We start from the raw sequence: 57,671 nt of genomic DNA, 5'->3' as shown, positions 1-57,671 counted from the left end.
CGGGGCCGACATATCGGTTTTTAGCGATAACATCTCCAATACTCCCAACAGGTTTATCTGGCAATGCAAGTCGAACTCAAACCACAGGTTAATCTCTTTGTACTGGCTGTTCAGTTTGCCAAGCTCGTCCAACACTTTATGCTGGTAATCACCCTCCGGTGCATTAAACGTTTTATTGATCCAGTCTCTCCGTGCACTCCAAAAACTACCCGAAAGGATATTTTCCTGCAGAGGGCCTTCAGAAAATACTTCCCGCCAAACCATAACGTCGCCGTCGAGCCCGGTTTGATCAAAGCCGTCCAACGCAGCATCACCATTTAATATGTGTAGGATAGAGTTCATAAAAGCTAAGTTATAAATAATTAGCCCACCGCCCCCCTAAAGGGGGAGTTTTTGATTTGTTATGACAATACTTAAAAAATCACGTTGAAAAAACAAGCCCCACCTGAGGGGCGGGGCTGTCACATAATTAACTATTTATAATTGATTGAAAAATCCTTGTTTATTAAGAGCAGCCCATCGAGTTGCCGCAGTTTAAGCATTTATAGCAGGTACCGGAACGTACTGTTGTATGCCCGCAAACGTTGCAGCTCGGCGCATCGCTTTGTACTCCCATACTAACGTCGAAAGATAAACCTTTTCTTTGAGCATTTGAAGAATTATCTGAAGATACCTGATTATGGGTAGATGGCTGGTAAACATTAGTTTCATCAGTATTAAAATCCTCATCGCCCATTTGCGGGTTGCCTAACACGCCGTTTTTTTCGGTAATAATATGTACAAGATCGGTACGGTCCTGGTATTCATAGCCCAGCATCCTGAAAATGTAATCGATAATAGAAGTAGCGCTCTTAATGTTCGGGTGCCCCACAACCATACCGGCCGGTTCAAAGCGGGTGAAAGTAAATTTCTCTACATACTCTTCAAGCGGCACGCCATATTGCAAACCTACCGAAACGGCAATGGCAAAACAGTTCATGAGCGAGCGGAAAGTAGCTCCCTCTTTGTGCATATCCACAAAAATTTCGCCCAGGGTGCCATCCTCATATTCGCCGGTGCGTACAAATACATTTTGACCACCGATATTGGCTTTTTGGGTAAAGCCGCGACGCTTATACGGTAGATTTTTCTTTTCAACCACCCGTGATAACTGGCGCATGAAAGCGGTGTCCTTTGATTTTTCCATGATGGCCATGGCGGCTTCAATAACCTGTTCCGGGGTTAAGTCTGCCAGTTTTACATTGGCAGCTTCACCCAATACTTCTTCAACGGTATCCAGTTTATCATCGGCTTCCTCTTTAACATCTGATTTGGTTGAAAGCGGTTGCGACAGTTTACAGCCATCGCGGTAAAGCGCGTTGGCCTTTAAGCCCAACTGCCATGAAAGCTCATAACAATCTTTGATTTCCTCAACTTTAGCTTCGTTTGGCAGGTTAATAGTTTTGGAAATAGCGCCAGAAAGGAAAGGTTGTGCGGCGGCCATCATCTTGATATGACCATAAGCGTGGATGTAACGCTCGCCTTTCGCCCCACATTTATTAGCACAATCAAAAATTGGGTAATGTTGCTGTTTAAGGTACGGAGCCCCTTCAATGGTCATGGTACCGCAGATATATTCGTTAGCTTCGGCAATCTGTTTTTTATTGAAGCCGATGGCTTTTAATAAACTAAAGTCGGCAGCATTGTATTGCTCGGCATTCATGCCAAGGCGTTTCAGGCAATCTTCGCCCAATGTCCAGATGTTGAAAGCAAAACTTATTTCAAATGCTGATACCATTGCCTTGTCCAGTTTTTCCAGTTCATCGTCTGTAAAACCTTTGGCTTTAAGTGTATCAATGTTGATGTGTGGCGCGCCTTTTAAAGTCGCGGCACCCTTTGCGTAATTTACTATAGCTGTAACCTCATGCTCCTGGTAACCTAAGTTGCGTAAGGCTTCAGGCACTGCCTGGTTAATAATCTTGAAGTAACCTCCGCCAGATAGTTTTTTAAATTTAACCAGCGCAAAATCAGGTTCGATACCGGTAGTATCACAGTCCATTACTAAACCGATAGTACCGGTTGGCGCTATAACAGTAGTTTGGGCATTCCGGTAACCATATTTTTCGCCCATTTCAACCGCTTTATCCCAGGCATTACAGGCCGCTGAAAGCAAATAATCAGGGCAGATTTTTTGGTCGATACCCGGGGGAGCAATTTCCAGCCCCTCATAGTTTTCGGTTGAATTATAAGCCGCGTAGCGATGGTTGCGCATTACCCGCATCATGTGTGCTTTGTTATCATTATAACGACTGAAAGTACCCAGTTCGCGGGCCATTTCGGCCGAGGTGGCGTAGGCTGTGCCGGTCATGATAGCAGTAATCGCTCCGCCAATAGCGCGGGCCTCGTCACTGTCATAAGGAATGCCGTTTACCATCAATGCCGAGCCAAGGTTGGCATAACCCAAACCAAGCGTACGGTAATCATAGGATAGCTGCGCTACTTCTTTAGACGGGAACTGCGCCATCAATACCGAAATTTCCAGCACTATAGTCCACATGCGGCAGGCATGCTCAAATCCTTTTACATCAAACACCCGGGTTTGCGAGTCGAAGAAATGAGCAAGATTGATGGATGCTAAATTACAGGCCGTATTATCCAGGAACATATACTCCGAACATGGGTTGGAGGCATTGATCCTGCCACCTTCGGGGCAAGTATGCCACTCGTTAATGGTACTATCAAACTGCACACCCGGATCGGCACAGGCCCATGCCGCAAATGAGATATCATCCCATAACTTTTGAGCGGATATTGATTTAACCGTTTTGCCGCTCATCCTACTGGTTAAATTCCAGCTTGAACCGGTTTTAAGCGCTGTGAAAAAGCTATTGGGAATACGTACCGAGTTATTAGAGTTTTGACCGGATACCGTGCGATAGGCCTCGCCTTCGTAATCGGAAGAATAGCCCGCAGCTATCAGTGCGGCTACTTTCTTTTCTTCTTCAACTTTCCAGTTCACGAAACTTTCAATCTCCGGGTGATCAAGATCGAGGCAAACCATTTTGGCCGCACGACGCGTTGTACCGCCAGATTTGATAGCTCCCGCTGCCCTGTCGCCAATTTTCAGAAACGACATCAGGCCCGATGAATAACCGCCTCCCGATAATTTTTCGTTATCTCCACGAATCTTAGAGAAGTTTGTACCCACACCCGATCCATATTTAAAAATGCGCGCCTCGCGAACCCATAGGTCCATGATGCCGCCTTCATTTACCAGGTCATCATCAACAGAAAGAATGAAGCAGGCATGAGGCTGCGGGCGCTCGTAGGCCGACGTTGATTTGCTCAGTTGTTCTGTTACCGGATCGACAAAATAGTGCCCCTGCGGCTTGCCTGTGATGCCGTATGAAGCGTGCAGACCGGTATTGAACCACTGCGGTGAGTTTGGCGCCGCCAATTGTCCCACGATGGTGTAAACAATTTCGTCATAAAATATACCGGCATCTTTTGGTGTGGCGAAGTAGCCGTAACGCATGCCCCAATCCTTCCAGCAATTGGCCATACGGTGTGCAACCTGTTTAATGCTTTTTTCTGATCCCGTTGTTCCATCGGGCTGAGGAACGCCTGCCTTACGGAAATATTTTTGAGCCAGGATATCGGTAGCCACTTGTGACCAGCCAGCCGGCACCTCAACATCATTCATTTCAAACACAGCATCACCGGATGGGTTGCGGATAACCGACGATCGTTTTTCATATTTAAACAGGTCGTAAACGCTGGTGCCTTCTTTGCTAAAATAGCGTTCTGTTTTGAGTCCCTTTCCTCCGCCTGCTGCGGGCACTTTACCGGTAATGTTTTTAGCCATAGCCTTGCGTAAATTATGATAAAATTAACTGAGTAGATGAAACACTAAAAAGGTTCAGGGGTTTTAACTCAAATCTATTAGTATGCTGAATAGCATAATAGTTGGAGTTTTCCACAGGGTTAACAGCAATTGCAGCAGATGAGGATTACGCAATTAAAATAGCCTGATTTTTAGTTTTTTACGATGTTAATAATTATAAATCTTATGCTTTTTCAGGAATAGAAGTGTTAGTTATGTAAGGGCTTTACAATAACCGGTTTACCCCCAGCTGGCGCAAGTCTTGTGTGGTCGCCCGCGTGGGGATGACTTGTGCCTTTAGGAGCCCTTGTAAACGTATAATAGGATTTAGCAAGGAAAGCACAAGTCAGCCACGCTCGTCGTCCCCAACACAAGACTTGCGCTAAAAATGTAAACGTATAATAGGACAAGACACAAACAAAAAGCCTCCGGATTGCTCCGGAGGCTGGGTTAATTGTTATATTAAGATCAGTCAACAATTACATCTCCAAAAAATGGTCGAATGTATCGCTTCGGATACCCAACCTTAAGGTTTCAAGCGGTATAATATCCGTTGGAGCGATATTGCCCAGGCTTACATTTGCCCCTATCAGTTTAATGAACCAAACCTGCTGCGCTTTTTGAGGTGCTTCCCAAATAATGGTTTCTTCGGGAATCTGGGTCAGGATCTCGTCAACCAATCCCTGGCGAACCTCGCCCGAATCACGGTAGATCCCTACGTTACCGCTTTCGCGGGCCTCAGCGATCACTTTCCATGAGCCTGCCTGAATTTCGGCACTCATGAGTTTGATCCATTTATATGGTGCGAAGATCTTTTGTACATCTTTTGAACCTACTTCGGATATTACAGTTACCTGCTTGGCCAGTTCGCTGATGTATTTGCATTTTACATCATGCTCAATGGTGATTGATCCGTCAGATACTTCGCAATGCTCCAGTTGATATTTATCCAGTAAGCGACGGTAATCATCAAACTGGTTACGTACAATAAAGGCTTCAAATAGTGTACCACCAAAATAAACCGGGATTCCGGCTTCACGGTACAGCTTTAGCTTTTGCTCAAGATTAGGCGTAACGTATGATGTAGCCCAACCCAGCTTTACAATATCGGTATACGTGCCTCCTACCTCAATAAAATCTTCCACTTGTCGCAAACTAAGCCCTTTATCCATAACCATAGTAATGCCTTTATCACGTGGTTTAGCTGTACGATCGGGAAGATGATTGATAGTGTAGTTCATTGTGAGTATTTGTTATAGCCTATAACTAAAAGTTCTAACGAGGCAAAGGTCGCAACAAATATGCAGATGTGCAAATTTCAAATGTTAAATGATCTTAAAGCTCATGGTAAATTCATGTTGATGGTGAGTGGGTAAATTATGTTGCAATTTTGTTAACAGAAATTTTAGTAAGGTACAGCGACTATTTACTACTTATAAAGTACAAAAGACGCATGTTATGCGTCTTTTGTACTTTATTTATTTGAAGGAAGAACCATTCACCTAATCAACCATTCACCACTACACCTACTTAGTATACCTGTTAATAATATCCACAATCACTTTGTTTTTTTGCAATTGCGGCAAGTAATCAAACAGGATATAGTGTTTTTCCGGGTCGGCGGCTAAGGCATACTCCAGGTTGTTAAGAGCTTCGTTATACTCGCCTTTTGCAAACAGATAGGCCACCATACGGTAGTAAAGTTCAGCCGCTTCGGGATTGTTTTTGATGGCCTGGGATATGATCTCAATAGCTTCATTAAGCTTTTGCTGCTCATAAAGTATTGAAGAATAATCAAGCCATGCATCAATATCCAGCGGATTCAGTTCCACTACTTTTTCGTAAGCCTTTTCAGCTTCGTCTAAATGACCAAGTTTGTATTCGGCATCAGCTATAGCAAACCAGTAATCGGCATTGGCTATATCCAGGTCGAGTGCCTTTTTGTAGAAATGCAGCGCCTCAAAATAGCGTTCCTCAAAATCAAGGGTTACACCAATTCCAAACCAGGCATCGGCCAGTTTTGGATCCATCTTAACCGATTTTTTGTAGAAGGCACGCGCGTCGTCCATCTGTTCCAGCTTTTCGTAGCATTCGCCAATTGCACAATAAGTATCGGCATTGGGTTGCTCATACTCAAAAGTGTGGCGGTATACTTCTATAGCTTCGGCATATTTTTCAAGATTAACCAGTGCATTGCCTTTGTTGAAATAGGCCGATGCAAAACTGTCCTTAATTAATATAGCATAATCATAAGCATCGATGGCTTTTTCAAACAGGCTCAGCTTGGTATAGGCGTTGCCTAAGTTATACCACGCCGCATAGCTGTATGGTTCGTTATCGATATACTGCTGATAAAATTGTACGCTTTCCTGCTGGTTGTCCATTACATCATAGCAAAAAGCAAGCTCGTAAAGGGCATCCTGGTTTTCCATATTTTGCTTAAGACAAAGCTTAAGATAAGTTATGGCAGTATCATAATCACCCATGTTTTGGTAAACGTAGGCAATGTGCAGCAGGATCTCGTCGGTCTCTTCAGCAAGGTCAAGGGCCTTTTCGTAGTTTTCCAGCGCCTCTGAAAAACGTTCCAGGCTTTCGTACAGGTTACCACGGATAATATAAATATCCGCGTCAGATGCTTCGAGCATAGCAGCTTTATCCAGCGCGGCAAAAGCCTCCGGAACTTTGTTGCTTACCACAAGCAGTTGGGCCTGTTTGATCAGGAAAATTGCCGCAAAAGGGTGCTGGCTCCGTGCATACTCTGCTACCTGTAATGCCCTGGCCGGATCATTTTTTTCGATGTAGTAGTCGATAATGTTCTCAAACGCCTGGGCATCAAAAAAGTACAAGTCCTGATTTCTGATCATTTCCTCGTACCGTTCTACCGAAAATTTTGGGTCTTCGGTAAAACCAAATTCAAATTCTTCTTCCATTCAATTTTGTTTGCAGAACATCCGCTTTAGGTTGACAAATTGCCTTGTAAAGACTTATTGAGACTCAAATTACAACAAGTAAGTAACCAAAATGCAATTTAGTTTTCAACATTCAAACATTCTTAACAACTGTTCAATACAAATCATTGATAATTAATGAAAATGAATACAACAGGCAAGCGATGAGTGATTCTGAAAAATTGCCCTAAAGATTTCTACCTTTGACAAAAGTAACAATTATGGAGCCTAATATTTCAGATATCCTAAAACGTTTACATATAAACGATATTAACGATGCCTTTAGTACAGGCGGCAACTGGGGCAGCAGCGCCGGTGCTGCAGTAAAAGATATAACATCACCAGTCGATGGAAAAAAGATAGCTTCGGTACGCCTGGCAACCGAGGCCGATTATAACCAGACTGTTGAACAAGCCGCCAAAGCATTTAAAACCTGGCGAAAAACACCTGGCCCAAAACGTGGCGAGATTGTACGCCAGATTGGTGAAGCGCTGCGTGCTGCCAAGCAGGATCTGGGTACTTTGGTATCGTACGAAATGGGCAAAAGTCTGCAGGAAGGATTGGGCGAAGTACAGGAAATGATAGATATTGCTGATTTTGCCGTTGGCCTGAGCCGCCAGCTATACGGTTTAACCATGCACAGCGAAAGGCCCGACCACCGCATGTATGAGCAATACCACCCGCTGGGCATAGTTGGTATCATTTCGGCATTTAACTTCCCCGTTGCTGTTTGGAGTTGGAACTCATTACTGGCATGGGTTTGCGGTGATGTATGCATCTGGAAACCATCCGAAAAAACACCTTTAACTGCCATAGCCTGCCAGCATATTGCTCAGGAAGTTTTTAAAAAGAATAACATTGAAGAAGGTGTATCATGCCTGGTAATTGGCGACCGTAACATCGGCGAACTGATGGCTGCCGATACCCGTGTTCCATTAGTATCTGCTACCGGCTCAACCCGCATGGGTAAGGCAGTAAGTGCGGCGGTTGGCGCAAGGCTGGGCAAAAGCTTGCTGGAACTTGGCGGCAATAATGCCATCATCATCAGCGAAAATGCTGATCTGGATATGTCGCTCATTGGTGCGGTGTTTGGTGCGGTGGGTACAGCCGGTCAGCGTTGCACCAGTACCCGCAGGCTCATTATTCACGAAAGTGTTTACGACGCATTTAAGCAAAAGCTTGTAAATGCCTATAAGCAAATCAGGATTGGTAACCCATTGAATGAGCACAACCACATGGGCCCGCTCATTGATACCGATGCTGTGGCCTTATACCTCGGTTCGATTGAGAAATGCAAGGCAGAAGGAGGCAACTTTGTAGTTGAAGGCGGCAAGCTGGAAGGCGCAGGTTATGAATCGGGCTGTTATGTAAAACCCTGCATTGCGGAAGTTGAAAATCATTTTAAGATAGTGCAGCACGAAACCTTTGCGCCTATCCTTTACCTCATCAAATACAGCACTATTGACGAAGCCATTGAGCTGCAGAATGGAGTTCCTCAAGGCCTGTCGTCAGCTATTATGACCAATAATTTACGTGAGGCAGAACAATTTTTGTCGTACGCTGGTTCTGATTGCGGAATTGCCAATGTTAACATCGGCACATCGGGTGCGGAGATAGGCGGCGCATTCGGAGGTGAAAAAGAAACCGGCGGCGGCCGGGAATCAGGATCGGATGCCTGGAAAGTTTATATGAGGCGGCAAACCAATACTATAAACTATTCAAAAACGTTGCCTTTAGCCCAGGGGATAAAGTTTGATTTGTAAATCAAACTTTATGTCATTGCGAGCGGAGCGTGGCAATCACACGGAAGTATAGCGGCTCTGTATAGTATGCGATTGCTTCGTCGTTCCTCCTCGCAATGACATTAGTTGTGTTTTTGCGTTAGGGATAGTAGCGGATACCGGCCACGAGCTTAAGGCCTGCAGGCGTATGAGCGAATAGCCCGGCCGGAGGCAACGCCCAAATAGTTAGATCAATCATAATAGCTCCCGACAGGAGGAAATACATAAAATAAAGGAAACTTATATCTTAAGAAGCCGTTAAAAAAAGATTTAATCAAATAGTTAAAAAGGGATCAAACATATAAGGTACAAAAAGTAATCTCAAATTATGCACATCTGCTTTGTGAATTGGGGATTGCATCGTACCTCGCAATGACGCTTTTATAACAAGCTTCTAAAGAATTCTATATATCATATTATACACTGTTCATGTTCAAATTTTGTAAGTACGTAGGCGCAACCACTTTATCAGCAGCATTATTAGTTAATTTACCAGCATCGGCACAACAAGCACCGGTTGCCGATCCTGCCCTGCCAAAAGCCTGGCACCTGCTTGACTTAAAAGAGAGCGGCTTTTTCGGCATCAGCTTAAAGCAGGCTTACATGTTTGTGCAAGGAAAAAAGAGCAAGCCGGTTGTAGTTGCTACTATTGACAGCGGCGCCGATACCTCGCAAACAGACCTGAAAACAGTGTTATGGGTAAATAAAAAAGAAATTCCCGGTAATGGCATTGATGATGACCATAACGGCTATATTGATGATATTCACGGATGGAATTTTTTAGGCGGTCCTGGCGGTAAGGCCGACTTTACCGAAACTACAGAAGAAGTACGTGAATATAACAAGCTAAAAGACAAGTATGCTTCAGTTACAGATTCGACTGCCACTAATAAAAAGGAATATGCTTATTGGCTGCGTGTTAAAACGGTTTATGATTCAACAGTAAACAAAGCTAATACCGAGATCGGCCAACTTTCGCCGGTGATGAACGCCCTGATGGTTACCAGCGGCTATATTAAACGGGGCCTTAATTTACCAGCCAACGGCACCTTTACCCAGGCCGACCTTGTTAAGGTTAAGGCCGCTAATGATACCTTAAGTCAAAGTAAATATGTTTGGGAGTCGGTATTTTCGCAGGAGGGTGCGGGTTCTACCAACGCCAAAATTATTAAAGACTTAAGCGAATACCTGGCGAAGCTTAACAATGATGTATCTCCTGATCTTACCTCACGCAAGCGCATTGTAGGTGATGATCCGGATACGATGGACGGCAAACCATATGGCAACAACCTGGTAAAGTTTGCTGACGCTGCACATGGCACGGGAGTAGCCGGGCTTATTGGTGCGGTACGTAATAACAACTATGGCATTAACGGTGTAGCTGATAACGTAAAGTTAATGATCATCAAGGCCGTGCCTAATGGCGATGAATACGATAAGGACGTGGCCAACGCCATCCGCTATGCTGTTGACAATGGTGCACGTGTGGTTAACATGAGCTTTGGCAAAAAGATTTCGCCGCATAAGGAATGGGTTGATGCTGCCTTTAAATATGCCGCATCAAAAAATGTTTTACTGGTAATGGCTGCCGGCAATGACAACCAGGACATGGATGCGCAGCCCGAATTTCCGAATGATACTTTTTTAGATGGCTCATCAACCGACGCTGATAACGTGATCAGTGTAGGCGCTTCGGGCCCTAAATTGGGGCAAAACCTTGCAGGCGATTTTTCCAATTACGGTAAAAAAAGCGTTGATATTTTTGCGCCTGGAGTAAAGGTAACTTCTATTACTACCGATGCTGAAGTTGATACCGAAGATGGCACCAGCTTTTCATCGCCAATAACTGCAGGTATAGCTGCTTTGATATTAGAGTATTACCCAACCCTGAGCGCCAAACAGGTTAAGGAAGCCATTTTGGGCTCAGCAACACCGCTTACAGGCACCATGGTGTTAAAACCCGGCAGTAAAACAGAAAAGGTTGATTTTACAACACTTTCAAAAACAGGGGGTATAGTAAACGCATATAAGGCATTGCAACTGGCTTCAAAAATGAAACCAGAGGTTTTGCCAAACTAATTTCATTAAATGGAACAGTGATTTTTGCACGGCTCAAAAATCACTGTATTTCAACCTTTTACCTTTCATCTTTCTCCTTTTACCTTCCTAAAAGGGCAAAATAAAAAAACACTTTCCAGTTATGGTATTTTTCCCTACATTTGCGGGCTAATTGTTGCTCATTGAAATCGCTTAAGAAATATTCGATTCCCTTTACGGGGCTTAAACTTGGGAAACACCTGTTTGAGTATGACATACAGGATGATTTTTTTGACGAGTTTGAATACTCACTCGTTAAAAAAGCAACCCTGCACTGTGAAGTAGAACTGGATAAGCAGGAAACTATGCTGATCCTGAATTTTAAGATAGATGGCACAATTGATACCACCTGCGACAGGTGTCTGAAGGTATTGCCAATACAACTTGACATTACCGAACAGCAGATAGCTAAATTTAGCGATGAGCCTGTTGATGAGGATGAAGAAATTATAACACTTGGCAAAAATGATCATGAGATCGATGTTGCCGGGTTGATATATGAATACATTAATGTTGCAGTGCCGTTTATATCAATTTGCGGCGAGGGTAACACCTCAACCTGTGACAAAGAAATGCTTGACAAGCTTAACAGCTTATCGGCAAATGGTGAACAAAGTGAGCAAACAGACCCACGGTGGGATGCGCTCAAAAACATGAATAAATAATTAATATTAGGATATTATGCCACATCCAAAGCGGAAATTTTCAAAATCAAGGAGAGATAAACGCAGAACCCATTACAAAGCGGAAGCTCCAACTTTAACTACATGCCAAACTACAGGCGCTGTGCACTTGCCACACCGTGCATATACTGTTGATGGTAACGTTTACTACAACGGTAAAGTTCTTATTGAGAAAGCAGCAGTAGCCTAAGTTTAATTTTCTGAAAATGAAGATTGGCTTAGATATTATGGGCGGTGATTACGCTCCCAAAGCAGCTGTTTTAGGAGCTATCGAAGCTTATAAAACTTTATCTGCCGACCAGAAACTGGTACTCATTGGCGATAAGGAAGTTACAGTAAGTATTCTTCAGGAAAATGGTGTAAGCCCTGATAACTTCGAGTTTGTACATACAACCGAGGTTATTGGTATGGGCGAACATCCTACTAAAGCTATTGTTCAGAAGCCTGATTCGAGCATATCAGTTGGTTTCCAACTGCTTAAAGCTGGCGAAATTCAGGCTTTCTCATCAGCTGGCAATACCGGCGCTATGCTTGTTGGCGCCATGTTCAGCGTAAAAACTATTCCAGGCGTTGTACGCCCGGCTATGACTACTATTGTACCCAAACTTAAAGGAGGTTTGGGTATTTTATTGGATGTAGGTGCCAACGCCGATTGCAAGCCTGATGTGCTTGTTCAATTTGGTGTGCTGGGCAGCTTATTTGCTCAAACCGTTTATGATATAGCTAACCCTCGGGTTGCGCTTATAAACATTGGCGAAGAAGAGGAAAAAGGCAATTTACTTTGCCAGGCTACCTATCCATTAATGAAAGAAACAAAGCTGTTTAACTTTGTTGGCAATGTTGAAGGACGCGATCTTTTTAGCGAAGGTACCGACGTTTATGTATGCGATGGTTTTACCGGCAATGTAATATTAAAGCTTGCCGAATCGTTTTACGTTATAACGAGGAAGAAACAGCTGAAGGATGAGTTTTTTGACAGGTTTAATTATGAACAATACGGTGGCAGCCCAATATTGGGAGTGAATGCTCCGGTTGTTGTTGGTCACGGTATCTCGAGCCCGGAGGCTATAAAAAACATGGTTCTTTTATCAAGGAACATGGTAGAGAGTAACCTCGTTGATAAAATAAAACAAGCATTCCAGTAATTTTATAAAGATGAGTAAAGTTCATGCCGCTATTACCGCTGTACATGGTTACGTTCCCGACTATGTATTAACCAACCAGGAACTGGAAACAATGGTTGATACAAACGACGAATGGATAACCAGCCGTACCGGTATCAAAGAGCGACGCATATTAAAAGGCGAAGGCCTTGCTACATCTGATATGGCGGTCCCTGCCGTTACCGAACTCCTTAAAAAGCGCGGTATCGGTGCCGATGAGATCGATCTTATCATCTTCTGTACTACCACCCCCGATATGATTTTCCCGGCTACCGCCAACATTTTGGCCCACAAAATTGGCGCTAAAAATGCATGGGGATTTGATTTACAGGCTGCATGCTCTGGTTTCTTATACGGATTAACTTCGGGCGCGCAGTTTATTGAAAGCGGCAAGCATAAAAAAGTGTTGGTTGTTGGCGGCGATAAAATGTCGGCCATTGTAAACTATAAAGACCGCGCTACCTGCATCATTTTTGGCGATGGCTGTGGCGCTGCCCTGCTTGAACCTAATGAGGAAGGCAATGGCCTTATCGACTCTATTTTAAGAAGCGATGGCGCCGGAGGTCAGTATCTGAACCTTAAAGCCGGTGGCTCATTGAAACCAGCCAGTCATGCTACTGTTGACGCAGGCGAACATTATGCTTACCAGGAAGGACAGGCAGTGTTCAAATTCGCTGTAACCAATATGGCCGATGTTGCTCATGAGGTTATGGAGCGCAACAACCTTAAAGGCGATGATATTGCCTGGTTGGTGCCACACCAGGCCAACAAGCGCATTATCGATGCTACTGCAAACCGCACTGGTATCAGCCCCGAAAAGGTTATCATCAATATCGAGCGTTACGGCAATACCACCAACGGTACCATCCCATTATGTTTATGGGAATGGGAAAGCAAGTTTAAAAAAGGTGATAACCTTATTTTAGCAGCTTTTGGCGGTGGCTTTACCTGGGGTTCGGTATATTTAAAATGGGCTTATTGATGTGCTAATTTCAGGTGTGCAGATGTGCAGATTTTCTTTGTCTGGGTACATCTACCATATCAAAAAATTAAAACATCTGTAAACGGCACATGTTATCTGCTTATAAAACATATAACACTGTTCAATTGTGAATATAATTGAACATCTGATTAATTAACTAATGTATAATTTGCAACGCAGGGCATTTGCACATCAGTACATGGATTTGCATATTTGCACATCTGTAATTTGCATATTAATTGAATAACTTAGATATAACTTTGTCCCAAACCAATTAATCCTTAAACATGGATATTAAACAAATTCAGGACCTTATTCGCTTTGTTTCCAAATCGGGCGTGAACGAAGTATCAATCGAGCAAAAAGATTTTAAGATCACAATAAAAACCAACGAGGTACAGCCTACGGTGGTTCATGCTACTATCCCGGCTGTTACACAACCTGTGACTCCGGTATTGCCATCTGCTCCGGCTCCGGCACCTGTTGAACCAGCTGCACCGGCCGCTCCGGATACATCGAAATACATTACCGTTAAATCACCTATGATCGGTACTTTTTACCGTTCATCAAGCCCGGATAAACCTTTGTTTGTAAACGTTGGCGATGAGATAAAACCAGGTAGCGTAGTATGTATCATTGAAGCTATGAAACTGTTCAATGAAATTGAATCAGAAGTTTCAGGCCGCATTGTAAAGGTACTTGTTGATAATGCATCACCTGTTGAGTACGATCAACCACTGTTTTTAGTAGAACCAGCTTAGTTAATGTACTGATGTGCAAATTACAGATGTGCAAATGATATTTAATTCGTTTGCACATTTATAATTTACATATTTGCCCATCAATCATTCGTTAATATTTTCATCTGCATATTTGCACATCTGTAATTTGCACATCAAAGAAAAACAATGTTTAAAAAAATATTAATAGCTAACCGTGGCGAGATCGCCCTTCGTGTTATCCGTACCTGTAAGGAAATGGGTATTAAAACGGTAGCTGTATATTCAACTGCCGACCGCGATAGTCTGCATGTTCGTTTTGCCGATGAAGCTGTTTGTATCGGTCCGCCGCCAAGCCGCGATTCATATTTAAATATTCCTAACATCATTTCTGCTGCCGAGTTAACCAATGCGGATGCTATCCACCCTGGTTATGGTTTCTTATCTGAAAACGCTAAGTTTTCGGCTATATGCGCCGAGTATGGTATCAAATTTATTGGTGCTACTGCCGAGCAGATCAACCAGATGGGTGATAAAGCTTCGGCTAAAGATACCATGAAAAAAGCGGGTGTACCTATTGTTCCCGGTTCTGATGGTTTACTTAGCGATGTAAAAACAGGTATCTCTATTGCCAACAAAATTGGCTACCCTGTTATACTGAAGGCAACTGCCGGTGGTGGTGGCCGTGGTATGCGCATTGTTTGGAAAGACGAAGAGTTTGAAAATGCATGGGATTCGGCCCGTGCCGAGTCTGGTGCTGCCTTCGGTAACGACGGCTTGTACCTTGAAAAATATGTTCAGGATCCGCGCCACATCGAAATTCAGGTGGTAGGCGATCAGTTTGGTAAAGTATGTCACCTTTCTGAACGTGATTGCTCTATTCAGCGCCGTCACCAGAAACTGGTTGAAGAAGCCCCTTCTCCGTTCATGACCGAAAAACTTCGTAAAAAAATGGGTGAGGCTGCTATTAAAGGCGCCAAAGCTGTTAAATATGAAGGAGCAGGTACAGTAGAGTTTTTGGTTGATAAAGACCGTAACTTCTACTTTATGGAGATGAATACCCGTATCCAGGTTGAGCACCCGGTTACCGAAGAGGTAATTAACTTCGACCTGATCAAAGAGCAAATCAAAGTTGCTGCAGGTATCCCTATCTCGGGCAAAAACTACGAGCCAACAATGCATGCCATTGAATGCCGCATTAATGCCGAAGATCCGTTTAATGGTTTCCGCCCATCACCAGGTAAAATAACCAACTTCCACTCACCTGGCGGTCATGGTGTACGTATTGATACACACGTTTACTCAGGTTATGTTATTCCGCCAAATTACGACTCAATGATTGCAAAAGTTATTTGCGTGGCGCAAACCCGCGATGAAGCTTTAAGTACCATGGAACGTGCACTGAGCGAGTTTGTAATTGAGGGTATCAAAACCACTATTCCATTCCATTTAAAATTATTGAAAGATCCTAATTTCCGCGCTGGTAATTTTACCACCAAGTTCATGGATACTTTTGAAATATAATTCAAACTATCTTCATAAAAAACAACGTACTTAGCAAGATAGCGTTTATACAGCGGTATATATTACAATGAGCGACAGCAAGATCATCAAGGCCATAAAAGATAAAGGGAAAACGTTAGAGGCAGAAATGTCGTTCTTTGATCACCTCGAAGCTTTAAGGTGGCACCTGGTAAGAGCCTCAATAGCCATTGTAGTATTTACCGCTGTTGTTTTTTATTACTACGACTGGATCTTTGATACTATTATCATGGGGCCCAGTAAGTCAACCTTCTGGACTTACCGTATGCTTTGCAAAATTGGTGCTGCCTTACACCGCGACGGTTTTTGCATTGATAAAGTAAATATTAAATTAATCAATACCGAAATGGCGGGGCAGTTTACCCTCCAAATTAACTCGGCATTAATTATTGGTATTACCCTCGGCGTACCATACCTTATCTGGGAGATATGGCGGTTTATTAAGCCGGCATTGCATGATGCCGAGCGCAAAGCAGCTACAGGGTTTGTATTTTATGCCTGTATCCTTTTCTTTTTAGGTATCACTTTTGGATATTTCGTGATCACCCCAATGTCCATCAATTTCCTGTCGAGCTATACCGTTAGCGCGGCTATTCAAAACTTGTTTGATATTGATTCTTATATCTCATCAGTAGCTACCCTTACCCTTGCTACCGGTATTGTTTTTCAGCTGCCTATACTGGTTTATATATTGGCCAACCTGGGTATCATGACACCTAAGTTCATGAAAGAAACCCGTCGTTATGCTATCGTAGTGATCCTGATCATAGCAGCCGTAGTTACTCCTACACCTGATATGCTTACCATGACGGTTGTTAGTATCCCGCTGTTTGTGCTATATGAGGTTAGTATAGTTGTAGCCGGCCTTGTTGAAAAACGCAGGATCAAGAAAGAAGAAGCTTTGGATAAGGCTTAATAACTTCTTGCTAACGGCATCGGGCATTTATACGTAAATTATTATTAGCAAATAAGTGTTATTCACACATTTCAGGGGTAAATAAACCACCTTTTAAGCGGCCACGCGCCAGTTGGTTTATAACAAATTATTTACCTTTAAAAAGTATTAAACGTTATATTTTTGTTAAATGAAGCAGGGATTAAAAATCGCTATTGGTTCGGATCACGCCGGGTATGAATACAAACAAATTTTAACAGACGCTTTATCATCAGTAGAAATAAAAGACTTCGGCACTTATTCATCCGAATCTGTTGACTATCCCGATTTTGCGCACCCTGTTGCCAATGCCGTTGAAACCGGCGAGTGCGATCTGGGTATCCTGATTTGCGGTGCGGCCAATGGTGTGGCCATAACAGCCAACAAACACCAAAACATCCGCGCGGCTATTTGCTGGAAAGAAGAGATCGCCGTATTGGCCCGCAGCCATAACAACGCCAACATTGTTTGTGTACCTGCCCGTTTTGTTACCCCCGAAGAAGCGAAGGCAATAGTAACTACATTTTTAAATACTGAATTTGAAGGCGGCAGGCATGCTAACCGTGTAGAGAAGATAGCCTGCGCTTGATTTAGGCAGGGAAAGGTAAAAGGCGAAAGGTAAAAGGTTTTTATCGTCCTTCGCTTTGCAAGATGCAGCTACCTTTCGCCTTTAACCTTTTGCCTTTGACCTTAAAGGTCACCTTAAAAAGAACTATTAACTAAAAGAATGAATAAATTACCATTATTGCTTATCGCGCTGGCCTCGGCAACTACGGCCTGTGCCCAGCAGAATACTACGGCAATGAAATACGCCGGGTTGATTACTGCCGAAGACGCGAAAAAGCACCTGAGCATTCTGGCTTCAGACGCCTTTGAAGGCCGTGAAACAGGTAAGCCCGGTGCAGAGAAAGCTGCCAACTATATAGCTGGCGAGTTCAAAAAATTAGGATTGCAGGCTCCCGTTAACGGATCATATTTTTTTAATGTGCCCCTTACCGAAAATGCTTTAAAAGTAACCGCGTTTACCGTCAATGGCAAATCATTTGAGTATGGTACCGATTTTTATTTAGGAGGCTCTTTCCCGGATAAAAGCACATCTGTAACCGATATTGTTTTTGTTGGTTACGGTACCGATGCCGAAATAGGTAACACCGATCTGGCAGGTAAAGTTGTACTTTGGATTAATGAAGATAAGCCTGAAGCAGGTGCTACGCCAAACACCAGTTACCGCATGAGCAATGCGCGCATAAAGGTTGTCAAAAATTTACAAAGCAAAAATCCAGCTATTATATTAGCTGCTAACCCTGGCATTGCGGCAGCATTGGCCCGTTTTGGCAAAAGTGTAGCAAGTCCGAAGTTAACTATTAAAGATGAAGCAGCTAAACCGGCAAATACCAATGCCCCGGTGTTTAACATCACAGCAACTTTAGCCGATGAATTAGTAAAGTCAACTGGTAAAACTTATGCTGATCTTAAATCCGCTTCGGCGACAGCAGTTGCACCGGCAGCAGATATTAAAAACAATGTGGTTATCAACTACGCAACTACCCGAAAAGATGTAAAAGCAGTTGACGTATTAGGCTATATGCCGGGTACCGATCTTAAAGACGAAGTACTCATCTTTTCGGCACACTATGACCACATCGGCTTAAACCCTGATGAAAAAGCTAAAGATAAAGTAAACAACGGTGCCGACGATGACGGCTCGGGCACTACAGGCATTTTAGAAATTGCCCGCGCTTTTTCTAAAGCTAAAAAAGATGGCCACGGCCCGCGCCGCAGTATCCTGTTTTTAGGTAACGTTGGTGAAGAAAAAGGTTTGTTAGGCTCTGAGTATTATTCAGATCATCCTGTATTCCCGTTGGCTAATACCATTACCGATTTAAATATTGACATGATCGGTCGTGTTGGTGAAGAATACATCGGCAAGCCCGATTCTGCAAACTACGTGTACCCTATCGGTTCGGCCATGCTGAGCAAGGAATTACATGAAATTGGTGAGAATGCCAATAATACCTACACCAAGCTAAAACTTGACTATAAGTATGACGATCCTAATGATCCTAACAAGTTTTATTACCGTAGCGATCATTACAACTTTGCAAAGCACGGCGTACCAATTATCTTCTACTTTAACGGTGTACACGCAGATTACCACCAGCCAGGCGACGAGGTAAGCAAAATCAACTTCCCATTGCTGGCCAAACGTGCACAACTGGTATTTTATACCGGCTGGGAACTGGCCAACCGCGATAAACGCCCCGTAGTGGATGCGGTTGCTGGAGAAGGAAAATAGTGAATTATTGATTAGGAGAATGGTTCTCCTACTAAAAATAAAACAGAAAAAGGTGCACAATGTGCGCCTTTTTCTGTTTTATAAATTGACTCCCGCGGGTTTAGCATAGCGTAACCCGCGGGATGTATGTGTTAAGTTTTCAACTTAACTACAGAAGTGGAAAGCTTAACTACTGAAGCTGAAAGCTTCAACTATTTAACACCATGGGTTACGCTGCGCTAAACCCGCGGCAGCGAGGTGTGCCTCTTTTGTTTTAAAGGGATAACCAAAACTATTAGCCTGATCAACTGTTCGAAAAATAAAAAACCACTCACCTAATCAACTTAATCAACCATTCACCAACTTTAAAAACAAAATCCTACTTTCGCATATATGGGAGCAACCGCTGAAGAATTTTTGGTAAAATCGGAGGAGAAGGCATTTGATGCCGATCACCGCCGTATTATCAATTTCAATATTGACCGGTACAATACAGCGGTTTCGCGGGGCCTGTCGCGCATTATTAACTTAGATAATGCCAAGAAAAAAGGCCACGTACTTAAGTGGAAAGTGATGGAAAACCTCGATAAGTTCCTACCGGAGTTTGAGGCTAACTTTCAGAAACGCGGCGGCAAAGTGATCTGGGCAAATGATGTAGAAGAAGCCCAACGCGAGATTCTCAACATCATCCAAAAGGCCAACGCCAAAACCGTGGTCAAATCCAAATCGATGGTTACTGAAGAAATTCATTTGAATGAGTTTTTGGAGAACAACCAGATCGAATCGCTGGAAACAGACCTTGGCGAATACATAGTTCAGCTATTAGGCCAAAAGCCTTACCACATTGTAACCCCGGCCATGCACCTGAGCAAGGAGGATATTGCTAAGCTTTTCCACGAAAAGTTTGGTACTCCCATTGATGCCACGCCAGAGCAAATTACCCTTAAAGCACGCGAGCTGCTTCGAGAAAAATATGTACAGGCCGATGTGGGCATCACAGGCGCCAATTTCCTGCTGGCTGATACCGGCAGCATCGCCATCAGCGAAAACGAGGGCAATGCACGTCTTTGTACTACATTCCCCAAAATCCACATCGCCATTGTGGGTATTGAAAAGATCATTCCTTCCATTACCGATCTGGATTTGTTTTGGCCTATGCTCTCAACCCATGGTACAGGTCAAAATCTTACTGTTTATAATAGCATACTAAGCGGTCCGCGCCAGCCAAACGAAACCGACGGCCCCGAAGAGATGTACGTAGTACTTTTGGATAATGGCCGTACCAATCTTTTGGCAAAAAAAGACCAGCGGCAGGGGCTTTACTGCATCCGTTGCGGAGCCTGCCTTAACGGTTGCCCCATTTATAAAAACATTGGCGGTCATACTTACGCTACTACTTATAGTGGCCCCATCGGTTCTATTATTACACCGCATACACAGGGCATGGAAAATTTCAAACACCTGAGTTATGCTTCAAGCCTGTGTGGTAAATGCACCGAAGTTTGCCCGGTTAAGATCGATATCCACAAAATGTTGCTCCTAAACCGCCGCGATGCAGTAAAAGAAAACCTGGTTACTAACAAAGAGCGCTGGGGCTGGGCCATCTGGAAAAAAGGAATGCTTAAACGTAAGCTTACCGATTTTTTTGGTGGTGGCATGAAAAACTTCCTGCTTAAAACTTTCTTTAAACGTACCTGGGGACATTTGCGCGAGATGCCTAAAGTGGCTGATAAATCATTCAGCAAACAATGGCAGGAGATGAATAACACACCCGAAGAATAGCCATTTATGCGCAAAATAATTTTAAACCTTGCGGTAAGCCTCGATGGTTTCATTGAAGGGCCTAACGGCGAGTACGACTGGTGCCTTGCCGATCAGGATTATGGCATGACCGAGTTTCTGAACAGCAGCGACGCCATTTTCATCGGCCGCAAAAGCTACGACCTGCTGATGAGTACCGATCCGGAAATGTTTGGTGCTTTAAAAATGTATGTTTTTTCGGATACCCTTCAGGCATCGCCAAATCCTAATACCGAAATCATCAAAAGCGCCGATTTTAAATCGAGGGTTGAAATCATCAGGAATCAACCGGGCAGCAATATTTGGCTGTTTGGCGGGGCAAGCCTTCTTTCGGCATTTATTGATGAAGGTTTTATTACCGAGCTTCTGCTATCGGTGCATCCCATTATTTTAGGTAGCGGCAAGCCGCTATTCACTGGCTCCAAAGATAGGATTGAACTTATATTATTGGGCAGCGAACAATTTTCAAGCGGGCTGGTACAGCTTAAATATACCATCAAACCTAAGTTTGATTTGGGTATGCTTGAGGGAATGTAGTAGACTTAGGCTCTTAAAAAGGTGTCATCTCGATAGAGCAGGAACGGACTGAGAGATGGGGCGAAAGAGAAATCTTATACGCCATACTTAGTTCGAATTGTAAGATGTATAAGATTTCTCCTCATTTGTTCGACAAATTTTATTGGGAAAAGGTCTATCCCACCTGAATCACCACATAATCCTTTTGCATCCTTTTTACCTGTTCGGCCATACGTTTAATGAACAGGTAATTTGCTGTCCCGCCAATTACAGCCCCTACAACGGGCACAAGTCGCTCGGCAGTGCGGGTACCTAATATCATCAGCATGCGTTCGGCAATACCTTCCATCATGCCTCTGGTAATGGCCACCCCCGCTTCTACCCTTACCGAAGTTGCTACTAACGACATGAAATCGTCGAAACCATTATCATAGGTTCCACGGTAATAATACATAATGCCCATAATGGCCCTAAACTGTTGGGTAATCAAATTGATGAAATCAAATGGGATCCCCGCTACTAGCGTAAACATGCCACCACTCCCTGCCATTGCACCCGAACCCGCTGCAAGGCAAGCACACTGGTTAATAAACCCTTCGAGGCCAAGTTTATCAACACCGTTTTTTATTTTAAGCTGATCGATACCCTCAAATATTTTCTTAAACCCGCTATGGGCAAGGTTTTCGGTATGCAGCCGGATATCAGTACGTATTTTATTGATTTTGATGAGTTTCATTGTTGAGTTATTATTAAACCGGAAACCCGGCATATTTATAACAGCGTTATCGATAAGCATGTTTTAAATTGCTCAATATATTCTAAAGCCTATCTTTATTGATATGAACTGGATCTTACGTAAAAGTAACAAGCTTAGTTATCATACCAATCTCACAGAGATTGTAAAGCCGATAGTTGATGATATTGCTGATCTGAATTGGTTAGTGGCAGACTTGGAATATGGCGGTTTTAATGGAGATTATCTTCCAATTAACATGAACGACGATTATTTCATTTTGAATCCGGTTGAATTCAAAATTATAGCAAATACAGATCTGCAATTATATTGGGGGGTGTTTGTCGGCATCCCCTCGAAACATCAGGTGTTGGTTGATGTAGAGAATTTGCCTTTTGTGGAAGGCAATCCTCTTGTTTGGAAAAATGGAAACATTCAACACGCAGATGCAGTTATCGAAATAATCTGTTATGACAGCGGGTACACAATGGTTAAATTTACAGATGAAGAACTCTCAAATAAATTTAAAACCTACTTTACTGAAGCGATTGAATTAGAAAAGTTCAAAAACAAATCAGCTCCGTATTATTAGTTTCTAAACTTGTTTTCTTAAGTTTCAGTAATTCAATAGAAAGATACCTGGCTCCCGGTTCTTAAAGTTTTGCCTCTACACCCTACTTCCATTTAAAGCTTTTGATCATCACAGCCATGTCCTGCTTAATAAAGTTAAGCACCGGCTGGATCGAATCAAGACGGGGTTCGCTGTTAAAATATAATGCCCCGCGGACATAGTTATGCACGCTATCAGTCAGAAAAAACTGAGCGGATGAAGCAGCATTGCCATCTATGGTATAATAAATGCCGTAAACCTTTTTATCGGCATAATGGATAATGCCTTCATCAATAGATGTAGCTTTTACCGTATGCTTAAAGGCAAACGTACGTGCATCTTCAACCAGTTGGTTAAACTCCTTTTTTGAAGTGATGGGCTGATAACTTAAATGCAATGTGGCATTAAACTGCGGAAACTGCATATTTACCCAGCAAGGTTTAGCATCGCGTTTTTTATCAGGCTCAATAAAAGCGTATTTAGGATAAGTAAAAGCATATGGGCAACCAGCAGCATAATCCTGATATTCCTTTTTGGGGAATGGGATACGATAAAAGCCACGTGGCTTAGGCGCGTAGTCATGATTGCCGCCGCATGCCGCCAGGAAAAGCAATGCCGCTACTAATAGGGTTAAATACTTCATGGATGCTTCTCTTTTGAGTTCCAGATCTCCCACGATTTTTCGGCTTGTAATACCAGCATTTCGTATCCATTTTTGGTTACAGCGCCACGTTCCCGGCCTTGTTTTAAAAACAGGGTTTCTTCGGGGTTATATATCAGGTCGTATAAAACGTGACCGTCTCCTATAAAATCATAAGGGATAGGCGGGCATTCATCAATATTAGGGTAAGTACCTAAAGGGGTGGTGTTAATGATGATCTTATGCTGTGTTATATGATGCGGCTTAAGATCTTTAAACAAAATATTATCCGCATGGTGCGTAGGCTTCCGCGTAACAACCTTATAGCTGATGCCTAAATTTTCCAACACACATTTTACAGCTTTTGCGGCACCTCCATCGCCCAAAATCAGGGCATCGTCATTGCCGTCGCCAATTAAAGGCTTTAATGATTCTTCAAAACCATAAATATCGGTATTATATCCTTCCAACCTGAAATCGTGGTCTTTAACCCCTATCTCGCCCGAAAATGCAGCTTCTATCGGGCTTTCGGCTGTTACCCTTATACAATTTACAGCACCTGCTTTACGGGCATCATGCTCTATCCAATCCAATAATGGCAATACATTAATTTTATGAGGGATGGTTACATTAAGTCCGCAGATATCAGGATGCTCATCAAGCAGGTCCTGCAGGTCTTTGATATGCTCAATAGGATAAAGATCATAGCGCGCATCTGTAATGCCTTCGGCTTCAAATTTTTCGGTAAAAAACTTTTTTGAGAATGAATGTGAGAGCGGAAAACCGATTAGTCCGTAATGTTTCATGGTCAATTTTTAACAATACCAGCTGCTAAAGTAATCAATTATAGCTTTAGGCCGGTCATGTAACTTTTAATGACGTAATATTAACAACAAAACAAGCATTATTAATTATTGATTTAAAAAGCACACACAGGAAAACATTCTGGAGAAATTTTATTTAGAAAGAAATTTATTTCAAAATAGGTAATTCTCAACGCCAATAAAGTTGTAATTTGGTCACTCATATCATGACCCCTATTACAATTTCTACTACCGGTATTTTGCGGAGGCTCATCTCCATTTGTTTAATTTTTTCGTGCAGTTTTATTGCCCGGGCACAAAACAAACCCAGTCTCAATAAAGAACCCATATTGAAAGTGCTCCGAAGCATGAAAGGCAGCGACTCGGCGACCATACTCGCAAAAAAACTTATCGATTCGGCCAGGACAAACAATAATAAAGCATTTGAAGCAAGAGTGTTGCTGGCACAGGCTTACCAGGCCTACGGTATAGGTAACGAGCACGATGCATTAACTTTCGGCCGCGAAGCTACCAAACTTGCAACCATAGCCGATTCGCTTACCTATGAAAAAGCGCCCATCATGGTAGCTTACATGCTTAGCCGCGAAGCTAAAACGGTCGAAGCCTTAAACATAGCTTTTAAAATATTAAAAGAGTGTGATAATAGGGGATGGAAGGGTTTGAGTATCGATTGCCGCGCCTGTATTGCAGATATCTACCGGTCGATAGACAATCCTAAACAAGCGTTGCCTTATGCTGAGCAGGCTGCAAAAGATGCTTTGAGCATAAAGGATACGGCCTCCTATATTTTTGCGCTGAGCAATATTTCCAATATCCTTTCCGAACGCAGCATGTCATCTCCGGCAAACCTGATTAAAGCTATTCAGTTGATGGAGCAGGTACTTGATAAAAAGCACACGCATTTCCTTTCTGATTTTAGCATAGCTCGTTATCAGGGTAACCTGGGCCGACTTTACCTCATGACCAACCAGGATAAAAAGGCCGAAGATATCCTGATGCAATCACTTACCTTATCCCGCAAAGGAAACTTTAAGACCCTTGAAAAGCACAACCTTAATGAACTTATGACGATGTATGTTGATCATAAGGAATTTAAAAAGGCTGCCCAATTCGGCGAAATGGCAATTGCTATACAACCCGAGTCGCAAAGCAACATAAGCATTCAAAAAAACATCTACAATCACTTAACTGACGCTTATAAAGGCCTCGGCGATTATAAAAATGCCTTTAAGTACAATTATATGTATCGAAAGCTTAACGATAGTATTAATGCACTTGACAAGGCTCGGGATGCTGCCGAACTGGATAAAAAATACCAGGCAGATAAAAGATTACTTATAGCTGCCGGTCAAACTAAATTGGTTGAGGTACAACGAAATTATTTAATTGTGGTTGCACTGCTTATTGTAGTTTTATCGGTGACAGGCTACCGGTGGTTTATGCTTAAAAAGAAAAGAGAAGCCGCTTTACTGGCCAAAGAGCATACACAGCTCGAGAAACTGGATGCGTTGAAAACCCGCTTTTTTGCTAATATAAGCCATGAATTACGCACCCCGCTCACGCTGATCATGGGCCCGGCAAATCAACTAATGGACTTTAATAACTATGAAGATGAACAGCGCGGGATGTTGCAAACCATATCAAACAATAGTAAAAAACTACTCAGCATTGTTAATGAATTACTTGATCTTGGTAAACTGGAGGCGGGAAGGTTAACGGTAGTCCCTAAAACGGTTGCATTATCATCGTTCATAAAAACAATATTTCAGGCGTTTGCATCCGCTGCAGAATATAAGGAGATCAATTACAACCTGGTCAATTCAGTTAATCCAACACTTTCTGTATGGCTTGATCATAAAAAGTTTGAAAAGATAGCCAACAATCTTATCGGTAACGCCATTAAATTTACCCCACATGCTGGTACCATTACGGTTGCAGTAGCCACAAAACTTGATATAATTGAATTTAGTGTAGCTAATACGGGGATGGGAATCCAACCGAAGGACCTGCCGCATATCTTTGACCGCTATTACCAGGGCGAGCGTGATGAGGCCCCATTGGAGGGAGGAACAGGCATTGGCCTTGCTATTGCGCGGGAATTTACAGAATTAATGGGCGGGCGAATTTCTGTTGATAATAACTGGGGCAAAGGCGCATTTTTCGAAGTAACTATTCCGCTTAAAATTGCCAGGGAACAGGTTGCCGAAATACCCGCGACCGGCCCTGCACTTATTATTGCTCCCCAGCATTATGAGTTAAATAACGGCAAGCAACTGATCATGCTGGTTGAAGACCATCATGAAATGGCCTCTTATATTGCCGATATCCTGCGGCCGTTATATACGCTCATAACAGCCGGTAATGGCTACGAGGCATTAAAAAAGCTACAGGAACTATCTGTAACGCCCAGCCTGATCATATCAGATGTGATGATGCCCGAAATGGACGGTTTTACCCTGCTTGAAACGCTGAAGCAAAGCACCGCTTATTGCAATATCCCGGTGATTATGCTCACGGCCCTGGCAGATACGCGGCATAAGCTCAAGGCGCTGCATATTGGTGTTGATGATTACCTTACCAAGCCATTTTTAAGTAGCGAGTTGCTTGCGCGAACAGCCAATCTTATTAATAACGCCGCCGCACGTTCCGGGGCTGGTATCCAGGATGATGAAGAAGTAACAATAACCGCAAACGGGCCACAGGCTGAACAACCAGCAGAAAATACAGTTCTGTCACCTGCCGATTTATCCTGGCTTGAAGACCTGGAAGCCCTTGTACGAAAACATACCGGCAAAACCGATCTTACACTTGCTGTATTAAGTTATGAGCTGGCTATCAGCGAGCGACAATTGTTTCGCCGCATAAAATCAATCACCGGGCTTACCCCCAATAAATATATCCGCGCTATCCGGCTACAAATAGCACGTGAGGCCATTGAAAGCGGCAAATACCGTACTATTGCCGAAGTATCATACACTGCCGGGTTTGATACCCCGGCTTACTTCAGCAAACTGTTTAAGGAGCATTATGGCCGTGATGTTAACGAGTTGCTTTAAACATCAAATTAACTGTCATTTTAGTTAGTCTTTTTAGCTTTCAGCTATTTTTTAACTTCAACGGTACGTTTTTTAACGTAAATGGCGGTTTTGTAAAGGTAAATGTCAGTTTTATTATATTGCTTTTGGGCAGCTTTGTGAGATATAATCCCCCTAAAATAATGACTGTGATTTTTAATGAGGATAAACTCCGAATTCATAACAATCCAACTGATACAATACCAACTATCGGCAAACCACCCGCCGCAATATGCCCGAGATGCAAAAACAAATTTTGCGACCGTACAAAAAGAGGTGCTCTGGTTAAGCTGTTGCTTCCCTGGTTAGCAATAAAACGATACCGTTGCAACAAATGTTTAAGACGCTTTTATAAACGAGGATAACCTTTATTTGAAGAAACATCTACCTTTTATTTTTTAGGATAGCAAGAGAAGTCGGACTTTCAACCTAAACCTGAGTTGTGCCAGATTTTAATTGTGCTTTGCCGGCTTACTTTAGAGTAGCCGGCATTGTTTTTTGATGACCTCATACAATAAAAAAGCCCGCCAGTTATCCCGGCGAGCCTTCTTCATTAAAAGTAAGATCATTAAATAGCCTTATTCAATAACACTTAATTTAAGCGTATTGGTTTTACCCTGCTTAATAATAGGTGTAGAAGCAGTGTTAATAACGATATCACCCGCTTTAATCAGGCTTTCGGCTTTCAATATATCATTAACATCAGCAATAGTTTGATCGGTGCTTTCCAGCTGATCATAGTAAAACGCCCTAACACCCCATACAAGGCTAAGTGCATTTAACAATTGCTTGTTTGATGTAAAGATATATGTACTGGCTTTGGGCCTGTGGCTTGATATTTCAAATGCAGTATAACCCGAGGTTGTCATTGAAACAATACCTACCGCATTGCTTTGCTCAGCAATGTGTACGGCCGATTCGCAAAGCGCATCACTCAGGAAGTAAGGAGATGACGAATCCTTCACTACCGCTTCTTTAGGGGCATTAAAAGGATAACCAAACTCTTCAACATTGCGTACAATTTTGGCCATAGTTTCAATAACAATAACCGGGAACTCACCAACAGATGTTTCACCGCTTAACATAACCGCGTCGGCACCATCAAGTACCGAGTTAGCAACGTCATTAACCTCAGCACGGGTTGGGCGGGGTGTAGTGATCATTGACTCCAGCATCTGAGTAGCCACGATAACCGGTTTTGAGGCAGCGCGACATTTACGGGCAATCATTTTTTGCAGTAATGGCACTTCTTCAAGCGGCATTTCAACACCAAGGTCACCACGGGCAACCATTACACCATCTGTAGCAGCAATAATGGCATCAATATTTTCAATAGCTTCCGGCTTTTCAACTTTGGCAATAACCTTAGCTGCAGAACCATTACGTGCTATAATACGTTTCAGGTCGATAATATCCTCACCGGTACGAACAAAAGAAAGACCAATCCATTCAACATCCTGTTTAAGGGCGAATTCAAGGTTGATCAAATCTTCTTCGGTTAAGCTTGGGATAGATACTTTAGTATTTGGCAGGTTAACACCTTTACGTGATGTTAAGATACCGCCGTGAACAACTTCACATATAACTGTATCAATTTTGTTGGTTTCAATAACCCTTAATTGCAGTTTACCGTCATCAAGCAAAATAATTTCGTTTGCCTGTACATCCTGTGGAAAGGTATCATAAGTAATGTAGATCTGCTCGTCATTACCGATGCACTCATGTGTGGTAATTTTGATGTGCGTTCCATTAACTAAATGAATACCGCCATCTTTTACCAGGCCAATACGAATTTTAGGGCCCTGTAAATCGGCCAGGATACCTACGTTGGTTTTGTATTGCTCGTTAATTTCGCGGATAAGATCGATCACTACCTTATGATCTTCGGGCTTGCCGTGCGAAAAATTAAGACGGCAAACGTTAACACCTGCCTTGATCATCGCTAATAAAACATCTTTTTTAGCTGATGCCGGCCCCATGGTGGCAACAATTTTTGTACGATTATAGTATAGTTCCATATTATTCGGGTTAAAACTGGAGGATATTTAATGATTGTAAAACCAACACCTTTTTAAATTCGGCGCTAAAATAACAGATTTTCCCGTGATTTTATTTTTTTTGGGTCAATCTTTACGGCTGCAACTATCTCTGGTATTTTATTGAGCGATGAGATGATCGTATCAAGCTCATTATCATCTATATAGTTACGGATCATTAAAAAATAGTCGGCACTTTTTATTTCAGGCACGAGGTAACCCTCCGAGCCTTTATTGCCAATAAAGAAGAAGTCGGTTTCGGTGGTTTCCCAACTGTAGCGGTATAATGAAAACAAAACAGGCTCGGCCCCGGGGTAAATGTCTACTTCCAGGTCATCTGTTTTTGAGAAATTAAAATTTAAGTACTTGTTTATAAGAAAACAAACCCGGTAATCTTTAAGCGAGCTTGTTACTGCAATGAGCACAAAATCAAAATCGATCTCAAACTTTAAAAATTTCCTGTTCAAAATCATTACTTTTACGCCGTCAAAATTACTAATACAAACCGTTTCAATAAAATTTTGTTTAGAGATTTATATTGTAAAAGTTTTAGATTTGTTTATTGACAGAATTTATTTTTCTTTGCACTGAATTTTTATTAATCATTAAACTATAAAGACTATGTCTGATATCGCTTCAAGAGTAAAAGCTATTATCGTAGAAAAACTGGGTGTTGACGAAAGTGAAGTTACGCCAGAAGCGAGTTTCACCAATGATCTTGGTGCCGACTCGTTAGACACCGTGGAATTAATCATGGAGTTTGAAAAAGAATTTAACGTGGCTATTCCTGACGATCAGGCTGAAACTATTGGTACTGTTGGCCAGGCAGTTGCTTACCTTGAAAAAAACGTTAAATAAGAACTCCCTAACTGGATTAAATGGAGTTTAAAAGAGTTGTAGTAACCGGGCTTGGAGCACTTACTCCTATTGGCAACACTGTTTCAGATTATTGGAACGGACTGATCAATGGAGTAAGTGGCGCTGCCTTGATTAAGAGTTTTGATACCGAAAAATTCAAAACTAAGTTCGCGTGCGAAGTGAAAGGCTTTGACGCGGATGGTTTTTTGGGCCGTAAAGACGCCCGTAAATTAGATCCGTTTGTACAATACGCTTTATTCTCAACAGAAGAAGCTGTAAAAGACGCGGGATTAGATTTCTCGAAACTGGATACCAGCCGTATTGGCGTTATCTGGGGTTCGGGCATCGGCGGTTTAAAAACTTTCCTCGATGAGGTAATGACCTTTGCCAAAGGCGACGGTTCTCCGCGTTTTAACCCGTTCTTCATCCCTAAAATGATTGCTGATATTGCCCCTGGCCATATCTCAATTAAATATGGTTTGCGTGGGCCTAACTTCACTACCGTTTCTGCATGTGCTTCATCAAATAACTCACTGATTGATTCATTTAACTATATCCGTTTGGGTAAAGCTAATATGTTTATCAGCGGTGGTTCTGAAGCTATTATCAACGAAGCCGGTATTGGTGGTTTTAACGCCATGCACGCATTATCAACCCGTAATGATGATCCGGCAACGGCATCACGTCCGTTTGATTTGGACAGGGATGGTTTTGTGGCAGGCGAAGGCGCAGGTACCATTATTTTAGAGGAATTAGAACACGCTAAAGCCCGCGGTGCAAAAATATACGCCGAAATGATGGGCGGCGGCATGAGCGCTGATGCCTATCACATGACAGCCCCTCACCCTGATGGCTTGGGCGCTGCGTTTGTAATGCGTGCAGCACTTGAAGATGCTAACCTCACCCCTGCCGATATTGATTATGTGAACGTTCACGGCACATCAACACCAATCGGTGATCCGCAGGAAGTTAAAGCAATACAGGATGTGTTTGGCGATGATATTTACCGTATCAACATCAGCTCAACCAAATCAATGACAGGCCATTTGCTTGGTGCTGCCGGCGCGGTTGAAGCTATTGCATCGATACTGGCATTGAAACATGGTATCATCCCTCCAACCATTAATCACTTTACTGATGATCCGGCATTTGATTCTAAGATCAATTTCACCTTTAATACCGCTCAAAAACGCGATATTAATATAGTGCAAAGCAACGGATTTGGTTTTGGCGGACACAATGCTTCTGTAATATTTAAAAAGTACGAAGATTAATTGTGGTTTGATGCCTATAAGTCGGTTCTACAAGCTTTATATATCACCCAACAGAAAGTATGTTAAAATTTTAAAGAATTTGCTCGGCTTTGTGCCGGGCAATTTGTCTTTATACCGCATGGCTTTTCGCCATAAGTCGGTAGCACAAAACATTAAAAAGGGGGTGAAAAACAGTAACGAGCGCCTGGAATTTTTGGGTGATGCCGTTTTGGGCAGTGTTGTTGCTGAAGTACTTTTTAAATTATACCCTTATGAAGACGAGGGTTTTTTGACCGAATTACGCTCAAAAATTGTGAGCCGTGTTAACCTTAACGCGCTCGGTAAAAAATTGGGCTTTGACAAACTCATTGAATATGATAACCGGATGCTTAATTCAAGCAGGCAGGGATCACTACTTGGTGATGCGTTTGAAGCCTTGATTGGTGCAGTTTATTTGGATAAAGGTTACGACTTTACCAAGAACTTCCTGATCAATCACATCATAAAACCTCATATTGACATCCATACCCTTGAGCAAACGGAAACCAATTTCAAGAGCAAACTCATTGAATGGTGCCAGCGTCATGGCCGTGATATTATCTTTGAACTGGTAACTAACCAGGATGGTGAAAGCACCAAACTATTCACCGTACAGGCAAATATCGACGGCGAAGTAATGGGTTCAGGCAAAGAATTTAGTAAAAAGAACGCTGAAAAGCTTGCCGCCGAAAAGGCCTGCGAAGCTTTGGGTATTTAATTCAGATTTCTTTTGATTACAGTGGTGGCTGCTTTTCCTTTTTGAGCTGTACAGGCCCTTCACCAAGCTTTACGGTTGAATCAGGAACTATAAATGTTGGGCTGTTTAACCGTTCAAGCTTTTCTTTTTCGCTGCTATTTTTGTAATATTCATAAGCCCGTATGGTATGTTTAATCAAATCATAATCTGTCCAGGCTTTAATATCCTTGTATGTAGGCGTGTAATAGTTCATGAACTTGCGGGCAAGGCTATCCGTAGCCAGGCCGGTGTATTGTTTCACAAACGGAATATTGTAATGCTTATGAATTTCGGCCTGTTCAAGTTCACTTTGAGCGCTTTGCGCAAAGCGACGAGCGCGGTTAGGAGTTGTGCCCAAAAGCTCATAAAGACCGGTTACTGGATTGCTTAAAAAAGATAATGCCGGAGGCCTTCCGTTGTAAGTAGAACCTTGTTTCTTGTAATCTTTTAAAACCTCGTTTATCTCCTGCCTTTTGGTTTGGCCAACAACTTTCACTTCATCAAGCTTAATAATGGGTTGCATATAAACCGGCATGTCGCTATTATTCAATACCACCACCTTTTGAGGGGTATAATCATCCCTGGTAAAAAGCAGGGTATCACCAACGCGGGTCTTGATGCTAAACCAGCCAACATCATCACTAAGTATCAGTGTTTTAGTATTGAGATCTTTAACGAAAACTTGCCCTACACGCTCGTTGGTTACCTTTTTAGAGATAACACCCTTTACCGTAAACTCCTGGGCCGAAACATGAACGGTTATGAGGCATAGAACGCCTGTTACAAGCAGGTATAAATAGTTGCGCATCAGTGATAATTGAACGTAAATATAGGAACAGTATTTTATTTGAAATGTGAAAAAGTGTTAAAGGGCTTTGCCCTGGTGGTTAGAGGTTAGAGATTAGAGGTTAGTTTTTTTCTTTTTTGAGTGATGAATCCTCTCAATTCTGCCCTTTAATTTATTTCAAATCCGAAATCGAACATTCGAAATCCGACATAACCTAACCTCTAATCTCCGATCTCTAACCTCCAACTAACTAATCTCTAAATTTGCTATCTTTGCGCATGATAAAATCCATGACAGGGTATGGAATTGCCAGTTTTGATTCGGGCAATACAAAATATACCGTAGAGGTTAAATCCCTGAATAGCAAATTTTTAGAATTATCGCTTCGTTTGCCGAAGATTTTTGCCGAAAAAGAGTTTCAGCTGCGTAATGACTGCAGCAAACTTATTGAACGCGGTAAAGTTAATTTATCTATTAATACCGAGCAGGTAAGTCAATCGGTAAAAGCAGCCGGTATCGATAAAGATCTGCTTAAACACTATTACAACCAGCTTAAATCAGTAAGCGAAGAACTTGGCGAGCCAACCGGTAACCTGCTTCAGCTGGCGCTTGGCCTACCCGAAGTTGTTAAATACGAAGAAGATACCATATCCGAAGACGAGTGGAAAGCCGTTGAAAAAACTTTTCAGCAGGCGATGGCCGCTTTCCAGGATTTCAGGGCGCAGGAAGGTAATGTTATTGAACAGGAAATTAAAGGCCGTATCAATACCATATTGAAAAACCTGGAACTTGTTGAACTGGAAGATCCTAAACGCGTTCCGTTGATCCGTGAGCGACTTAATACGTTTTTGGCTGAAGCCGCAAGTCGTGAAGCTATCGACCAAAACCGTTTTGAACAGGAGTTGATCTACTATATTGATAAGCTTGATATAACCGAAGAAAAGGTAAGACTTAAAGCTCATTGCGAATATTTTATTGAAACCCTTAAAAATGCCGATGCAAACGGCAAAAAACTGGGCTTCATTTCGCAGGAGATAGGTCGCGAGATCAATACATTAGGATCAAAAGCCAATGATGCCAATATCCAGAAACTGGTAGTAGGCATGAAAGAAGAGCTTGAAAAAATTAAAGAACAACTGTTAAACGTATTATAGTATAGTCATTGAGTCATCAGGTCATTAAGTCATTGATTGCTTTGCCGGCAATTTTTGAAAAAATGACACAATGACTTAATGACGCAATGACGTATATAATCAATGTCCAAAGAAGGTAAACTCATCATATTTTCGGCACCATCGGGTGCTGGTAAAACCACAATAGTAAATCATTTGCTGGGGAAAATCCCCACGCTTGAATTTTCCATTTCGGCCACCACACGTGAACGCCGCGGCGATGAAGTACATGAGCAAGACTATTATTTTATAAGCAAAGAAGAGTTTTTGCACCGTATTGCCAAAAAGCATTTTGTTGAATTTGAGGAGGTTTACACCGGCACTTTTTATGGCACACTCCGTACCGAAATTGAGCGCATATGGGCTAAAGGTAAAACAGTAATATTTGATATTGATGTTGAAGGTGGCCTCCACCTTAAGCGTAAATATGGCGAACAAGCTTTGGCCATATTCGTACAGCCCCCATCACTTGAGGTTTTGATTGAAAGATTGACCGGTAGAGGTACTGATAGTGAAGAAAAACTGAAAGAACGCTTTGCCAAAGCAGAAAAAGAGCTTAAATACGCTCCACAATTTGATATTATACTCAAAAATTACGATCTTGAAACGGCCTGCAATGAGGCAGAGGAATTAGTGAGCACGTTTATTGGCCCCCCGGCCCCCTAAAGGGGGAGTACAAAAATCCCATTTTGTACACCGGGACATTTTAATCTACAAAACTTTTAATTTCCCCGCCAGGTGGCGGAGGTTAGGGGGCACCGCATGAAAATAGGCTTACTGTTTGGTTCGTTTAATCCTATACATATAGGGCATTTGATTATTGCTAATTACATGGCAAACCATACCTCACTTGATAAGGTGTGGCTGGTTGTATCGCCCCAAAATCCTTTTAAAAAATATGGCGACCTGATCAACACTTATGACAGGTTGGAGATGGCCCGATTAGCTACAGATAACGCAACCAACATTACCGTAAGCGATGTGGAGCTAAAGCTGCCTCAACCATCGTATACCATTGATACCCTTGCCCATTTAAAGGAAAAATATCCGGAACATGAGTTTGCCCTTATTATGGGCTCTGATAACCTCGGCACCCTGCATAAGTGGAAAAACTATAAGCTTATCCTGCGCGATTATCGCATTTATGTATACCCGCGTCCCGGCTATGAAAATGCCGAACTGGCCGATCACCCCTCAGTTACCATCACCATGACACCGCTCATGGAGCTATCGGCAACGTTCATCCGCAAGTCCATCGCCGAAAAAAAGAATGTGCAATATTTTGTACCCGACCCGGTGTTGAAATTTATTGAGAATAAGAGTTTGTACAGGTAGTTAGCGCACCTTATCAATAAAATATCCCCTGCGCCCGTGTCCCCACGGGCGCTTTTTTTTACATGCAAGCTGACCGTGAGGACACCGTCAACGGGGAAGAATTTGTAAAGGCAGTTACAAAAAACGTCATTGCGAGATACGAAGCAATCGCGAACTATACAGGGCGGACCTGCTAATCTGGGAATGCTTCGTACCCCGCAATGACGCGTTTATAAGAATATTCTCACAGACGCTTTTTTGTGTACAAGTTGACCGTGAGGACACGGCCAACGGGGAATATTTGTTATATCTTATCCAATAAAATGATATAAAAACACAACATCGCCGCTAAAGGCTGGTTTACGCTGATCTTTTATTTCCATTTCGATGCTCATAGTAGCTTTGATCACACCACGAAGATTAAGCAAACCAGCCAGCTTTACTTTTAACCGCACTTCATTATCAACCAATACCGGCTGGGCAAAACGCAGGTTTTCGATACCGTAATTAATTTCCATTTTCAGGTTTTCGATCTTTACGATCTCTTTCCATAAATGAGGGATGAGCGAAAGTGTTAGATAGCCGTGTGCTATGGTAGATTTAAAAGGGCTTTCTGTTTTGGCCCTTTCAGGGTCGGTATGGATCCACTGGTGATCAAGCGTAGCATCGGCAAATTTGTTGATCTGCTCCTGCGTAATGGTGTGCCATGATGAAACGCCAAGGTCGTTACCTACCTGTTGTTCAAACTCCTGAAAGTTACTGATTACAATCATATTGGTTTATTAATAGTTAGGGTCTTTAATATAGAAGCCGCAAAGGTATTAAATTATGCCGCTTATTCGCCCAGTAAAGCCTTTAAGCTATCGAGGGTATCGGCCTCTTCTTTAGGTTTATCATGCCGCCACCGCAATATCCTCGGGAAACGTAAGGCAATGCCCGATTTATGCCGGGTTGATTTATTGATTCCCTCAAAACCTATCTCAAATACCAGTTCGGGTTTTACGGTGCGTACCGGACCAAATTTTTCGATAGTGTTGCGCTTGATGAAATAATCAACCTTGTTGATCTCTGCATCGGTAAGACCGGAATAAGCCTTAGCAAAAGGCACCAGTTTATCACCATCCCAAACGGCAAAGGTATAATCGGTATACAGATCGGCCCGGCGACCGTGACCTTTCTGGGCGTAGATCATTACGGCATCAACCGATAGTGGGTCTATCTTCCATTTCCACCAATCGCCTCGCTTACGGCCAACCTGATAAGCAGCACTTTTACGTTTAAGCATAATACCCTCGGCTATCATGGCGCGCGATTGCTCCCTGATATTGCCAAGCTGCTCCCAGGTTTCAAACTGAATGAGTGATGAAATACGGAATACTTCCGGGTATTGCGTTTCTGACTGCAACCGTTCTAAAACCTCCCGCCTTTCTGCCTGGGTTTTATAGCGGATGTCTTCGCCATTATATTCAAGACAATCATAGGAGATAACGGCAACCGGGCTTTCCTCCAAAATCTTTTTACTTAGATTTTTGCGGCCAATACGGGTTTGCAGCACATTAAAAGGCAGAGGTTGTCCATTTTGGAAACTGAGGATCTCGCCGTCAATCACCGTACCATCGGGCAGGGCATTCAGGAAAGGGTGTAACTCGGGAAATTTTTCGGTAGCCAGGTCTTCTCCCCTGCTCCAGATAAATATTTCACCACCACGCTTTATCATCTGCGCACGGATGCCGTCCCACTTCCATTCAGCCTGCCAATCGGCGGCATCACCGAGGGCGATCCCTACTTCGGCAGGTGTTTTTTGCTTTTCGGAAGTTTCCTGGATAGGGTAAGCTAAAAAAAATGGATAAGGCCGGGAGATATTGGCCTCGGCATCCTGTTCCTCCATCAACTGTGAAAACTGGTAAGTTTCGGGCAGCCAGCTTCCCATAACACGGTGGGTTAGTACTGCAGGTTCCAGTCCGGAGATATCCGCCAGCGCTTTGATCACCAAATTTTGCGAAACCCCAACCCTGAAACTGCCGGTGAGCAGTTTGTTAAATACAAAGCGCTCCTGGCTATCCAGCATAGCCCATGATTCCATCAGCCATTCCTTTTTTTGCTCTTCGGTTTTATCCTGAAGGGCATTGATCTCAGCTATCCATTCGGTAAGGGTTTTGCTGCTGCTCGCATTACTTTGCGGCATCAGCAAAGCCATGGTTTCGGCCAGGTCACCTACTACGTGATAGCTTTCCTCAAACAACCAGGCCGGAATATGCGATGCTTCAACGGCCCAGTTACGAACAAGCGTTGAATTGATCTGCCGCTTTGGCCGCCGCCCGGTAAAGAGGGCAAGCATGTGCATCTTATCGGTATCCGGCACGGTGTTAAAATAGTCTTTTAATACTTTAACCTTTTCGTTGGTTTTGTTGGTTTCATCAAGCGAGAGAAAAAGTTGGGCGAAAGCTTTCATGACACACCTCCTAAATTCTCCCCGAGGGGGAGGACTTTCTTTTCTGATTCTCCGGCGTTGGAAGCCTCCCCCTCGGGGAGGTTGGAGGGGTCTTCTTCTCCACCATATAATGTATGCACCTCCCTGGCGTTAAAGCCAATCTCATTTAAATATCTCGAAAAAGTGGCAGTATATCCGTGAGTGAGATAAACACATTCGCAGCCTGTGGCATCTATAGCGCTGATGAGACCGTCCCAATCGGCATGGTCAGAGAGCACGAATCCCCTATCTGCAGCACGACGGCGTTTAGCGCCTCGAATAGCCATCCACCCCGAGCAATAACCAAAACTATAAGGCTGAAATTTCCGCATCCATGCTGTACCTACCGACGATGGCGGCGCGATAATAATGCCTTTTCTTACTTCTTCTTTCAGACTCTCTTGTGTGATCCTTTCAGTTGGGTTTAGTAACACACCATTGCGGCGCAAAGCTTCATTGGTATTTTCGATAACACCGTGGGTATAAACCTTGCCGTTAAACAGATCGAGGTTTTGCAATATCCGCTGGGCTTTTCCCAACGAATAACCTACAATTACTGTTGCCAGTCCGTTTTCAATGTTATTATGCCACCAGTTATTGATCTCATTAAAAGTTTGCACCTGTGGTTTCCATTGATACACCGGCATCCCGAAAGTACATTCTGAAATAAAATGGTGGCATTTAACCGGTTCAAAAGGCGTGGAAATGCCGTCGTTTTCTACCTTGTAATCACCGGATACCACCCAAACCTCGCCCTTATATTCAACCCGGATCTGTGCAGAACCAATTACATGGCCTGCCGGATATAATGATATGCTTACTCCATTCTTTAGCACGGTTTCACCATACTCAACAGTTTGCAGGTTGATTTCACCAAGGCGATATAGCAATACCTCGCGTGAGAGGTGGTGTGCTAAATAATGTTTATGTCCCCAATAAGCATGATCGGCATGCGCATGGGTTATCACAGCGTCATCAACCGGCTTCCAGGGATCGATATAAAACTTGCCCTGCGCACAGTAAATCCCTCTATCAGTAAATTCAAGCAGCGGTTTTTTAGCCATGATGTATAAACTACTGATAAGCAAATTGGTTTGGCCCCCGGCCCCTTAAAGGGGCGCAATGTAAACACAAAGGTGAGGGCATGTGCGATTCCCCTCTTGAGAGGGGCGAAGGGGTGTGTTTCTGCTTTGATATTCTAATAGCATAAACACACCCCTGCAGCCGCACTTTCAATCGCACCCCCTCTCAAGAGGGAATTTAAAGGCTTCTTTATTTAAACCACAACCTCGCCTGCTTCTCATCAACCTGCAATCCTACCTCTCGCCCGAGCACCATGCTATTATTATCCGGGATATGCCCTGCCGGGAAATCGAAACATACCGGATAATTATATCCTTTAACAATGTCCATTACAATTTGCGAAACAGTTTGACCGAATGGTATATCGTTATCTTTGATATCGGTAAAGCCGCCTACTACCAGGCCTGTGAGCTTTTTTAGTTTACCGGCCCTATCAAGCATCCGCAGCATCCGGTCTACCGAATACAGGTACTCGCCAACATCCTCTATAAACAGAATTTTTCCTGCATAGTCCAAATCAGATACTGAACCCGCCGATGCTACCAGAAGGGATAAATTACCGCCAACTATCAGGCCTGTAGCTTCACCGGGTTTATTAGTATCATGCGTGGTAAATTCATAGCTTAACTCTTCGCCAAACAAAGCCCGCCTTAAAGTATCTATCGAATGTTTGGATGCGTCGGGAATGTTAACCGGCATTTGCCCGTGAATGGTTTGCGCCCCATAATTAGTAAAAAGATGGGTATGCAATAGGGTTATATCGCTAAAGCCTATAAGCCATTTGGGATTTTGTGCAAAACGACTGAAATCAACCTTGTCAATCATCCTCACGGTTCCGTAGCCGCCACGAGCGGCAATGATGGCCTTGATGCTATCATCATCAATAAAGCGTTGCATATCGGCTGCCCTGAAATCATCGTCACCGGCAAACTGATGAAATGAAGCATCTACGGTGTCGCCCAACACCACTTCCAGGTCCCAACTTTGTAGTAGTTCCACGGCGTCAGTCATTGGGTTAGGTAGTTTTTTTGCAGGGCAGGTGATGGCTATTTTGTCGCCTTTTTTGAGGTATGGGGGTTGAGTTTGAACCATGATTTTAAAGATTGAACGATTACCTTGATAATAAGAGACAAAAAATCAGGAAATCCTTGAATCATGAGCATCATGGTTCAGATATTTTTCCCACTTAAATCAACTATCTTTGCACACTATTTACCAAGGCGATACTTAATGTCACAACTCAACAAATATAAACGATTCACCATTACATCGGCCCTGCCTTATGCCAACGGCCCCTTACATATTGGTCACCTTGCGGGCGCTTATCTCCCAGCAGATATTTTTGTGCGGTATTTAAGGCTAAAGAAGAAAGATGTAGTGTATATATGCGGCTCGGATGAGCATGGCGCGGCCATTACCATCAAAGCCAAAAAAGAAGATACTACCCCGCAAGCTATCATCGATAAATATCACAAGCAAATAAAAGAGAGTTTTGAAGAGTTTGGGATTGCTTTTGATATTTATCACCGTACCTCGTCGCCCATTCATCATGAGCTAAGCCAGGAGTTTTTCCTGAACCTGTATGAGAAAGACGAGTTTGTTGAGAAATTCTCCGATCAGTATTTTGACGAGGATTATCAGCAGTTTTTGGCCGACCGCTATATCATCGGTACCTGCCCTAACTGCGGCAATGAAAATGCCTACGGCGACCAATGCGAGCGCTGTGGCACTTCCCTTAGTCCAACCGACCTGATCAACCCGATATCAACCCTGAGTGGCAAAACGCCAGTGCTTAAATCAACTAAGCATTGGTACCTGCCTTTGGATAAATACCAGCCATGGCTGGAGCAGTGGATAGATGCCAAAGAAGGCAGCTGGAAAGTTAACGTTTTTGGCCAGTGTAAATCATGGCTAAAATCGGGCCTGCAACCACGCTCTATGACCCGCGATCTTGACTGGGGTATCGACGTACCGCTGGCCGAGGCCAAAGGCAAAAAGCTGTACGTGTGGATGGATGCTCCTATCGGCTATATATCTGCCACCAAACAATGGGCCATTGACAATAATAAAGACTGGAAATTATACTGGAAAAAACAAGCCGACGAGCAGGATGATGCTTGTCTGCTGCATTTTATCGGCAAGGACAATATCGTTTTCCACTGTATTATTTTCCCATCCATATTGCATGCGCATGGCGAATATATTTTGCCTCAAAACGTGCCGGCAAACGAGTTTTTGAATTTAGAAGGTGATAAACTATCAACCTCACGTAACCACGCTGTTTGGCTGCATGAATACCTGGAAGAATTCCCGGGTAAACAGGATGAGTTGCGCTATGTGCTTACATCAATCCTGCCTGAAACCAGCGACAGCGAATTTACCTGGAAAGATTACCAGGCCCGTGTAAATAACGAGCTGGTGGCCATCCTTGGTAACTTTGTGAACCGGGTAATGATATTGATGCACAAATTTTACGATGGTAAAATTGAGGCAGATACCGACAAGATAGAATTTACCGACGAAAGCCTGAGCAACGGCATCGGCGAATATTATGATGAGATAGAGAAAAACCTTGAGGCTTACCGTTACCGTCAAGCTTTGCAGGCTGTAATGGATATGGCCCGCCTGGGTAACCGCTATCTTACCGAAAAAGAGCCATGGAAAACCATTAAAACAGATCCTGCCGCTGCTAAAGAAGCGCTGCATAACTGTTTGGTATTAATCGGCCATCTGGCTACAGCGGCGCAGGCATTTTTACCGGCTACAGCTAAAAAGATCATCACCATGCTTAACCTGCCTAATGAGCCGATAGCTTATGATCAGGAAATGTATTTCAACAATGGTCACCAGTTAAACCCGGCTGCGTTGTTGTTTGAAAAGGTAGAAGACGATGTGATTGAAGCCCAGCTTAAAAAATTATCGGATAAAAAAGCCGCAGCTGTTCCGCCAAAATCAGCCGATGTACAGCCAGCCAAGGAAAACGTTAATTACGAAACCTTTGCCACCATGGATATCCGCACCGGTACCATTTTAACTGCCGAAAAGGTTGCTAAAACCAAAAAGCTGCTGAAACTGACCATTGATACCGGCATTGACGAGCGTACGGTAGTATCGGGTATTGCTGAATATTACGAGCCGGAAAACATCATCGGCCAAAAAGTAAGCATCCTGGTAAACCTGGAGCCAAGAGAGATCAAAGGCATTGTATCGCAAGGCATGATCCTGATGGCCGAAAACAGCGAAGGCAAGCTAAGCTTTGTTGCCCCAACCGAAGATTTCCACAACGGCGCGGTGATTAGGTAGATGTGCAGATTTCAAATGTGCAGATGTGCAAATGAAGCCTGTTTTAAATTTTGAATTTTAAGGTGTGATTTTTCATTGAAAAATTGCACCTTTGCAAACTAAATAAAGGATCGGCCTTTTGAGGCTGATTTTAAATGGTCCCGTAGTTCAACGGATAGAATAGGAGTTTCCTAAACTCTAGATATGAGTTCGATTCTCGTCGGGACCACTACTTTCACCAAAATCCGCGAAATTCATCGTAATTTTGCGGATTTATTTTTTACAAGCTTTCTTTATCCTGCTCTTTTAATCTCATTGGCTTTTTGTATTAATTACAACCCGATAAGAAATTGGCGTCTTTTTTACTAAAGCATTTTCTGGGTGAAAAGGATTGGGAATTCGCCAAACTTTCGGGGTAGTAGATAATATATCATAAACCATATAAACCCAGTAATTTTTTAACTCTGTGGCTTTTTGTAATTCATTATAGGAAAGGAAAAAGTTTGCTTGGCCTGATTTTGATTTGGTAGCTTTGACTTCAATATACCTCTCTAAACCATTTTCATCGAATGAAAGTATATCATAACCCATGTAATCAAATTTTGCCTTTTTAACTCGTTTTGCAAGTTTCGGAAAAAGCTTTAGCCTTTCTCTTTCCATTTGTAGAACAAGGTGTTCCCCTCTGTCTCCTAATTGTTTGTCTCTTTTGCGTTTACCTTCATAGTCTGGATTTTCCGACTCTTGTTTAACAGATTTATTAACATTAGGTGTATTTTCGTCTGTAGCAATTTCATAATCTATAAATACAGGGGTAGGGTTAATAGGAAAAACAGGTGGTTTAAAGTCTTTCAATGGATCGGTTGGTACTTCTACATTTTCGCGTGGGGGACGCCCAGGATAGACCGTATATAAAAAGTGAGAAAAGATATCAACCGACCATGATTTCATAACAGAATCTTGGTTTTTATAATCTACTAAGACCTCTCGCTTTAATACAGGATCGGACCAAATTAACTCTTTAGTATCAATATTTAGTTGAGTTAAAAAGTATTCCAAATGGTCGTCAGAAAAAACATTCAAATATCTTTCGGGATAATAGGTTGAAAGTATTTTCCCCTTAAACATTGGTGAAATGGGACTCTTGATAATTTCATCTAAATTTTCATCATTTCCATCAACAATTAATTTAACGATAGCATTTTTGACATTTTCAAAAGCTTCTCGATAGGTATTTCCGAACTTCTTGGTATGGCGATATTTATATTCAGAATCAGATTTTGTTCTGCCAAAATAGACACCAAACTTGAATGCGTTAGCGCCAATTGTTCGACCGAGTTTATCTAATTCTCTTTCTATAGTATAACAAAAATTATATCCATCATCTGGAAGATTATTTCCTAAGGCATATGTATCCAATGACATCGTCCTTATTCTCCGCAAGGTATAATAATTTACAAATGCCTGTCTTAAATCATGCAATTGCCTTCTGCCATCTTCTATCAATGGAATTTGATCTTCAAAAAATAATTGTGCTTCTCTAAGGTCTCTGTTAATTTCAATTTGCGGCATATTGATTGTGAATGATAATGGTATCAGCAAATTACTTAGAATTTATAGTTATTTATTACTTGTTAATTAATTATTACGTTATTAGGTGTAGTTTTAACTTATGGTCGATGTTATCATAAGCACCATATTTATTTCTACGAACCCGCTATACAATACAAATCGGCCATAAAGGGTTCGAGTTTTGTAATCTAAGCACCACATTTTAAACCAAAAGCCTTTAGACGGAAGTCTGAAGGCTTTTGGCCTATTTGGCCTTTAAAGTAGTTCGGCGGTAAACACTGCCGCCCAATTAATGGATCATTCCCCGCCAGTGTCATGGTTTAAATCATCGATTGCAAAAACCGTCTTTGTAGTCGCTCCGTTACTAAACCAGTTTCTTATCGCTTCAAACCTCACCAAAACGGCGTAGCGTTATTTTTAATAAAGGACATGAAAAGCTATATCTTCGTATAAAAACTTAATCCATTGTATTTCGACCATTTATGATTAAAGACTTCTTCAATTATTTAAAAAGCAATCCCGCTGTTACCCTTACCGTGTTTAGTGGTTTGATGTATTTTTTTTGTTTTCAATTTGAAATGGGTTATTGCTTTTATTTTGATATACCAATAAGTTTTATTGATGTTCAAGTCAATACTGTTTTGAAGTTCTCAATATACACTCTGCTAGCATTAAGCTTGATGCCGTTGGCAGTTAATAGTTTCATTTTAAGTTTTCCTCTGTTAACCGACGATAAAATGAAAAAAATGCTAATTCAAATTTTCGGGTTTGGCTTGATACTATCATTATTTTTGATGTTGAACACGAATGTTTCGATAAAAGTATATTTAGTGATATGGTCGATTACCGGATTATTATTAGCATTTGGTATAATTATAAGTATAATCGACGTGATCAGAGTAAAAAGGGCTATTAAAAAATTAAAATCTATTGAACCAGAAATATCCCAAACTGATTTAAAAAACAAATTGCATGAAAAATTTAAGTTAGATATCGTAAGACCTCAAAAACCTTTTACAGATAGAATCATCGAAGATTTAATTTTATACGTTGCTGCTTCATTCATATTTGCTCTTATAGGATATGGCGTAGCATCAAAAAAAGAATCGTTTGAAGTATTTACATCAAATAATTCAAGGGTTATAATTACCAAATATGGCGATAACATAATTTGCAAAAGCTATAATGCTAAAACGAAAAAAATTGGAGATACAATTACCGTGATAAAATTTGGGTACAACAAAGACCTCGTACTAAAAGAAATTAACATCAATACTCAAAAATGAGTTTTCAAGACATAATGAGCTTGGGTAACATGCTTGATTTCATCTGAATGATTAAAGTCATATCTTTCATCCGGCTATGAAAAATATTGCACTAATTTTTACCCCTGCTCAATCTGCTTCAAGCTATCCATCTTTTTATAGGCCAAAAATCCTTTAATATCCTCAAAATGTTCGCGGACGCGTTTATTGCCAAACTCGAATACTTTTTGTACCAGTCCGTCAAGGAAATCACGGTCGTGAGACACCAGGATCAGCGTTCCGTCGAAATCTCTTAGGGCATCTTTGATAATATCCTTGGTCCTCATGTCCAAATGGTTGGTTGGCTCATCCAGGATCAGTACGTTTACGGGCTCCAGCAGCAGTTTAATCATGGCTAAACGCGTTTTCTCGCCACCCGAAAGTACCTTTACCTTTTTGGTGGTATCGTCGCCGCTGAACATAAACGCACCCAAAAGATCTTTGATCTTTACAGTGCCGTCACTCAATGGGATTTGGTCGATGGTATCAAATACTGTTAAATTCTCGTCTAACAAGGCCGCTTGGTTTTGGGCAAAGTATCCGATCTTGGCATTATGGCCTACTTTTAAAGATCCTTCAAAATCTATCTCGCCCATGATGGCTTTGATCATGGTCGACTTGCCTTCACCGTTTTTACCAACAAAAGCCACTTTTTCGCCTCGTTCAATCACCATGGCTGCGTTCTTAAATACAACATGATCACCGTAGATTTTTGTAAGGTCTTCAACCATTACCGGGTATTGGCCCGAACGTGGCGACGGTGGAAATTTCAATCGCAATGCCGAAGTATCCACTTCGTCGATCTCGATAACCTCGAGCTTTTCGAGCATTTTCACGCGGGATTGTACCTGTAAGGTTTTAGAATATGTACCTCTGAACCTGTCAATAAATTCCTGGTTATCGGCAATAAAACGTTGTTGTTCTTCGTAGGCTTTGAGTTGATGTACCCGGCGGTCGGCACGCAACTGGAGGTAGTGGGTGTATTTGGCTTTATAATCATAAATCCTGCCCATGGTAACCTCTATTGTACGGTTGGTGATGTTATCAACAAAAGTACGGTCGTGAGAGATAACCATAACGGCCTTTGCCGAGTTCACCAAAAAATCTTCCAGCCATTGTATACTCTCAATATCCATGTGGTTGGTAGGCTCGTCCAGCAAGATCAAATCCGGTTTTTTCAACAGAATTTTAGCCAACTCGATACGCATGCGCCAGCCACCAGAAAATTCGGAAGTTTGGCGGGTGAAATCTTTACGCTCAAAACCCAAACCCTTCAGTACCTTTTCAACCTCTGCATCATAATTCACCTCTTCCTGCGAGTAAACTTTTTCGCTCAGCTCCGATACCCGTTCAATCAGCTTCATGTAGTCGTCACTGTCGTAATCGGTGCGGATGTTGAGCTGTTCATTCACTTCATCCAGCTCTTTCTGCATTTGATTGGCCTCGTCAAAAGCTTTCATCGTTTCCTCAAAAACGGTAACGTTATCCTGGGTGAGCAAATGTTGCGGCAAATAGGCTATTACCGCGTCTTTGGGGCCGGTTACATTGCCGGTAGTAGGCTTGGAAGCGCCGGCGATGATCTTGAGGATGGTTGACTTGCCTGCGCCATTCTTGCCCATCAGGGCTATTTTATCATTCTCGTTTATAGAGAAAGTTACATCGCTAAATAAGGTGGTTCCGCCAAAAGAAACGGAAATGTTATTGACATTAATCACTGTATGGATATATTGAATTTTGCGCAAAGATAAGTGAAAGACACAGAATTACGGCAGAAGGATATAAACACTTGAATGCTATCAAACGAAACCTTTTGCGGTATGGCATCGCTTAATTTTGGCGCTATCCGGTTCTTTTTTTAGTTTTACTCCGTAAAGTTTTAATATGACAGAGCTATCTCCTTGCCCAATATGCAAATCTACCTTCACGTATGAAATGAACGGCTTACTGGCCTGCCCGGAATGCGGCCATGAGTGGGCACCCGAAGAAGAAGACAATAGCGCGGGCGATCAATTTGTTGTGAAAGATAGCAACGGCAATATTTTGCAAAACGGCGATGCTGTTGTAATTATAAAAAATCTTCCGGTAAAAGGCTCGCCCCAGGGTATTAAAGCCGGAACTAAAGTCAAAAATATTCGCCTGGTAGATAGCGACCATAACATCGACTGCAAGATCGATGGATTTGGTGCCATGGCGCTTAAATCTGAGTTTGTAAAAAAAGCATAAACCCGATTGCTTTTGCGTGCGACGAAACTTCAACTTTAATCAATATTATTTAACTCAAGCTTTATTTGCCGGGGCTCTGATGTCATAAACTGACATTCAGAGAACGCTATCCAGTGCATTAATTGCTAATTTTGCAGCACATAAAAAATTAGCAGATGTCTATATCCACCGAAAACGAGAGAATTGGTATGCAGGAAGCCAGTGATGCTGTAGCCATTACGCTTAAGAAGATGCGGGAATATGCCAAACCAGGGATCTCCACTAAAGAGCTTGACGACTACGGCGGCGAATTGCTGACGCAGTTAGGCGCGCGTTCTGCACCTTTGTTAACCTACAATTTTCCGGGGTTTACCTGTATCAGCGTTAATGAAGAAGCTGCTCATGGCATCCCATCGGCCGATAAAATCCTTAAAGAGGGCGATTTGGTAAACATCGATGTATCTGCAGAGCTAAATGGCTTTTGGGCCGATAACGGTGGTTCTTTTGTATTAGGGCAGGATATTCACGGCCATGGCAAACTGGTAGAAGCGTCAAAAGAGATCTTAAAAAAAGCGATCAGCAATATCAAAGGCGGTGTCAGGATTTCGGAGATTGGCAGATTAATCGAAACCGAAGCCAAAAAAGCCGGCTACGCCGTTATAAAAAACCTCACCGGCCATGGCGTTGGCCGTAGCCTGCATGAAGAGCCTCATGAGATTGCCAATTTCTGCGACAGATATAACACCGCCCGTTTTAAAAAGAACTCGGTGGTAGCTATAGAGACGTTTATCTCAACACGATCAACAATTGCCGAAACACAAGCCGACGGCTGGACGCTGCTTGGTAATAAAGGTGGCTTTGTGGCACAACACGAACATACCATTATGGTAACAGGTGGCCAACCGGTGATATTCACTGCACAGAATGGTATTTGGGATTAATCATCGGCTAATATAACGGCACTCACATAACACGCTTCCTGCTTAAATAATTAAACAAAACATTCGTTGAACTTTTTTGATAAAGCCTTTAGATTAAATTTCTAAGGGCTTTTCAATTTTAGAGTTCGCCGGGCATGAAAACAAAAAAACATGCATTAGAAAGCTTTCGCAACAATCCTACCCCGAGAAAAAGCCTGAAATGAGCCTCCGGAAGCTAATTCAATCACAGGCATAAATTCCTTTCATCTTAAATTAAATCCCTGTAAATTAGATAACTAATTTTACCTACCCAGGTAAAAACAACCTTCCGTCCACACCAATTTTTTAAACCTGTAATTACTAAAAAAATGGAACAGCAACCTAACCAACCATCGCCAGAAAACATCATGAAAATTGGCACAGGCTTTTGGGCTTCAAAAATTCTGTTAACCGCCGTAAGTTTTCAGTTATTCACCAAGCTTGCCGAAAAGGCTACGATGAGTGCAAAAGATGTTAAAGAAGTTTTAAAACTTAATTGTACCGACAGGAATGTTTATGATTTTTTAGATGCCTTAACCGTGTTTGGATTTTTAAAGCGCGACGGAATCCTTGATACAGCTATTTACTCAAACACCATTGATACAGATACATTTTTAGATAAAAACAAGCCATCGTATATCGGGGGCATCCTCGAAATGATGAACAACCGTTTGTACGCCTTTTGGGGGAGCCTAGGCGAGGGATTGCTTACCGGTCTGCCGCAAAACGAAGCTAAAAGGAGCGAGGATTTTTTTGGTTTGATATACCGGGATCCTGAAAAACTAAAAGAATTTACCAATGCCATGAGCGGCATCCAGATGGGTAATTTTATGGCCTTTGCTCAAAAGTTTGATTTCACAAAGTATAAAACGCTGGTTGATGTGGGTGGTTCGGCAGGGTTGCTTTCCATAATGGTAGCCAAACATAATCCACACATGCATTGCACCAGTTTTGACCTGCCGCCGGTCGAACCTATTGCAAACGCTACCATACAACAATTCGGGCTATCTGACAGGGTAAAAACAGCAAGCGGCGACTTCTTCAGCATGCCAATACCCAATGCTGATGTTGTTGTAATGGGTAATATCCTGCATGACTGGAACGAAGAAAATAAAATAGCCTTAATGAAAAAAGCCTATGGCGCCCTCCCCGCGGGAGGAGCATTCGTTGCTATTGAGGGGATTATAGATGATGAAAGAAAGCAAAATGTTTTTGGTATGATGATGAGTTTGAATATGCTTATTGAAACAGGGACTGGCTTTGATTATACATTTGCCGACTTTAACAGGTGGGCCGATATCGCAGGATTTCAATCAACAATGCTTCTGCCATTAACCGGACCTTCGAGTGCGGCAATTGCTTACAAATAAAACAGCAACAATACTAATGCAACAATATTGCAATTGCTTAATTTAGCAGCAAACATAATGGTGCAATGGATAATAATATTGAAAAAACGGAATTTTGGGAAAAAAGCTTTATTGAAAAGCAGGAGATGTGGGGCTTTGAACCATCGAAATCGGCAGTAATTACAAAAGACCTTTTCGTTGAAAAATCAATAAAAAATGTCCTTATCCCTGGTATTGGCTACGGGCGGAATGCCCAGATTTTCAAAGATGTCGGAATTACCGTAACCGGGATTGAAATATCAAAAACAGCCATTGAAATGGCAAAGAAACATTACGGAACTGATATGACTATCTACCATGGATCCGTAACTGACATGCCATTTGATCAAATTCAGTACGATGGCATATTTTGCTATGCTTTAATCCATTTACTGGATAATACCGAACGGAAGAAACTGATAGCCGATTGCTATAATCAACTATCTGATAATGGTTATATTGTTTTTACAGCAATTTCTAAAGATGCTCCAACCTACGGTATGGGCAAATTTATCAGCCAGGATCGTTACGAGATTTTTGAAGGAGTTAAGATGTTCTTTTATGACAGGGAATCTGTCAAGGCCGAATTTGGCGTAGCCGGTTTATTTGAGATTGTAGAAGTGACTGAAAATTTCCTCTTCTTTTTGATTAAATGCAGAAAGAGTAAGTAAAATAGATGGATAGCATTTTATGGCAATATCCCCCCAATAATCCACCTGATATAAAACCAGTTTAATAAGCTCTCGCCCCAATTCTCTTACAGAATTGCTGGCCTGCTTTAGCCCTTTGCCTTCCGCAATCTTCTCCTAAACCGTGATGCCAGGGATTCCAGATCGCGCTTTTGAATATCTTCGGGCTTATTAAATTGAGATAGAACAAGGGATTTGGACAGTTGAATAGTGCCGTTGGTAGTTTTTACGAGAACGTTATCTCCACGTTCCGAATGATTTTTATAATTCCCAATTTGAGGATCAATGCCCGCGAGGCGCATTAACAATTCAACTATAGCATAGAGCGGTAATGTGTTTTGCGACATACATTAGCTTGTGTTGTTTAACACTAAGTTAAGTATATTTTAACAAATATTAAATACCATACTTAAACACACTATTACTTAACATAACATTTACAAACCATCTCATTCTTTATAATCGGCAAAGTAAAAGATATTGCCATTGTTGTCAACAACCGCAAATTGACGTAATCCCCAGGGCATCATTCGTAACGGGCCGTTGGGATGGATTAGGCCCAATTGTTGATATTCATTATAAAGCTGCTCTATATCGGTTACATAAATATAACAACCCATGTTGCGGCAGGCTTCCGGTTCATTACAGGGAAATAAATGCACATTAATGCCATCACGGCTAAATATCATGTAGCCATTATGGCTATCACAAAAAGTAAAGCCCAATTTTTCGGTGTAGAAAGCTATTGTTTCAGCTTCATTAAGCGAAGCCAGTATTGGCGTTGAAAGTTTAAACACTATAGTGAGGTTTGATTAATACAGCCTCAATTTACAAAATCAGCCGATATCAGCCAATGATTGCCAAACGATGTTTCCGGTACCCCAAAGGACTTTTGCCGGTAGCCAATTTAAATATTTTGTGAAATGAGGCCACGTCACTAAAGCCCGAATCGAAACTGATTTGGGTAACGTTTTTATCTGTTGATATCAGTTGCTGCATGGCATATTGCAACCTGTAATAGGTTATAGCTGAGGTGAGCGTTTTTCCGGTTGTTTTTTTATAAAACTTGCAGAAAGCATTTTTGGTCATGCTACCTATTTCGGCTACTTCATCAAGTGTAATTTTGCTCCTGAAATTATCAATAATGAAACTTTGCACAAGCTTTAACCGCTGATGCTCTATCCCCTGCGGACTGTAAATCACAGGTTCGGCATTTAAATATTGGTACGAAGCATGATCCGTTAAACGATCAAGTATTTCCAATACAAGGATGAGCTTCTTAAATGAATCCTCCGTTTTAACTACAGCCATCATCAAATTAATGATGGCTGTAGTGTTTGTTCCGCTAAAATGGATACCATGAAAACTTTTATTGAGCAGCTGCACCACTTTCCAAGCCGACTGGTTCTCAAAAAAATTCGACCCTAAAAAATCGATGTTAAACTGGATCACTACCGATTTCGCGTTAATCTTCTCATTATGCAGCGTCGTTTTCCAGCAATGGGGCACATTGCTTCCGATCAACACCAGGTCACCCTGCTGATAAGCCGACATATTGTTGCCTACAAACCTGTTACCTTCCCCTTTAAGGATAGCCGTTAGCTCATATTCAGGATGAAAATGATATGGCGATTCAAACTCGTGCTGCTCAAATAGCCTGGCCAGAAACGTGTTTTTATCATGGCTGTTTAAAGCTTCTAAAGTAGGCTTGATCATCGGCGCCGGGTAATTTTGATATACAAAGAAACCAAATTATCCTATTGGTGCTGATGCTCACTGATATATTCAGCGCTTTTTGATCTGTCGATAAACAATTTCAACGAGTCAATTTCAGCGGCTTTGTACGGTTTAAAGTCGCCACTGTAAAGGTCATGCTGCCACAGTTTTTGCTCCGGATCGCCGGGACGATGGCCCCATGGTAAATTAGTTTGTGTTTTACCATTAACCAATCCCCAAAGGTTACAACCTACCTTGTATTGGTAAAACACCGGAATAATTTCGCTCACTGTTGATTTCCATGGGCGGTTCATCCATTCGGTATTGATCATTGGGCGGTTGTATTTTTTAAGGTCTTCAATGGTTTTAGTTACATGTTGCTTGTCGCCGTAGTCATGAAACGTGATGAGATCAACGTTTTCGGTAATGATGCTGTTTAACCGCGGATTTTGGTCAAAAATGCCGATAGTAAGTGGCTGTGACGGATTTACGGCCCTTGCCCAGGCAATAGTTTTCTTTAACAACGGGAAGGTAGCCGAACCTAAACCGCCATTGGTGGGCTCATTATACAGGTCCCACATTAAAATGCGTTTATCATTTTTAAACCTTGTGATCACCTCAGTTACATATTTTTTAAGCTTTGGGTGCGTAGCAGGATCAACCACCATGCTATGCCCCGGGCTTGGCGACCACGCCCATGCATACCAGCCTATCAAAGGCTCGGGTTGTTTACCTGTTTTAGGATCATTGGTAATACCAAACGAACAATCATCAAACAAAGCCGGGATAAACTTGATATGGTGTTTGTCGCAAATCGCCATAAACCTGTCTAACGTGTTTATAAAATATTTCGGATCATCGGCATACACAGCATATTGCAATACAGCCCTTAAGGAGTTCATGCCCGATTTATCAGCCACCGCCAGTTCTTTATCAATAGCCGCCTCGTTAAAAGTTGTTTTATCCCACATTGCGGTGTAATTGATGGCATAGGCAGGGATATAATTAAAGCCGCAATACCAGGGCTGCTCGTTATACCAACTCCAAATACGGGCTTCCGACCAGCGTTTATCCTGATTTTGCGCAAAGCAGTTTGAAATACAAACGATTAATATTACCAGTAAAAAAATCTTTCTTATCATATCAAAAAATGGCGATCAGGTTTATCAGTAAGCTAAAGGGTTTAAGTTTGATTTGGCAGGTGCGCCGGCGTTTAAGCCACCAAGCCATCGGTGACGGTCGTTTTCCTGGTGTTTATTTTGAGGTTGGGTTACATGAGCGCCATCTGCATAATAAATAATGGTCATCACCTCGCGGGTAGTATCTGCCGAACTGTTGCCCGGCGCGTTATGCAGTGTCCATCCGTAATGCCATGTAGCATCGCCGGCCTGCATAGTTTCGGCACGGGTTATGGGATAGTTTTTTTCCCTGATGTATTTTTGCAGCGATGTTTCAGACTCGTCCGAGATCGGGATGTTTTCAGCAAAACCATCCCGGTGCGATCCTGATGCAAAAGTCAGCATCCCAAGCTCAACGTCAATATCCATCAGCGGCATCCACATGGTAACCGTATTATTAGTATCAAGGGGCCAGTAGTACTGGTCCTGGTGCCATGGCGTAAACCCGCCGCCAGCCTCTTTAAACAAAGCCTGGTCATGATAAATGCGCACATGATCAACACCTAACAAATCGGCAGCAATTTTTGCAAAGCGTTTGGCGAGGGTAAATTCCCGTACCTGCTCATCAACCTCCCACAGGTTCATGATCTGCAGGAAAGCTTTTCCATAAGTATCCCTGTCCTGCATGGCACGGGTTTCGGTATTATAGCGGTTTACCGCGTTGCCAATAACATTACGGTAGTGTGCCACTTCATCGGGCTGTAATATGTTTCTGATTAGCACATGCCCCTGCTGCCTGAAATCATTAATGAGTTCCGCACCCACATTAATAGTGCTGTTAAGCATCGGTTTTTCTGTCTGGATCATGGGAATAAATTAGGTTATAATTGGTTAGTGTAGCTGATGCAAGAATCAGCATGACAAAAAAAGCGGATTTAACACCCGTAGGATATGTTTAAATTATTCAATCAGTATTGAATATTATCCAATACTGATTTTCAATTGGTTTTTCAGGCTAATATCAATAACTATGTAGTGCAATTATAACCAACTATTTTTTTAACCCTCAAACGGTTAGGCAACAAATGAGAAAGATATATCAGGCTATAGCATCGGTAATGCTATACGGCTTAATGCCAAATACAGCATCGGCACAAACAGGCTTTGTAGTAAAAGATAAAATTGTCAAACAGGTAAGCCAGTTTAATTTGAGCGACGTACGATTACTTGATGGGCCCTTTAAACATGCTATGGAAAAAGACGGCGAATGGCTGCTTAGCCTGCAGCCCGATCGCTTTTTACACCGTTTCAGAGAAAATGCCGGACTAAAACCCAAGGCCGAAATTTATGGTGGTTGGGAGTCGAGGGGCGTATCCGGGCATTCATTAGGGCATTACCTGTCGGCTTGTTCTATGATGTATGCCGCCTCCGGCGATGTAAGGTTCAAAGAAAAAACCGATTACATAGTTACCGAACTTGCCGAGTGCCAAAGGGTACGCAAAACTGGCTACATAGGCGCTATCCCCGGTGAAGATAAACTTTTTGACGAGATAGCCGCCGGCGATATCCGTTCGCCGGGCTTTGACCTTAATGGCGCCTGGGTGCCGTGGTATACCGAGCATAAAATACTGGCCGGTTTGGTAGATACTTATTTATATACAGGCAATCAGCAGGCAAAACAGGTAGCTATTAAATTTTGCGACTGGATAGACACCAAGTTTAAAAACCTTACCGAAGCGCAATTTCAATTGATGCTGGAATGTGAGCATGGAGGCATGAATGAAGCATTGGCTAACGTTTATGCCATCACGGGTAATAAAAAATATCTTGATCTTTCTTATCGTTTTCATCATAAACGCATCCTTGATCCGCTTGCGCAGCAGCAGGATGATCTTGCTGGTCTCCACGCTAATACCCAGATCCCTAAAATAATTGGCTGCGCCCGCCAGTACGAGCTTACCGGTAACCCGGCCGACCATGCCATTGCCGATTTCTTTTGGAATACTGTGGTAAACCATTACAGCTACGTTATCGGCGGCAACAGCGATCATGAACGTTTCAGCGATAAGCCCGACTATTTATCAGTTCATTTAAGCTCTACCACTACCGAAACCTGCAACAGCTACAATATGCTGAAGCTCACCGATCACCTGTTTGGCCTCGATCCGCAAGCTGCTTATATGGACTATTACGAACGTGTACTTTATAACCATATCCTGGCATCGCAAAATCCGGAAAACGGCATGGTGCTGTATTACCTCACACTGGCATCAGGTACGCAAAAGCAGTTTGGTACACCCGACGATTCGTTTTGGTGCTGTACCGGTACCGGGATGGAAAACCACAGTAAGTACGGTATGGATATTTACGATAAAGACAATAACGGAGGTTTATATCTTAACCTCTTTATCCCATCAACCTTAAACTGGAAAGAGAAAGGAATGCTGTGGACCATGGAAACCAGTTACCCCAAAAGCGGAACTATTAATTTCATCCTTACACAATCGGCCCGCAACCAGCAGATGCCATTGCATATCCGCTATCCTAAATGGGCAGTTAGCGGGGTACAACTATCTGTAAATGGAAAAGCAATTCCCGTGGCAGCAAAACCCGGGAGCTATATTACCGTTAACCGCACGTGGCAGAAGGGAGATAAAGTTAAATTGACTTATCCGATGAGCCTGTACACCGAAAGTATGCCTGATAATGCCAATATGAAAGCTTTCTTGTACGGCCCACTGGTTTTGGCCGGACAGTTGGGTACTGCGGATATTAAAAAACGTGATATCCCCGTGTTTGTGGCTTCTGACCCTGATTTAAAGCAATGGATTAAACCTGTTACCAACAAGCCAACTGTGTTTTATGCCAGCAACCATGGCAAACAGGTAATACTTGAACCGCTGTACAAAATTTATGATCAGAAACAGGCTGTTTACTGGGATTTTTTCAACAACGAGGAATGGAAATTAAAACAGCAGCAATTTGATGCCGAACGCAAAGCCGAGGACGAGTTGGCAGCTAATACGCTCGACCTCATGCGCATAGGTGAAATGCAACCCGAACGCGATCATAACTTTAAAGGCGAACGTACCAATACCGGCGAAGTTGACGGAACCCGCTGGCGCGACGCCACCGACGGCGGCTGGTTCTCTTTCCAGCTGGATACAAAGGGAGCTGCAACTGCCCAGTTGCAATGCCGGTATTTTGGCGCGGATGGCGAAGGCAGGGAGTTTGACATCCTGGTAGACGGGCAAAAGATAGCTACCGAGAAACTGGTTAAAAAAGCTGCACCTGTACTTTATTCGGTAAATTATACGATACCAGGGGCCTTGCTTGCAGGCAAGCAAAGTATCGTCGTAAAATTTCAGGCCTTACCGGGTAAAACAGCGGGCGGTATATTCGGATGCAGATTATTGAAGATGAAATAGAGTGATAAACGATTTATGACTTCAGCATAAAGAAAACTATTTAAGAGCTTGCTCCATGTGCTTTTATCATAAATTTACCGCCATGAAAAAATTAACCTTTTTAACCTTATTTGCCCTGCTCAGCAAATTTGGTTTAGCACAAAACTTAAACAGTATGCAGTGGTACAGTAAACCTCAAAAATCATCAATAGAAGGCAGTACGCTACACATGACCGTTGACCCGGCAACCGATTACTGGCGGGTAACGCATTACGGCTTCATCAGGGATAACGGCCCTTTTTACTTTACCGAACAGGAAGGCGATTTTGAGGCAAGCGTAAAAATTACCGGGGCCTATAAAGAATTGTTTCACCAGGCCGGTTTAATGGTGAGGATCGATAACAAAAACTGGATTAAAACCGGGATCGAATATGTTGACGGTGTTCAAAACGTAAGCGCTGTGGTTACCCGCGAAGTTTCGGACTGGTCGGTAGTGCCAAGGCATGACAGCCCTAAATCTGTTTGGCTGAAATTATTACGCAAAGGCGATTTTGTGGAGATCAAATACTCGTTCGATGGCGAAAAATATGATATGCTCCGCCTGGCTTATTTCCCGCCAAATGTAAAAGCGATGATAGGCATGGTAGCAGCTGCACCCGGCAAACAAAGCTTTTATGTTAAATTTGAAGATTTTAAAGTGGAGAAAGCGACGAAGTAGTAAGAAATCCCTTGCTAAACCTACCGTGTGTATCCATCTTTTTAATTTTACCATAAAAAAATGTCATTTCCTTTAGATTAGCTTCAACAGAATAATAGAGGTTATTATTATTGTTGAAGCTTTCTTTTTGCTTCTTTTTCTTTGTTAATAACCTGGAGTTTTGTGGAAAAAGTTAACAGCGGTAAAGGCGCATTATTGTCATTTCCAGGCGTAGAGGCCTATTCGTCGATTTACTCCTTTACCGCTTGTTTTAAACTATGGCATCAAATAGAAATTAGAGTTTACGAGGCTCATTAGTAAGGAATTGATGGTGTTTAAAACATGTTAACTGTTTACTAACATAAACAGGGTAAAGATATGGAATTTGAATTTTTCATTGGCATTGATG

49 protein-coding genes and 1 tRNA gene (1 of these 50 running past the window's edge) are annotated in these 57,671 nt (G+C 42.4%); 30 read left to right on the top strand and 20 right to left on the bottom strand.

The genetic code is table 11. From position 1 onward, the window contains the following. The 4 genes from BMX50_RS23480 to BMX50_RS23465 all read right to left on the bottom strand — a co-directional run. A protein-coding gene (locus BMX50_RS23480; protein WP_091215012.1) for a DUF1835 domain-containing protein crosses the window boundary here: on the bottom strand, positions 1-342 show its start. Its footprint begins 447 nt before the window's first position; the window shows 342 of its 789 coding nt (coding positions 1-342); it begins with the start codon at positions 340-342; the stop codon falls past the left edge of the window. Between the two features lie 163 nt (positions 343-505). Further along, positions 506-3,844, bottom strand: a complete 3,339-nt coding sequence (locus BMX50_RS23475; protein ID WP_091215008.1) for a vitamin B12-dependent ribonucleotide reductase — start codon at positions 3,842-3,844, stop codon at positions 506-508. 497 nt (positions 3,845-4,341) lie between these two features. Continuing rightward, complete coding sequence (locus BMX50_RS23470; protein ID WP_091215006.1) at positions 4,342-5,103, bottom strand: phosphosulfolactate synthase; 762 nt, start codon at positions 5,101-5,103, stop codon at positions 4,342-4,344. 285 nt (positions 5,104-5,388) lie between these two features. After that, positions 5,389-6,792 carry a tetratricopeptide repeat protein gene (locus tag BMX50_RS23465; RefSeq protein WP_091215004.1) on the bottom strand — a complete coding sequence of 468 codons (1,404 nt, stop codon included), beginning with the start codon at positions 6,790-6,792 and terminating at the stop codon, positions 5,389-5,391. A 239-nt stretch (positions 6,793-7,031) separates the two neighbouring features. On the opposite strand from BMX50_RS23465, the gene amaB reads away from it, so the two are divergent. The 13 genes from amaB to BMX50_RS23400 all read left to right on the top strand — a co-directional run bounded on the left by amaB (position 7,032) and on the right by BMX50_RS23400 (position 21,323). Beyond that, positions 7,032-8,573, top strand: a complete 1,542-nt coding sequence (gene amaB, locus BMX50_RS23460; protein ID WP_091215001.1) for an L-piperidine-6-carboxylate dehydrogenase — start codon at positions 7,032-7,034, stop codon at positions 8,571-8,573. Between the two features lie 447 nt (positions 8,574-9,020). Continuing rightward, positions 9,021-10,670: a S8 family serine peptidase gene (locus tag BMX50_RS23455; protein WP_091214997.1), complete on the top strand. Its 1,650-nt coding sequence runs from the start codon at positions 9,021-9,023 to the stop codon at positions 10,668-10,670. A gap of 161 nt (positions 10,671-10,831) precedes the next feature. Further along, positions 10,832-11,353 carry a YceD family protein gene (locus BMX50_RS23450; protein ID WP_091214994.1) on the top strand — a complete coding sequence of 174 codons (522 nt, stop codon included), beginning with the start codon at positions 10,832-10,834 and terminating at the stop codon, positions 11,351-11,353. A 16-nt stretch (positions 11,354-11,369) separates the two neighbouring features. Continuing rightward, positions 11,370-11,561 (top strand): 50S ribosomal protein L32, encoded by a 192-nt coding sequence (rpmF, locus tag BMX50_RS23445; protein WP_090534782.1) that lies wholly within the window; start codon positions 11,370-11,372, stop codon positions 11,559-11,561. 16 nt (positions 11,562-11,577) lie between these two features. Further along, positions 11,578-12,516: a phosphate acyltransferase PlsX gene (gene plsX / locus BMX50_RS23440; protein ID WP_091214992.1), complete on the top strand. Its 939-nt coding sequence runs from the start codon at positions 11,578-11,580 to the stop codon at positions 12,514-12,516. Between the two features lie 10 nt (positions 12,517-12,526). After that, positions 12,527-13,516: a beta-ketoacyl-ACP synthase III gene (locus tag BMX50_RS23435; protein ID WP_091214990.1), complete on the top strand. Its 990-nt coding sequence runs from the start codon at positions 12,527-12,529 to the stop codon at positions 13,514-13,516. Between the two features lie 287 nt (positions 13,517-13,803). Further along, complete coding sequence (gene accB, locus BMX50_RS23430; RefSeq protein WP_091214988.1) at positions 13,804-14,277, top strand: acetyl-CoA carboxylase biotin carboxyl carrier protein; 474 nt, start codon at positions 13,804-13,806, stop codon at positions 14,275-14,277. Between the two features lie 147 nt (positions 14,278-14,424). Continuing rightward, positions 14,425-15,759, top strand: a complete 1,335-nt coding sequence (gene accC, locus BMX50_RS23425) for an acetyl-CoA carboxylase biotin carboxylase subunit (protein ID WP_091214985.1) — start codon at positions 14,425-14,427, stop codon at positions 15,757-15,759. Positions 15,760-15,826: 67 nt separating this feature from the next. Next, positions 15,827-16,693: a twin-arginine translocase subunit TatC gene (gene tatC, locus BMX50_RS23420; RefSeq protein WP_091214982.1), complete on the top strand. Its 867-nt coding sequence runs from the start codon at positions 15,827-15,829 to the stop codon at positions 16,691-16,693. Positions 16,694-16,862: 169 nt separating this feature from the next. After that, positions 16,863-17,300, top strand: coding sequence for a ribose 5-phosphate isomerase B (rpiB, locus tag BMX50_RS23415; protein ID WP_091214979.1), 438 nt, complete (start codon positions 16,863-16,865; stop codon positions 17,298-17,300). A 138-nt stretch (positions 17,301-17,438) separates the two neighbouring features. Next, positions 17,439-19,007: a M28 family peptidase gene (locus BMX50_RS23410; protein ID WP_091214976.1), complete on the top strand. Its 1,569-nt coding sequence runs from the start codon at positions 17,439-17,441 to the stop codon at positions 19,005-19,007. Between the two features lie 372 nt (positions 19,008-19,379). After that, the gene (locus BMX50_RS23405) at positions 19,380-20,768 is read left to right on the top strand and encodes a LutB/LldF family L-lactate oxidation iron-sulfur protein (RefSeq protein WP_091214973.1); all 1,389 of its coding nucleotides are present in this window, start codon (positions 19,380-19,382) and stop codon (positions 20,766-20,768) included. Positions 20,769-20,774: 6 nt separating this feature from the next. Continuing rightward, complete coding sequence (locus tag BMX50_RS23400; RefSeq protein WP_091214971.1) at positions 20,775-21,323, top strand: dihydrofolate reductase family protein; 549 nt, start codon at positions 20,775-20,777, stop codon at positions 21,321-21,323. A gap of 154 nt (positions 21,324-21,477) precedes the next feature. On the opposite strand, the gene BMX50_RS23395 is transcribed toward BMX50_RS23400, so the two are convergent. Then, positions 21,478-22,038 (bottom strand): hypothetical protein, encoded by a 561-nt coding sequence (locus BMX50_RS23395; RefSeq protein ID WP_091216108.1) that lies wholly within the window; start codon positions 22,036-22,038, stop codon positions 21,478-21,480. Positions 22,039-22,141: 103 nt separating this feature from the next. Between BMX50_RS23395 and BMX50_RS23390 the strand changes: the two genes are divergently transcribed. After that, entirely contained in the window at positions 22,142-22,627 is a 486-nt protein-coding gene (locus BMX50_RS23390) for a hypothetical protein (RefSeq protein WP_091214969.1), read from the top strand. Positions 22,628-22,709: 82 nt separating this feature from the next. On the opposite strand, the gene gldD is transcribed toward BMX50_RS23390, so the two are convergent. Further along, the gene (gene gldD, locus BMX50_RS23385; protein WP_091214966.1) at positions 22,710-23,288 is read right to left on the bottom strand and encodes a gliding motility lipoprotein GldD; all 579 of its coding nucleotides are present in this window, start codon (positions 23,286-23,288) and stop codon (positions 22,710-22,712) included. Beyond that, positions 23,285-24,091, bottom strand: coding sequence for a shikimate dehydrogenase family protein (locus BMX50_RS23380; RefSeq protein WP_091214964.1), 807 nt, complete (start codon positions 24,089-24,091; stop codon positions 23,285-23,287). The genes gldD and BMX50_RS23380 overlap by 4 nt, the downstream gene beginning before the upstream one ends. A 224-nt stretch (positions 24,092-24,315) precedes the next feature. Between BMX50_RS23380 and BMX50_RS23375 the strand changes: the two genes are divergently transcribed. Beyond that, positions 24,316-27,165 carry an ATP-binding protein gene (locus tag BMX50_RS23375; RefSeq protein WP_091214962.1) on the top strand — a complete coding sequence of 950 codons (2,850 nt, stop codon included), beginning with the start codon at positions 24,316-24,318 and terminating at the stop codon, positions 27,163-27,165. 596 nt (positions 27,166-27,761) lie between these two features. Here BMX50_RS23375 and pyk read toward each other — a convergent pair. Then, positions 27,762-29,201, bottom strand: a complete 1,440-nt coding sequence (pyk, locus tag BMX50_RS23370; RefSeq protein ID WP_091214959.1) for a pyruvate kinase — start codon at positions 29,199-29,201, stop codon at positions 27,762-27,764. 65 nt (positions 29,202-29,266) lie between these two features. Then, complete coding sequence (locus BMX50_RS23365) at positions 29,267-29,692, bottom strand: IPExxxVDY family protein (protein ID WP_244281088.1); 426 nt, start codon at positions 29,690-29,692, stop codon at positions 29,267-29,269. Between the two features lie 148 nt (positions 29,693-29,840). Here BMX50_RS23365 and BMX50_RS23360 point away from each other — a divergent pair, with 148 nt between their 5' ends. From BMX50_RS23360 to rnc, 3 genes are read left to right on the top strand one after another with little or no spacing between them, the layout of a single operon-like run. Further along, positions 29,841-30,077, top strand: a complete 237-nt coding sequence (locus BMX50_RS23360) for an acyl carrier protein (protein WP_031266521.1) — start codon at positions 29,841-29,843, stop codon at positions 30,075-30,077. Between the two features lie 20 nt (positions 30,078-30,097). Beyond that, positions 30,098-31,351 (top strand): beta-ketoacyl-ACP synthase II, encoded by a 1,254-nt coding sequence (gene fabF / locus BMX50_RS23355; protein WP_091214956.1) that lies wholly within the window; start codon positions 30,098-30,100, stop codon positions 31,349-31,351. A gap of 10 nt (positions 31,352-31,361) precedes the next feature. Continuing rightward, on the top strand, positions 31,362-32,087 hold the full coding sequence (rnc, locus tag BMX50_RS23350; RefSeq protein WP_090534754.1) for a ribonuclease III: 726 nt from the start codon (positions 31,362-31,364) through the stop codon (positions 32,085-32,087). A 16-nt stretch (positions 32,088-32,103) separates the two neighbouring features. On the opposite strand, the gene BMX50_RS23345 is transcribed toward rnc, so the two are convergent. Beyond that, positions 32,104-32,913, bottom strand: a complete 810-nt coding sequence (locus BMX50_RS23345) for a hypothetical protein (RefSeq protein WP_091214952.1) — start codon at positions 32,911-32,913, stop codon at positions 32,104-32,106. A gap of 257 nt (positions 32,914-33,170) precedes the next feature. Here BMX50_RS23345 and BMX50_RS23340 point away from each other — a divergent pair, with 257 nt between their 5' ends. From BMX50_RS23340 to nadD, 3 genes are all read left to right on the top strand, one after another. Continuing rightward, positions 33,171-34,046 carry a YicC/YloC family endoribonuclease gene (locus BMX50_RS23340; protein WP_244281087.1) on the top strand — a complete coding sequence of 292 codons (876 nt, stop codon included), beginning with the start codon at positions 33,171-33,173 and terminating at the stop codon, positions 34,044-34,046. A gap of 102 nt (positions 34,047-34,148) precedes the next feature. After that, entirely contained in the window at positions 34,149-34,730 is a 582-nt protein-coding gene (gene gmk, locus BMX50_RS23335) for a guanylate kinase (RefSeq protein WP_091214945.1), read from the top strand. A 96-nt stretch (positions 34,731-34,826) separates the two neighbouring features. Continuing rightward, complete coding sequence (gene nadD, locus BMX50_RS23330; RefSeq protein WP_091216099.1) at positions 34,827-35,399, top strand: nicotinate (nicotinamide) nucleotide adenylyltransferase; 573 nt, start codon at positions 34,827-34,829, stop codon at positions 35,397-35,399. A gap of 290 nt (positions 35,400-35,689) precedes the next feature. Here nadD and BMX50_RS23325 read toward each other — a convergent pair whose 3' ends face one another. The 4 genes from BMX50_RS23325 to BMX50_RS23310 form a co-directional block, all read right to left on the bottom strand. After that, positions 35,690-36,151 (bottom strand): MaoC family dehydratase, encoded by a 462-nt coding sequence (locus tag BMX50_RS23325; protein ID WP_091214942.1) that lies wholly within the window; start codon positions 36,149-36,151, stop codon positions 35,690-35,692. Positions 36,152-36,213: 62 nt separating this feature from the next. Then, positions 36,214-37,830, bottom strand: a complete 1,617-nt coding sequence (locus BMX50_RS23320; protein ID WP_091214939.1) for an ATP-dependent DNA ligase — start codon at positions 37,828-37,830, stop codon at positions 36,214-36,216. Continuing rightward, a complete protein-coding gene (locus BMX50_RS23315; RefSeq protein WP_091214936.1) occupies positions 37,827-38,912 on the bottom strand; it encodes a ligase-associated DNA damage response exonuclease in 1,086 nt (361 codons plus the stop codon). Before BMX50_RS23315 ends, BMX50_RS23320 begins: the two co-directional genes overlap by 4 nt. 208 nt (positions 38,913-39,120) lie before the next feature. Continuing rightward, positions 39,121-40,023: a S66 peptidase family protein gene (locus tag BMX50_RS23310; RefSeq protein WP_091214933.1), complete on the bottom strand. Its 903-nt coding sequence runs from the start codon at positions 40,021-40,023 to the stop codon at positions 39,121-39,123. Between the two features lie 138 nt (positions 40,024-40,161). On the opposite strand from BMX50_RS23310, the gene metG reads away from it, so the two are divergent. Together metG and BMX50_RS23300 are read left to right on the top strand one after the other, a co-directional pair. Next, the gene (metG, locus tag BMX50_RS23305) at positions 40,162-42,234 is read left to right on the top strand and encodes a methionine--tRNA ligase (protein ID WP_091214928.1); all 2,073 of its coding nucleotides are present in this window, start codon (positions 40,162-40,164) and stop codon (positions 42,232-42,234) included. A 136-nt stretch (positions 42,235-42,370) separates the two neighbouring features. Beyond that, positions 42,371-42,442, top strand: a tRNA-Arg gene (locus tag BMX50_RS23300). A gap of 83 nt (positions 42,443-42,525) precedes the next feature. Here the strand turns inward: BMX50_RS23300 and BMX50_RS34770 are convergent. Continuing rightward, complete coding sequence (locus tag BMX50_RS34770) at positions 42,526-43,782, bottom strand: protein NO VEIN domain-containing protein (RefSeq protein ID WP_208864783.1); 1,257 nt, start codon at positions 43,780-43,782, stop codon at positions 42,526-42,528. Between the two features lie 482 nt (positions 43,783-44,264). Here BMX50_RS34770 and BMX50_RS23290 point away from each other — a divergent pair, with 482 nt between their 5' ends. Further along, a complete protein-coding gene (locus tag BMX50_RS23290; protein WP_091214924.1) occupies positions 44,265-45,068 on the top strand; it encodes a hypothetical protein in 804 nt (267 codons plus the stop codon). Positions 45,069-45,166: 98 nt separating this feature from the next. Here the strand turns inward: BMX50_RS23290 and BMX50_RS23285 are convergent, their stop codons facing one another. Further along, on the bottom strand, positions 45,167-46,801 hold the full coding sequence (locus BMX50_RS23285; RefSeq protein ID WP_091214920.1) for an ABC-F family ATP-binding cassette domain-containing protein: 1,635 nt from the start codon (positions 46,799-46,801) through the stop codon (positions 45,167-45,169). Positions 46,802-46,967: 166 nt separating this feature from the next. Between BMX50_RS23285 and BMX50_RS23280 the strand changes: the two genes are divergently transcribed. The 4 genes from BMX50_RS23280 (at position 46,968) to BMX50_RS23265 (ending at position 50,306) form a co-directional block, all read left to right on the top strand. Further along, entirely contained in the window at positions 46,968-47,309 is a 342-nt protein-coding gene (locus BMX50_RS23280) for a zinc ribbon domain-containing protein YjdM (protein WP_091214916.1), read from the top strand. Positions 47,310-47,464: 155 nt separating this feature from the next. Then, positions 47,465-48,229, top strand: a complete 765-nt coding sequence (gene map, locus BMX50_RS23275; RefSeq protein WP_091214913.1) for a type I methionyl aminopeptidase — start codon at positions 47,465-47,467, stop codon at positions 48,227-48,229. 347 nt (positions 48,230-48,576) lie between these two features. Beyond that, the gene (locus tag BMX50_RS23270; protein ID WP_091214909.1) at positions 48,577-49,617 is read left to right on the top strand and encodes a methyltransferase; all 1,041 of its coding nucleotides are present in this window, start codon (positions 48,577-48,579) and stop codon (positions 49,615-49,617) included. Positions 49,618-49,682: 65 nt separating this feature from the next. Continuing rightward, complete coding sequence (locus BMX50_RS23265; protein ID WP_091214905.1) at positions 49,683-50,306, top strand: class I SAM-dependent methyltransferase; 624 nt, start codon at positions 49,683-49,685, stop codon at positions 50,304-50,306. A gap of 467 nt (positions 50,307-50,773) precedes the next feature. Here BMX50_RS23265 and BMX50_RS23255 read toward each other — a convergent pair whose 3' ends face one another. The 4 genes from BMX50_RS23255 to BMX50_RS23240 are packed head-to-tail and all read right to left on the bottom strand — an operon-like array spanning position 50,774 to position 54,025. After that, a complete protein-coding gene (locus tag BMX50_RS23255) occupies positions 50,774-51,121 on the bottom strand; it encodes a bleomycin resistance protein (RefSeq protein ID WP_091214898.1) in 348 nt (115 codons plus the stop codon). 49 nt (positions 51,122-51,170) lie between these two features. Beyond that, positions 51,171-52,040 (bottom strand): AraC family transcriptional regulator, encoded by an 870-nt coding sequence (locus BMX50_RS23250; RefSeq protein WP_091214894.1) that lies wholly within the window; start codon positions 52,038-52,040, stop codon positions 51,171-51,173. 41 nt (positions 52,041-52,081) lie between these two features. After that, positions 52,082-53,182: a glycoside hydrolase family 2 TIM barrel-domain containing protein gene (locus BMX50_RS23245; protein ID WP_091214888.1), complete on the bottom strand. Its 1,101-nt coding sequence runs from the start codon at positions 53,180-53,182 to the stop codon at positions 52,082-52,084. Positions 53,183-53,206: 24 nt separating this feature from the next. Further along, entirely contained in the window at positions 53,207-54,025 is an 819-nt protein-coding gene (locus tag BMX50_RS23240) for a phytanoyl-CoA dioxygenase family protein (RefSeq protein ID WP_091214883.1), read from the bottom strand. A gap of 218 nt (positions 54,026-54,243) precedes the next feature. Between BMX50_RS23240 and BMX50_RS23235 the strand changes: the two genes are divergently transcribed. Together BMX50_RS23235 and BMX50_RS23230 are read left to right on the top strand one after the other, a co-directional pair. Next, positions 54,244-56,586: a glycoside hydrolase family 127 protein gene (locus tag BMX50_RS23235; protein WP_091214880.1), complete on the top strand. Its 2,343-nt coding sequence runs from the start codon at positions 54,244-54,246 to the stop codon at positions 56,584-56,586. Positions 56,587-56,668: 82 nt separating this feature from the next. Beyond that, positions 56,669-57,283: a DUF1349 domain-containing protein gene (locus BMX50_RS23230; RefSeq protein WP_091216091.1), complete on the top strand. Its 615-nt coding sequence runs from the start codon at positions 56,669-56,671 to the stop codon at positions 57,281-57,283. Positions 57,284-57,671 lie beyond the last annotated feature (388 nt).

This window comes from Mucilaginibacter gossypiicola (assembly GCF_900110105.1).
Lineage (GTDB): Bacteria > Bacteroidota > Bacteroidia > Sphingobacteriales > Sphingobacteriaceae > Mucilaginibacter > Mucilaginibacter gossypiicola.
Note: the sequence above shows the minus strand (reverse complement) of the source record. Positions and strands in the feature narration are given on the sequence as shown.

What these genes read in the sequence shown, in the direction of transcription:
- tatC (WP_091214982.1), top strand. Translation starts at nt 15,827, where the DNA reads ATGAGCGACAGCAAGATCATCAAGGCCATAAAAGATAAAGGGAAAACG.
- BMX50_RS23345 (WP_091214952.1), bottom strand. Translation starts at nt 32,913, where the DNA reads ATGCGCAACTATTTATACCTGCTTGTAACAGGCGTTCTATGCCTCATA.
- BMX50_RS23325 (WP_091214942.1), bottom strand. Translation starts at nt 36,151, where the DNA reads ATGATTGTAATCAGTAACTTTCAGGAGTTTGAACAACAGGTAGGTAAC.
- BMX50_RS23250 (WP_091214894.1), bottom strand. Translation starts at nt 52,040, where the DNA reads ATGATCAAGCCTACTTTAGAAGCTTTAAACAGCCATGATAAAAACACG.
- BMX50_RS23265 (WP_091214905.1), top strand. Translation starts at nt 49,683, where the DNA reads ATGGATAATAATATTGAAAAAACGGAATTTTGGGAAAAAAGCTTTATT.
- BMX50_RS34770 (WP_208864783.1), bottom strand. Translation starts at nt 43,782, where the DNA reads ATGCCGCAAATTGAAATTAACAGAGACCTTAGAGAAGCACAATTATTT.
- BMX50_RS23240 (WP_091214883.1), bottom strand. Translation starts at nt 54,025, where the DNA reads ATGATCCAGACAGAAAAACCGATGCTTAACAGCACTATTAATGTGGGT.
- BMX50_RS23290 (WP_091214924.1), top strand. Translation starts at nt 44,265, where the DNA reads ATGATTAAAGACTTCTTCAATTATTTAAAAAGCAATCCCGCTGTTACC.
- BMX50_RS23380 (WP_091214964.1), bottom strand. Translation starts at nt 24,091, where the DNA reads ATGAAACATTACGGACTAATCGGTTTTCCGCTCTCACATTCATTCTCA.
- BMX50_RS23320 (WP_091214939.1), bottom strand. Translation starts at nt 37,830, where the DNA reads ATGAAAGCTTTCGCCCAACTTTTTCTCTCGCTTGATGAAACCAACAAA.
- gldD (WP_091214966.1), bottom strand. Translation starts at nt 23,288, where the DNA reads ATGAAGTATTTAACCCTATTAGTAGCGGCATTGCTTTTCCTGGCGGCA.
- amaB (WP_091215001.1), top strand. Translation starts at nt 7,032, where the DNA reads ATGGAGCCTAATATTTCAGATATCCTAAAACGTTTACATATAAACGAT.
- fabF (WP_091214956.1), top strand. Translation starts at nt 30,098, where the DNA reads ATGGAGTTTAAAAGAGTTGTAGTAACCGGGCTTGGAGCACTTACTCCT.
- rnc (WP_090534754.1), top strand. Translation starts at nt 31,362, where the DNA reads ATGCCTATAAGTCGGTTCTACAAGCTTTATATATCACCCAACAGAAAG.
- BMX50_RS23315 (WP_091214936.1), bottom strand. Translation starts at nt 38,912, where the DNA reads ATGGCTAAAAAACCGCTGCTTGAATTTACTGATAGAGGGATTTACTGT.
- rpiB (WP_091214979.1), top strand. Translation starts at nt 16,863, where the DNA reads ATGAAGCAGGGATTAAAAATCGCTATTGGTTCGGATCACGCCGGGTAT.
- metG (WP_091214928.1), top strand. Translation starts at nt 40,162, where the DNA reads ATGTCACAACTCAACAAATATAAACGATTCACCATTACATCGGCCCTG.
- BMX50_RS23270 (WP_091214909.1), top strand. Translation starts at nt 48,577, where the DNA reads ATGGAACAGCAACCTAACCAACCATCGCCAGAAAACATCATGAAAATT.
- BMX50_RS23465 (WP_091215004.1), bottom strand. Translation starts at nt 6,792, where the DNA reads ATGGAAGAAGAATTTGAATTTGGTTTTACCGAAGACCCAAAATTTTCG.
- gmk (WP_091214945.1), top strand. Translation starts at nt 34,149, where the DNA reads ATGTCCAAAGAAGGTAAACTCATCATATTTTCGGCACCATCGGGTGCT.
- BMX50_RS23310 (WP_091214933.1), bottom strand. Translation starts at nt 40,023, where the DNA reads ATGGTTCAAACTCAACCCCCATACCTCAAAAAAGGCGACAAAATAGCC.
- BMX50_RS23405 (WP_091214973.1), top strand. Translation starts at nt 19,380, where the DNA reads ATGGGAGCAACCGCTGAAGAATTTTTGGTAAAATCGGAGGAGAAGGCA.
- accB (WP_091214988.1), top strand. Translation starts at nt 13,804, where the DNA reads ATGGATATTAAACAAATTCAGGACCTTATTCGCTTTGTTTCCAAATCG.
- nadD (WP_091216099.1), top strand. Translation starts at nt 34,827, where the DNA reads ATGAAAATAGGCTTACTGTTTGGTTCGTTTAATCCTATACATATAGGG.
- BMX50_RS23365 (WP_244281088.1), bottom strand. Translation starts at nt 29,692, where the DNA reads ATGATTTTGAACAGGAAATTTTTAAAGTTTGAGATCGATTTTGATTTT.
- BMX50_RS23340 (WP_244281087.1), top strand. Translation starts at nt 33,171, where the DNA reads ATGATAAAATCCATGACAGGGTATGGAATTGCCAGTTTTGATTCGGGC.
- BMX50_RS23470 (WP_091215006.1), bottom strand. Translation starts at nt 5,103, where the DNA reads ATGAACTACACTATCAATCATCTTCCCGATCGTACAGCTAAACCACGT.
- BMX50_RS23455 (WP_091214997.1), top strand. Translation starts at nt 9,021, where the DNA reads ATGTTCAAATTTTGTAAGTACGTAGGCGCAACCACTTTATCAGCAGCA.
- BMX50_RS23475 (WP_091215008.1), bottom strand. Translation starts at nt 3,844, where the DNA reads ATGGCTAAAAACATTACCGGTAAAGTGCCCGCAGCAGGCGGAGGAAAG.
- accC (WP_091214985.1), top strand. Translation starts at nt 14,425, where the DNA reads ATGTTTAAAAAAATATTAATAGCTAACCGTGGCGAGATCGCCCTTCGT.
- map (WP_091214913.1), top strand. Translation starts at nt 47,465, where the DNA reads ATGTCTATATCCACCGAAAACGAGAGAATTGGTATGCAGGAAGCCAGT.
- BMX50_RS23280 (WP_091214916.1), top strand. Translation starts at nt 46,968, where the DNA reads ATGACAGAGCTATCTCCTTGCCCAATATGCAAATCTACCTTCACGTAT.
- rpmF (WP_090534782.1), top strand. Translation starts at nt 11,370, where the DNA reads ATGCCACATCCAAAGCGGAAATTTTCAAAATCAAGGAGAGATAAACGC.
- BMX50_RS23230 (WP_091216091.1), top strand. Translation starts at nt 56,669, where the DNA reads ATGAAAAAATTAACCTTTTTAACCTTATTTGCCCTGCTCAGCAAATTT.
- pyk (WP_091214959.1), bottom strand. Translation starts at nt 29,201, where the DNA reads ATGGAACTATACTATAATCGTACAAAAATTGTTGCCACCATGGGGCCG.
- BMX50_RS23400 (WP_091214971.1), top strand. Translation starts at nt 20,775, where the DNA reads ATGCGCAAAATAATTTTAAACCTTGCGGTAAGCCTCGATGGTTTCATT.
- BMX50_RS23395 (WP_091216108.1), bottom strand. Translation starts at nt 22,038, where the DNA reads ATGAAACTCATCAAAATCAATAAAATACGTACTGATATCCGGCTGCAT.
- BMX50_RS23375 (WP_091214962.1), top strand. Translation starts at nt 24,316, where the DNA reads ATGACCCCTATTACAATTTCTACTACCGGTATTTTGCGGAGGCTCATC.
- BMX50_RS23410 (WP_091214976.1), top strand. Translation starts at nt 17,439, where the DNA reads ATGAATAAATTACCATTATTGCTTATCGCGCTGGCCTCGGCAACTACG.
- BMX50_RS23235 (WP_091214880.1), top strand. Translation starts at nt 54,244, where the DNA reads ATGAGAAAGATATATCAGGCTATAGCATCGGTAATGCTATACGGCTTA.
- BMX50_RS23435 (WP_091214990.1), top strand. Translation starts at nt 12,527, where the DNA reads ATGAGTAAAGTTCATGCCGCTATTACCGCTGTACATGGTTACGTTCCC.
- BMX50_RS23390 (WP_091214969.1), top strand. Translation starts at nt 22,142, where the DNA reads ATGAACTGGATCTTACGTAAAAGTAACAAGCTTAGTTATCATACCAAT.
- plsX (WP_091214992.1), top strand. Translation starts at nt 11,578, where the DNA reads ATGAAGATTGGCTTAGATATTATGGGCGGTGATTACGCTCCCAAAGCA.
- BMX50_RS23245 (WP_091214888.1), bottom strand. Translation starts at nt 53,182, where the DNA reads ATGATAAGAAAGATTTTTTTACTGGTAATATTAATCGTTTGTATTTCA.
- BMX50_RS23360 (WP_031266521.1), top strand. Translation starts at nt 29,841, where the DNA reads ATGTCTGATATCGCTTCAAGAGTAAAAGCTATTATCGTAGAAAAACTG.